General features: G+C 69.1%; 31 protein-coding genes and 1 tRNA gene. 19 read left to right on the top strand and 13 right to left on the bottom strand.

Annotation, left to right across the window (positions count from 1 at the left end):
• From F1193_RS17295 to F1193_RS14030, 3 genes are all read left to right on the top strand, one after another.
• On the top strand, positions 1-295 hold a 295-nt coding region (locus tag F1193_RS17295), incomplete at its 5' end, for a hypothetical protein (RefSeq protein ID WP_210247377.1).
• Complete coding sequence (locus F1193_RS14035) at positions 292-501, top strand: cold-shock protein (RefSeq protein WP_150098426.1); 210 nt, start codon at positions 292-294, stop codon at positions 499-501. The genes F1193_RS17295 and F1193_RS14035, both read left to right, overlap by 4 nt.
• Before the next feature lie 357 nt (positions 502-858).
• Positions 859-1,104: a hypothetical protein gene (locus F1193_RS14030; protein ID WP_150098425.1), complete on the top strand. Its 246-nt coding sequence runs from the start codon at positions 859-861 to the stop codon at positions 1,102-1,104.
• Positions 1,105-1,270: 166 nt separating this feature from the next.
• On the opposite strand, the gene F1193_RS14025 is transcribed toward F1193_RS14030, so the two are convergent.
• Positions 1,271-1,843 (bottom strand): TetR/AcrR family transcriptional regulator, encoded by a 573-nt coding sequence (locus F1193_RS14025; RefSeq protein ID WP_170263663.1) that lies wholly within the window; start codon positions 1,841-1,843, stop codon positions 1,271-1,273.
• Positions 1,844-2,040: 197 nt separating this feature from the next.
• On the opposite strand from F1193_RS14025, the gene F1193_RS14020 reads away from it, so the two are divergent.
• The 6 genes from F1193_RS14020 to ftsH all read left to right on the top strand — a co-directional run bounded on the left by F1193_RS14020 (position 2,041) and on the right by ftsH (position 11,565).
• The gene (locus F1193_RS14020; protein ID WP_150098423.1) at positions 2,041-3,171 is read left to right on the top strand and encodes an efflux RND transporter periplasmic adaptor subunit; all 1,131 of its coding nucleotides are present in this window, start codon (positions 2,041-2,043) and stop codon (positions 3,169-3,171) included.
• A complete protein-coding gene (locus F1193_RS14015; RefSeq protein WP_150098422.1) occupies positions 3,168-6,257 on the top strand; it encodes an efflux RND transporter permease subunit in 3,090 nt (1,029 codons plus the stop codon). Before F1193_RS14020 ends, F1193_RS14015 begins: the two co-directional genes overlap by 4 nt.
• 292 nt (positions 6,258-6,549) lie before the next feature.
• Positions 6,550-7,056: a peptidoglycan-associated lipoprotein Pal gene (gene pal / locus F1193_RS14010; protein ID WP_150098421.1), complete on the top strand. Its 507-nt coding sequence runs from the start codon at positions 6,550-6,552 to the stop codon at positions 7,054-7,056.
• A 201-nt stretch (positions 7,057-7,257) separates the two neighbouring features.
• Complete coding sequence (ybgF, locus tag F1193_RS14005) at positions 7,258-8,415, top strand: tol-pal system protein YbgF (protein WP_246164408.1); 1,158 nt, start codon at positions 7,258-7,260, stop codon at positions 8,413-8,415.
• Positions 8,402-9,463, top strand: coding sequence for a tRNA lysidine(34) synthetase TilS (tilS, locus tag F1193_RS14000; protein WP_150098420.1), 1,062 nt, complete (start codon positions 8,402-8,404; stop codon positions 9,461-9,463). The genes ybgF and tilS overlap by 14 nt, the downstream gene beginning before the upstream one ends.
• A 191-nt stretch (positions 9,464-9,654) precedes the next feature.
• Positions 9,655-11,565: an ATP-dependent zinc metalloprotease FtsH gene (gene ftsH, locus F1193_RS13995; protein ID WP_150098419.1), complete on the top strand. Its 1,911-nt coding sequence runs from the start codon at positions 9,655-9,657 to the stop codon at positions 11,563-11,565.
• Between the two features lie 476 nt (positions 11,566-12,041).
• On the opposite strand, the gene F1193_RS13990 is transcribed toward ftsH, so the two are convergent.
• From F1193_RS13990 to F1193_RS13975, 4 genes are all read right to left on the bottom strand, one after another.
• Positions 12,042-12,656, bottom strand: a complete 615-nt coding sequence (locus F1193_RS13990) for a tetratricopeptide repeat protein (protein WP_150098418.1) — start codon at positions 12,654-12,656, stop codon at positions 12,042-12,044.
• 418 nt (positions 12,657-13,074) lie between these two features.
• A complete protein-coding gene (gene ykgO, locus F1193_RS13985; RefSeq protein WP_055038661.1) occupies positions 13,075-13,200 on the bottom strand; it encodes a type B 50S ribosomal protein L36 in 126 nt (41 codons plus the stop codon).
• Positions 13,201-13,388: 188 nt separating this feature from the next.
• Positions 13,389-13,462 (bottom strand) — tRNA-Cys (locus tag F1193_RS13980).
• A gap of 182 nt (positions 13,463-13,644) precedes the next feature.
• Positions 13,645-14,787, bottom strand: a complete 1,143-nt coding sequence (locus tag F1193_RS13975; RefSeq protein WP_150098417.1) for an MGDG synthase family glycosyltransferase — start codon at positions 14,785-14,787, stop codon at positions 13,645-13,647.
• A gap of 137 nt (positions 14,788-14,924) precedes the next feature.
• On the opposite strand from F1193_RS13975, the gene F1193_RS13970 reads away from it, so the two are divergent.
• Positions 14,925-15,929, top strand: a complete 1,005-nt coding sequence (locus F1193_RS13970; protein ID WP_150098416.1) for a threonine ammonia-lyase — start codon at positions 14,925-14,927, stop codon at positions 15,927-15,929.
• On the opposite strand, the gene F1193_RS13965 is transcribed toward F1193_RS13970, so the two are convergent.
• The 3 genes from F1193_RS13965 to dgcN all read right to left on the bottom strand — a co-directional run bounded on the left by F1193_RS13965 (position 15,922) and on the right by dgcN (position 19,788).
• The gene (locus tag F1193_RS13965) at positions 15,922-17,541 is read right to left on the bottom strand and encodes a hypothetical protein (protein ID WP_150098415.1); all 1,620 of its coding nucleotides are present in this window, start codon (positions 17,539-17,541) and stop codon (positions 15,922-15,924) included. The genes F1193_RS13970 and F1193_RS13965 overlap by 8 nt on opposite strands.
• A 241-nt stretch (positions 17,542-17,782) precedes the next feature.
• The gene (gene dgcA, locus F1193_RS13960) at positions 17,783-18,778 is read right to left on the bottom strand and encodes an N-acetyl-D-Glu racemase DgcA (RefSeq protein WP_150098414.1); all 996 of its coding nucleotides are present in this window, start codon (positions 18,776-18,778) and stop codon (positions 17,783-17,785) included.
• Complete coding sequence (gene dgcN, locus F1193_RS13955) at positions 18,775-19,788, bottom strand: N-acetyltransferase DgcN (protein ID WP_150098413.1); 1,014 nt, start codon at positions 19,786-19,788, stop codon at positions 18,775-18,777. The genes dgcA and dgcN overlap by 4 nt, the downstream gene beginning before the upstream one ends.
• A 161-nt stretch (positions 19,789-19,949) precedes the next feature.
• Here dgcN and F1193_RS13950 point away from each other — a divergent pair, with 161 nt between their 5' ends.
• The 4 genes from F1193_RS13950 to F1193_RS13935 all read left to right on the top strand — a co-directional run bounded on the left by F1193_RS13950 (position 19,950) and on the right by F1193_RS13935 (position 24,142).
• Positions 19,950-21,086 (top strand): MlaE family ABC transporter permease, encoded by a 1,137-nt coding sequence (locus F1193_RS13950; protein WP_150098412.1) that lies wholly within the window; start codon positions 19,950-19,952, stop codon positions 21,084-21,086.
• A 252-nt stretch (positions 21,087-21,338) separates the two neighbouring features.
• Complete coding sequence (locus F1193_RS13945; protein WP_150098411.1) at positions 21,339-22,109, top strand: ABC transporter ATP-binding protein; 771 nt, start codon at positions 21,339-21,341, stop codon at positions 22,107-22,109.
• 361 nt (positions 22,110-22,470) lie between these two features.
• The gene (locus tag F1193_RS13940) at positions 22,471-23,397 is read left to right on the top strand and encodes an MlaD family protein (protein WP_150098410.1); all 927 of its coding nucleotides are present in this window, start codon (positions 22,471-22,473) and stop codon (positions 23,395-23,397) included.
• A 139-nt stretch (positions 23,398-23,536) separates the two neighbouring features.
• Positions 23,537-24,142, top strand: a complete 606-nt coding sequence (locus F1193_RS13935; RefSeq protein ID WP_246164407.1) for an ABC-type transport auxiliary lipoprotein family protein — start codon at positions 23,537-23,539, stop codon at positions 24,140-24,142.
• Between the two features lie 367 nt (positions 24,143-24,509).
• Here F1193_RS13935 and F1193_RS13930 read toward each other — a convergent pair whose 3' ends face one another.
• A complete protein-coding gene (locus F1193_RS13930) occupies positions 24,510-31,718 on the bottom strand; it encodes an apolipoprotein A-IV repeat region-like domain-containing protein (RefSeq protein ID WP_150098409.1) in 7,209 nt (2,402 codons plus the stop codon).
• Positions 31,719-31,964: 246 nt separating this feature from the next.
• Here F1193_RS13930 and F1193_RS13925 point away from each other — a divergent pair, with 246 nt between their 5' ends.
• Together F1193_RS13925 and F1193_RS13920 are read left to right on the top strand one after the other, a co-directional pair.
• On the top strand, positions 31,965-32,291 hold the full coding sequence (locus F1193_RS13925) for a hypothetical protein (protein ID WP_210247376.1): 327 nt from the start codon (positions 31,965-31,967) through the stop codon (positions 32,289-32,291).
• Positions 32,292-32,546: 255 nt separating this feature from the next.
• On the top strand, positions 32,547-32,927 hold the full coding sequence (locus tag F1193_RS13920) for an Hpt domain-containing protein (RefSeq protein ID WP_150098408.1): 381 nt from the start codon (positions 32,547-32,549) through the stop codon (positions 32,925-32,927).
• 193 nt (positions 32,928-33,120) lie between these two features.
• Here F1193_RS13920 and F1193_RS13915 read toward each other — a convergent pair whose 3' ends face one another.
• Complete coding sequence (locus tag F1193_RS13915) at positions 33,121-33,696, bottom strand: hypothetical protein (RefSeq protein ID WP_150098407.1); 576 nt, start codon at positions 33,694-33,696, stop codon at positions 33,121-33,123.
• A gap of 262 nt (positions 33,697-33,958) precedes the next feature.
• On the opposite strand from F1193_RS13915, the gene F1193_RS13910 reads away from it, so the two are divergent.
• Both F1193_RS13910 and F1193_RS13905 read left to right on the top strand, forming a co-directional pair.
• Positions 33,959-34,279: a 2Fe-2S iron-sulfur cluster-binding protein gene (locus F1193_RS13910; protein WP_150098406.1), complete on the top strand. Its 321-nt coding sequence runs from the start codon at positions 33,959-33,961 to the stop codon at positions 34,277-34,279.
• Between the two features lie 160 nt (positions 34,280-34,439).
• A complete protein-coding gene (locus tag F1193_RS13905) occupies positions 34,440-35,492 on the top strand; it encodes an NAD(P)/FAD-dependent oxidoreductase (RefSeq protein ID WP_150098405.1) in 1,053 nt (350 codons plus the stop codon).
• A gap of 303 nt (positions 35,493-35,795) precedes the next feature.
• Here the strand turns inward: F1193_RS13905 and F1193_RS13900 are convergent, their stop codons facing one another.
• The 3 genes from F1193_RS13900 to F1193_RS13890 all read right to left on the bottom strand — a co-directional run bounded on the left by F1193_RS13900 (position 35,796) and on the right by F1193_RS13890 (position 38,723).
• Positions 35,796-36,080, bottom strand: coding sequence for a type II toxin-antitoxin system RelE/ParE family toxin (locus F1193_RS13900; RefSeq protein ID WP_150098404.1), 285 nt, complete (start codon positions 36,078-36,080; stop codon positions 35,796-35,798).
• Positions 36,077-36,304 (bottom strand): hypothetical protein, encoded by a 228-nt coding sequence (locus tag F1193_RS13895; RefSeq protein ID WP_150098403.1) that lies wholly within the window; start codon positions 36,302-36,304, stop codon positions 36,077-36,079. Before F1193_RS13895 ends, F1193_RS13900 begins: the two co-directional genes overlap by 4 nt.
• A gap of 328 nt (positions 36,305-36,632) precedes the next feature.
• Entirely contained in the window at positions 36,633-38,723 is a 2,091-nt protein-coding gene (locus F1193_RS13890; protein ID WP_210247375.1) for an SGNH/GDSL hydrolase family protein, read from the bottom strand.
• A gap of 354 nt (positions 38,724-39,077) precedes the next feature.
• On the opposite strand from F1193_RS13890, the gene F1193_RS13885 reads away from it, so the two are divergent.
• Positions 39,078-40,656, top strand: a 1,579-nt coding sequence (locus F1193_RS13885) for a HAMP domain-containing protein (protein WP_170263660.1), incomplete at its 3' end; no start/stop codon positions are given.

Below are 40,656 nucleotides of genomic sequence, written 5' to 3'. Positions count from 1 at the left end.
GCAAAGTCCGGTTCCGCTGGCTCCATCGCCCATCCTCCGCATCCGAATCGAAGGAACCGACAGATTCAGCACTTCAGGACCTTGTCACGCCTTTCTTCACCCGATCGCCCTGGGGGGATTCTCCTTGCTTGGCCCAGCAAGCTCGTTTATAAATGAGTATCGAGTTTCGGCCGAACGACTTGGCCTCGCCGCGAAAATCGCGCGTGACGAACGGTTCTTCTCCAAAATCTCGACCACTGAGCGGCCGCGAAAGCGTGCCGCCGAACTCCTCATGTTTAGGAACTTAGATACATGACGCAAGGAACCGTGAAGTGGTTCAATGGCCAAAAGGGCTTCGGTTTCATCCAGCCGGATGATGGCAGCAAGGATGTGTTCGTTCACATCAGCGCCGTCGAGCGGGCCGGGATGTACGGCCTTAACGAAGGACAGCGCGTGTCCTTCGACGTGGTCGCGGACCGCAGGACCGGCAAGTCGTCGGCCGACAATCTGAAGGCCGCCTGAGGCAGCCTTTTGCGTGTGGTCTGGGCTGAACAAGCCGAAGGCCACGCACGTGCCTGCCGTAAATCTCATTGTCGAACAATGGATTTCGGCAAGCATGCTTCTGGAAGGCCGTTTCCGTCGATCATGACGGGAACCCTCGGAAGCCACTAGAGCGTCCGCCGGTCTTGTTGAACCAGGTGGACGCACTTAGGTATCGAGCTGTTGCATTCTCTTTCGCAAAACCGGTTTCCGCTTTTGTCGAGGATGTCATGGGTTGTGAGTTTTGACCACGGATGTACTGGCAAAGCTCGGAATTGAGCCTCGCGTCTGGCGCGCCGGATCGCGAGGTTTTTTCTTTCAGAGCCATAGGGCGCCAAAATGAATGACAGCCATCCGCAGAGCGCGGCGACCCGGAAGGCCAATCGGCATTTTCGCAAGGAAGCGGCCGAAAAGGATGGCGTGGCCGCGTTGGCCGAATATCGCGCCGATCAGGCTGCCGTCCTCGAAAAGACCGCCAGGTTGCGGGAGCAGCGCTTGGCCAGGGATGCGACCTTGCCGAAAGCCACGCCGAAGGCCGCCAAGGCAAAGCGCAAGACCGTCTCCCGGGCGTTGTCGTCGCGATAGTCGCGCGCCCGGCGAAGGCGCGTCGATCCCGGACGCCGCATGAAGCCGCTGACAGCGAAGGCTGGCCGGCGGGCGCGGTGCCGGGTTGTCGTGACGTCTTTGGTTTCCGACAGGAGAATCCGCGAGAGTCAACGGCCCCACGCGCCAGCGTTCGGGGCCGTTCGTATTACTGCGGCGCGGGCAAGGCGCGGCAGTCGAGCAGACGGTCCAGCGCCGCCAGGATGTGCTCGCGATCCTCAGGGGTGACCGGGCTGATCGCGAACATGTCGAGCGACATCAGCCCCTGCACGGCGAGCCAGGCGATCGCCGACAGTTCGGGGCAGTCGCTCGCCCGCATCATCGCCCATTCCTCGGCCACCACCTTGCGCACCGGCTCCAGCAGGCTGGGGTTCTCCGATATGGCGGCGAGCATGCCGCTGGCGACGTCGCGGCTGTGGCTGCCGCAATGGGCGAGGTCGGAGGCGATGATGCAGCGGGCCTCGACATTGGGGCGATGGGCGTGGGCGGAGCGCGAGGCCTCGCGCTCGGTGATCCCGTCCTCCACCATGCGCTCGATCATTGCCTGCAAAAGGGCGTCTTTGCTGGGAAAGTTGTAGAGAAGGCCGCCCTTGCTTAGCCCGGCCCGCTCGGCCACCGCGTCCAGCGTCATCTTGCCGGCGCCGATCTCGGCTACGATCTCGGCGGCCGCATCGAGAATGCGGGATCGCGAGTTGGTTCGGGTGCGACGTTCGCCGGCCATTCGCAAGGGTGCCCCAATCTGTACCGTCCGGACGGTAGACCCTCTTGCACTGCACCGGCTGGACGGTATATAAGCTACGATCATGACCGGCGGGTCCGCAAGAGCTTTTCGCCGGCCGGCTCGCGTCCTCGCCCAGTTCGGCGGTGCGGGCTTGGCCTTGCGGAGTCCGCCTCCCCCTTGCCCATGCGTGTGAACTCATGAAACGGCGGATCGTCGTCTTCCTGGTAGCCTTTCTGGCTGTTGGCCTGTGTGCCGGGCTGGTGTGGTTCAATTTCTTCCGCGACAAGCTGATCGCCGACATCTTCGCCAACATGCCGCGGCCAGCGCAGACGGTGTCGGCGACGGAGGTCAAGGCGACCACGTGGAAGCCCGGCATCGCGGCGATCGGCACCGCACGGGCCGAGAACGGCGTGGAGCTCGCGGTGCAGATCGGCGGGCTGGTCAAGGACATCCTGTTCCAGCCCAACCAGCACATCGAGAAGGGCAGCATCGTCGTCCAGATCGACGATGCGGTGGAGCGAGCCGACCTGATCGACGCCGAGGCGGCGGTCAAGCTCGGCGAATCCAACCTCAAGCGCACCGAGACGCTGCGCACCCGCGGCTTCGACACCGAGGCGCAGTTCGACCAGATGGTGGCGCAGCTCGCCGCCGCCCGCTCCAAGCTCGAGCGCTACCGGGCGATCATCGACCAGAAGGCGCTGAAGGCGCCGTTCTCCGGCACAATCGGCATCGCCCGCATCAATCCCGGCCAGTACGTGCAGCCGGGCACGGTGGTGGCGACGTTGCAGCATCTCGACCAGATGAAGGTCGATTTCACTGTGCCCGAGCAGGTGGTTGGCAAGGTGAGGATCGGCCAGCCGGTGCGCTTCGGCGCCTCCGACGACCGGCTCGACCGCACCGGCCGGATCATCGGCATCGACCCGCGCATCGACCCGCAGACCCGGCTGGTGTCGGTGCAGGGGCTGCTCGACGACAATCGCGACCGGGCGGTCGTCCCCGGCCAGTTCCTGCGCGTGCGCATCGACCTGCCGGACGAGCCCAATGTGGTGGTGGTGCCGCAGACCGCGGTGGTGACCAGCCTCTATGGCGACTACGTCTATGTGGTGGAGGAGACGGCGAAGGACGGCCAGCCGGCGCTCACCGTCAAGCAGGTGTTCGTCAAGGTCGGCCGGCGCGACGGCGGCCGCTCCGAGGTGCTGTCCGGCCTGATGCCGGGCGAGCGCATCGTCGTCTCCGGCCAGAACAAGCTGCAGGCCGGTGCGCCGGTCAAGATCGACAACACCATTGATGTCACCGGCATTCCGGTGCGGGATCCGGCGCGGCCATGAGCTTTACCGAACTCTTCATCCGCCGGCCGGTGCTGTCGGCGGTGGTCAGCCTGTTGATCATGCTGCTCGGCGCGCAGGGCCTGATGAACCTGCAGCTGCGCGAGCATCCCAAGGTCGACGAGACCACCGTCACCATCACCACCATCTACACCGGTGCGTCCGCCGACCTGATCCAGGGCTTCATCTCCGAGCCGATCGCCAAGGCGGTCTCCAGCGCGGAGGGCGTCGACTACGTCACCTCGCAGAGCCGCCTCGGCAACTCGAAGGTGTCGGTGCGCATGCGGCTCAACACCGACCCCAACGCCGCGCTGACCGAGGTGACCGCCAAGGTGCAGACGGTGCGCGCGCAATTGCCGACCGACGCCGAGGATCCGGTGATCGTCAAGGGCACCGGCGAGTCGATCGCCCTGATGTACCTGACCTTCGCCTCATCCGAGATGACGCCGGAGCAGGTGACGGAATTCCTCACCCGCGTGGTGCAGCCGCGCTTTGCGACGCTGAACGGCGTCGGCTCGGCCGAGATTCTGGGCGGGCGCGAGTTCTCGATGCGGGTGTGGCTCGATCCGGTGCGGCTCGCCGCGCGCAATGTCACGGCCAGCGACGTGCTGGTCGCCATCCGCGCCTCGAACTTTCTTGCCGCGCCGGGCAAGACGCAGAACGACTACGTCGCCTACGCCATCGAGATGCAGACGACGCTGCAGACGCCCGAATCCTTCGGCGCGTTGCCGATCCGCGCCCAGGGCGACCAGCTCGTGCGGCTGCGCGACGTCGCCGATGTCGCGCTTGGCCCCGAGAACACCGACACCAAGGTCAGCTTCAGCGGGCGGGAAGGCACTTTCATCGGCATCACGCCGGCGCCCGGCGCCAATCCGCTGTCGGTGGCGCGCGAAATCCATCAGGCGATCAAGGATATCCAGCCGACGCTGCCGCGCGGCATGACCGCCGAGGTGGTCTATGACGCCTCGAACTTCATCTCCGCCTCGATCAAGGAGGTGTTCTTCACCATTGGCGAAGCGGCGCTGATCGTCATCCTGGTCATCCTGCTGTTCCTGGGCTCGATCCGCTCGGTGATCATTCCGGTGGTCACCATTCCGCTGTCGCTGATCGGCGTCGGCCTCGTGCTGTTCATACTCGGCTATTCGATCAACCTGCTGACGCTGCTGGCGATGGTGCTGGCGATCGGCCTCGTGGTCGACGACGCCATTGTGGTGGTGGAGAACATCCACCGCCACATCGAGGAGGGGCTCGACCCGGTCGATGCGGCGATCGTCGGCATGAAAGAGATCTTCAGCCCGATCGTGTCGATGACCATCACGCTGGCGGCGGTCTATGCGCCGATCGGCTTCACGCAGGGGCTCACCGGCACGCTGTTCCGCGAGTTCGCCTTCACGCTGGCCGGCGCGGTCATCATCTCCGGCATCATCGCGGTGACGCTGTCGCCGATGATGTCGTCCAAGCTCCTGAAGCCGCACGGCGGCCACAGCGGCTTCTCCGGCGTCGTCGATCGCGTGTTCACCCATGTCGAGAACTGGTACGGGCGCCGCCTCAAGGGCTCGCTCGCCTACCGGCCGGTGACGCTCGGCATCGTGGTGGTGATGCTCGCCACCACTGGGTTCCTGTTCACCAAGACCCAGTCCGAGCTTGCGCCGGACGAGGACCAGGGCGCCTTCCTCGGTCTGGTCGAGACGCCGAAATACGCCACCGTCGATTATGCGCAGCGCTTCGCCGACGGCTTCCTCACGCCCGATGGCAAGATCCCCGAGGTCGTCGACACCTTCGCCATTCTCGGCATCGATGGCGGCGGCTCAGGCTTCATCGGCTTCAAGCTGAAGGAGTGGGACGAGCGCAAGGACCGCAAGGCCGAGGCGATCAAGCAGGACATCCAGAAGATGCTGGATGCCAATGCCGGCCTGCAGGCGTTCGTGTTCGCGCCGCCCTCGCTGCCGGGCACCGGCGACGGCCTGCCGGTGCAGTACGTGCTGCGCACCATCGGCGACGCGGCGCAGGTCTACGAGGTCGCCGAGCAGGTGCGCCTGAAGGCGCTGGCCTCGGGCAAGTTCATCGTGGTGCAGAACTCGGTGTCCTTCCAGACGCCGCGGGCGCGCATCGTCATCGACCGCGACCGCGCCGCCGCGCTCGGCGTGTCGGTGGCCGACATCGGCACGACGCTGGGCACGCTGGTCGGCGGCGCCTCGATCTCGAAATTCGATCGCGACAACCGCTCCTACGACGTCATCACCCAGGTCAACCAGGTCGACCGCCTCAATCCCGAGCGGCTCGGCGACTACTATGTGCGGGCGGTGAGCGGGGCGATGGTGCCGCTGTCGGCGCTGGTGCGCATCGACACCGATGCCTCGCCGGCGGCGATCGAGCAGTTCAACCAGCTCAATTCGGCGACCGTCTCGGGGCTGCCGGTTCCCGGCGTCACCACCACCGAGGCGCTGCAGACGCTGCGCCAGATTGCGGCCGGCATCATGCCGGTCGGCTTCTACGAGGACTATGCCGGCCAGTCGCGGCTGGAGGTGCAGGAATCGAGCTCGATCGGGCTCGCCTTCGGCCTCGCGCTGATCGTCATCTATCTGGTGCTCGCCGCCCAGTTCGAGAGCTTCCGCGATCCGTTCGTCATCATGATGTCGGTGCCGCTGTCGATGTTCGGCGCCATCGCCTTCCTCAATCTCGGCTTCGCCACGCTGAACATCTACACCCAGGTTGGTCTGATCACGCTGATCGGCCTGATCACCAAGCACGGCATCCTGATCGTGCAGTTCGCCAACGAGTTGCAGATCAGCAAGGGCCTGGACCGGATGGCAGCGGTGCAGGAGGCGGCGAAGATCCGCCTGCGGCCGATCCTGATGACCACGGCGGCGATGGTGCTGGGCGTGGTGCCGCTGCTCTACGCCTCGGGCGCGGGTGCTGCGGCGCGCTTCTCGATGGGCCTCGTCATCGCCACCGGCATGTCGATCGGCACGGTGTTCACGCTGTTCGTGGTGCCGATGTTCTACACCTTCATCGCGAAGGACAAGCGGGTGGTGGCGAAGACGCCGTCGCCGATGCTGGCGCAGGGCAGCCCGGCGCAGCCGGTGTGATTCGCGTATCACGGCCGGCTCGCGGGATTGGCTGCCCCCCCGGCCGCTCCCGCGGGTCGGCCATTTCCGGCTCAAGTGGCTGGCAGCGCCGGATTTGCGCAGGCAACGCCCGCCGTCCTCCCATTCGCCATTAAGTCGCCGTTAACCCTTGCAAACAGTTCACCATCACGATCGGCAAATGCCGCTTTTTCGCCGCGCGGTGGAAAGGTTCCGTCAAGGTTGACGGATCATTCCTGAGTGCGACGGCCGCTCCTGCGTTGGCGGGGGCGGTTCACATAGGAGTCGAAGCGTCATGACGCGCACCCTGCGATCCCTTCGCACCGTTCGCTTCGCCGTCGCCATCGCGGCGGCTCTTTCGGCCGGCGCCTGCGCCACCAATCCCAATGGCGATCAGGCGGGCCTCGGCGGCGCCGGCATGGCCACGCCCGGTTCCACCCAGGACTTCATCGTCAATGTTGGCGATCGCGTGTTCTTCGAGACCGATTCGTCCGACCTGACGACGACCGCGCGCGCCACCCTCGACAAGCAGGTGCAGTGGCTCAACCGCTACAGCCGCTACAACTTCACCATCGAGGGCCACGCCGACGAACGCGGCACCCGCGAATACAACATCGCGCTCGGCGCCCGCCGCGCCCAGACGGTGCGCGACTATCTCACGGCGCGCGGCATCAGCTCTCAGCGCATGCGCACGGTGTCCTACGGCAAGGAACGCCCGGTGGCAGTGTGCAACGACATCTCCTGCTGGTCGCAGAACCGCCGCGCGGTCACCGCGCTCGACGGCGCCGCCGCCGGCTCCTGAGGCCATCCGCGCGCAGGGTGGACCGGGCCGGTGCGAGCGCCGTCCCGTCGCCGTCCCGCCCGCCGTCCTCTCGTCCGTGCCGGCCTGCCCGGTGCAGCGGTGACGGCCGGCAATGGCGCGATGGCGGTGCCGGGGGTCACATTTTGGCCGTGGTCCGCCGGGTAGTCTGCGCGTGTCATGCCACAGCGAGAGTCGCCGTTCATGCGCGCAGGTTCGCGTGTCCGTAATCCGTCCGTATTCGGGGCGTTCGCCACCGGGTTGATCGCCACCGGGCTGGTCGCCACCGGTTTCTTGGCCATGCTGGCGGTCGCGCCGGCCAGCGCGCAGTATGGCGATGTCCGCCCGCCCGCCGAGGTCGGCTCGCCGCTGGCGCAGCTGTTCGGCTCCCAGCCGCAGCGCGAGCCGCAGATGAACAGCGGCGATCTGGTGGTGCGGCTCAACCAGATCGAAGGTCTGGTGCGCCAGCTCAACGGCCAGATCGAGCAGCTCCAGTTCCGCAACCAGCAGCTCGAACAGAACCTCCGGCGCATGCAGGAGGACTACGAGTTCCGCTTCCAGGAGCTCAGCGGCCGCGGCGGCGCCGGCCGCCCCGCCGCTGCGGCGCCGCTCCAGCAGCGCTCGCAGCCCGCTCCGCTGCCGGCGCAGGCGCCGGTCGCGACGGGGACGCAGCGCCGCTCCGATGCCTTCGACCCCGCGACCGATCCCAACGCGCCGGGTGCGCCGCGCGCGCTCGGCGGCGGACTGGGGCCGGTGGCCGGCGCGCCCGCCCAGGCTCTGCCGCCGTCGATTCCGTCAAACGACGGCCCGGTCGGCGCGCCGGGCGGACGCGAGTTCGGGCAGCCGCTCGATATCACCACGCTGGCGTCGCGGGCGGCGGCCGACCCCAGCCCGCCGCCGCCGCCGGTGATCCCGCCGGCCACGCCCGGCCGGGCCGCGCCGCCGGCCGCGCAACAGGCGGCGCTGCCGCCCGGCGGCGGCTCGCCGCAGGCCGATTATCAGCGCGCCTACAATGCCGTGCTGCAGCAGGACCACCAGAACGCCGAGGCCGGGTTCCGCAGTTTTCTGACCAACTATCCGCGCGACAAGCTGGTGCCCAACGCCACCTATTGGCTCGGCGAAAGCCTCTATCAGCGCCAGCGCTACCGCGACGCGGCCGAGCAGTTCCTCAGGATTTCGACCGACTTTCCCAACGCCCAGGTGGCGCCGAACGCGCTTCTGCGGCTCGGCCAGTCGCTGGCCGCGCTCGGCGAGCGCGAGGCGGCGTGCGCCACCTTCGTCGAGGCGAGCCGCAAGCATCCCGGCGCGCCGCAGAGCGTGCGCCAGGGGCTGGAGCAGGAGAAGAAGCGTGCCCGCTGCTGAGGCGGCGCTGCCGATCGACGCTTCCGAAGCCGCCCGCCTGTTCGCCCCGCTCGCCGGTCTCCCCCGGCTGGTCCTCGCCGTTTCCGGCGGTCCCGATTCCACCGCGCTCCTGGTGCTCGCCGCCGAGCAGCGCCGCGTCGCGCCGCGGTTTCCCGATCTCCTCGCCGTCACCGTCGATCACCGCCTGCGCCCGGAGGCTGCGGCCGAGGCCGAGGCGGTGGCGGGGCTCGCCGCGGGCCTCGGCGTGTCCCACAGCACGCGCGCCTGGATCGGCGACAAGCCGGCCACGGGCCTGATGGCGGCGGCGCGCGCCGTCCGCTACGGCCTCATCGCGGACGCCGCCGCGGCGTTCGGCGCGTTCGACGTCGCTACCGCCCACACGCTGGACGACCAGGCCGAAACCGTGCTGCTGCGGCTTGCCGCCGGCTCGGGGCCGGCGGGGCTCGCCGCCATGCGCGCCGTGGAGCGGCGGGGGGCGATTCATCTGCACCGGCCGTTCCTGGCGGTGGCCAAGGCGCGGCTGGTGGCGACGCTGGCCGACCGGCAGGTCGCCTGGAGCGGCGATCCCTCCAATGCCGACCCGCGCTTCGCGCGGCCGCGGCTGCGGGCGGCGTGGGCGGCGCTGGCGCGCGAGGGTCTCACGGCCGATCGGCTGGCCCGGCTCGCCGCCCGCCAGGCGCGGGCCGAGGCGGCGCTGGAGGCCGCCACCGACGCGGCCGAAGCCACGCTTTCCGGGGCGGCGCCGGGCGGCGTCATCCGGCTGCCGGCGGCGGCGCTTGCCGCGCTGCCGGCGGAGATCGGGCTGCGGCTGCTCGGCCGCGCCATTGGCCGGGTGGGCACCGAGGGGCCGGTCGAACTCGCCAAGCTCGAACGCCTGCAGGAGTCCCTGTGGCACGTCCTGCCGGCCCCGCCGGGTGGGGGGACGTATCGTCGCACATTGGCCGGCGCGGTGATCAGCCTGACGCAGGGAGCCGTATCGATCGGGCCCGCGCCGCCGCGGCGCGCCCGGAAGGCTGGCGTTAAGGAAGGCGCGCGAGAGTTCGGGTGACGAAAGTCCCGGCCATGGGAGCTGTGTTCGGCCGAAGAGGGGCGCTTCCCTTGTGATGGCCGGGAGCGAGCCCTAGATTACATATCAATTACGCGGGACGCCGGGCCGACGGCGTCTCCAAGACCGGTCCGGACCGAGCGATCGATCCGGAACAGACGCGGGCGATCACGATCGCGCCGCAGGGGAACCCGATGAACGGAAACTTTCGAAATTTCGCGCTCTGGGTCATCATCGTCCTGTTGCTGCTTGCACTTTTCACGCTGTTCCAGAATCCGGCGCAGCGCCAGCAGGCCAATGACATCCCGTTCTCGCAGCTGCTGACGGAGATCGACCAGAACCGGGTTCGCGATGTGGTGATCGAAGGCTCGACCGTGACCGGTCATTTCAATGACGGTCGCGCGTTCCAGACCTATGCGCCCGACGATCCCGGTCTCGTGCAGCGCCTCTACAGCAAGGGCGTGACGATCAGCGCCCGGCCGCAGCAGGATACCCCCTGGTTCCTGCAGCTGCTGTTCTCGTGGCTGCCGTTCGTGGCGCTGATCGGCGTGTGGATCTTCCTGTCGCGCCAGATGCAGGGCGGCGCCGGCAAGGCCATGGGCTTCGGCAAGAGCCGCGCCAAGCTGCTCACCGAGGCGCACGGCCGCGTCACCTTCGAGGACGTCGCCGGCGTCGACGAGGCCAAGCAGGATCTGCAGGAAATCGTCGAGTTCCTGCGCGATCCGCAGAAGTTCCAGCGCCTGGGCGGCCGCATCCCGCGCGGCGTGCTGCTGGTCGGCCCTCCGGGCACCGGCAAGACGCTGATCGCCCGTGCGGTGGCCGGCGAAGCCAATGTGCCGTTCTTCACCATCTCGGGTTCGGACTTCGTCGAGATGTTCGTCGGCGTCGGCGCTTCCCGCGTGCGCGACATGTTCGAGCAGGCCAAGAAGAACGCGCCGTGCATCATCTTCATCGATGAGATCGACGCGGTCGGCCGTCATCGCGGCGCGGGCCTGGGCGGCGGCAATGACGAGCGCGAGCAGACGCTGAACCAGTTGCTGGTCGAGATGGACGGCTTCGAGGCCAATGAAGGCATCATCCTGATCGCCGCCACCAACCGGCCCGACGTGCTGGACCCGGCGCTGCTGCGTCCCGGCCGCTTCGACCGGCAGGTGGTGGTGCCGAACCCGGACGTCGTCGGCCGCGAGCAGATCCTGAAGGTCCACGTGCGCAAGGTGCCCCTGGCGCCGGACGTGAACCTCAAGACCATCGCCCGCGGCACCCCCGGCTTCTCGGGCGCGGACCTGATGAACCTCGTCAACGAGGCGGCCCTGATGGCGGCCCGGCGCAACAAGCGCATGGTCACTCAGCAGGAGTTCGAGGACGCCAAGGACAAGGTGATGATGGGCGCCGAGCGCAAGTCGCTGGTGATGACCGAAGAGGAGAAGATGCTGACCGCCTATCACGAAGGCGGCCACGCCATCGTCGCCCTGATGGTGCCGGCGACCGACCCGGTCCACAAGGCCACCATCATCCCGCGCGGCCGGGCGCTGGGCATGGTCATGCAGTTGCCCGAACGCGACAAGCTGTCGATGAGCTACGAGCAGATGACCTCGCGCCTCGCCATCATGATGGGCGGCCGGGTCGCTGAGGAGCTGGTGTTCGGCAAGGAGAAGGTGACCTCGGGTGCCCAGTCCGACATCGAGCAGGCCACCCGCCTCGCCCGCATGATGGTCACCCGCTGGGGCTTCTCCGACCAGCTCGGCACGGTGTCCTATGGCGAGAACCAGGACGAGGTGTTCCTCGGCATGTCGGTGTCGCGCCAGCAGAACATCTCCGAGGTCACCGCCCAGACCATCGACAAGGAGGTTCGGCGGCTGATCGACGAGGGTCACCAGGAAGCCACCCGCATCCTGACCGAGAAGCGCGACGCGCTCGAAGCGCTGGCCAAGGGCCTGCTCGAATACGAGACCCTGACCGGCGACGAGATCAAGGGTCTGCTCGACGGCAACCCGCCGGTGCGCGATGTCGAGATCGAGCTGGCGCAGCCGCGCTCCTCGGCCATTCCGCGCCGGCCGCGCCCCAAGGGCGGCGAGGGCGAGCTGGAGCCGCAGCCGCAGGCGTGAGGCCGCAACATCTGAACGGAAAACGGCCGGAGGGACACCTCCGGCCGTTTTGCTTTTGATGCGGTTCCGGCCGATCCCCTCGGGATCGGACAGAGGCGCCTCAGGGCGCGGTGGTTCGACCGGGTCGACCCCACCCGGCGCCTTCGGCGCCACCCTCCCCGAAGATCGGGGAGGAAAAGAAAGCGCGACATTTCCGGCTCTTGTCCCTCCTCCGCGAAGCAGGGGAGGGTAGAAGCGGGGGAGGGTGCACGAGCGCAAGCATGGGCGGGTGGGGGTCTTCGGCGCGTGCAAGATCCCGGCGCGTGCAAGATCCCGGCGCGTGCAAGATCCCGGCGCGTGCAAGATCCCGGCGCGTGCAAGATCCCGGCGCGTGCAAGATCCCGGCGCGTGCAAGACCCCACGGCGTGTCAGACCCCGCCGCCCGCAAACCCCCGAGCCGATCAGCCGGAACCCGTGTCGGCCTGTCGAACCCCGGATCAGATCTCGCGGCCTTCGACCTTCGGCGCGAGCTGCTTGATGAGGTCCGGCACGCGTTCGAGATAGGGGTTCAGCGCCAGCGCCTGGCGGAAGGCTTCCAGCGCCTGCTTCTCCTGGCCGATATCCTCCAGGATCAGGCCGAGCCCCATCAGCGCGCCGAAATGGCGCGGCTCGCGCGCCAGGGTCTCGGCGACGTCGTGCAGCGCGCCGCTGTAGTCCTTGCGCAGATAGTTGACGGTGGCCCGCCGGTTCCAGGCCTCGACATAGTCCGGCACCACGGTGACCAGCGCGTCGAGCAGCTGCAGCGCCACCTCGGTGTCGTTGTCGTCCATGGCCGCGCGCGCCCGCGACATCAGAAGGTCGGCGGTGTCGCTGCCCGAATGGAACCATTGGCCCCAGATGCGGGACTCGACCAGCTTCGCCGTCTCCCGGTCGGGGGCGTGCTGCAGCAGCGTGAACAGGCGGTCGAGGTCGGCGCGGCCGGAGGGCCGCTTCAATTCCTTGGGCGGCTCGGGCGGCCGCTCGGGTGGCCGCAGCGGGCTCTGCGCGGCGACCGGCAGGACAAAGGCCAAAGCGAGGAGGGCGGCGGTAAGGGGGCGTGACGGCAGCATCATGCCGCCACCCTACGAACAGACCCTGCTCCAGCAAAGCCGCGATTGTCCGCATGCGGCAGCCCGCCGCAACCGGCGGCAGGCGCAGGACGCCGCCTGTCGTGCGATGCACCGGTCGACCGGAGCCTCCGGTGCACGGGACGCCGGGCGCGCGTCGGGCAGGCCGCAGGCCGGTTGGTGCCAAGCCGCGCGCTCACGTTCCGGCACGCAATTGCGCGCCAAGAATGGGCTTCGATGCCTGCTGGCCTCGATGCTTGCGGGCCTTGCTGTCTGCGGGCTTCGATGCCGTAGGCGACGACCCAGGGTGCTGATGCACCGGGCCGCCGACACGCGCGGATTCGCGTTCCGGAAATCAGAGATTCCGCGAAAACTCACGGCCGGAGCCGACGGTCAGCACGGGCAGCTCTCGGCGCCGCCGGACTCAGCCCTGGCGGGCCTTGAAGCGGCGCTGGGTCTTGTTGATGACGTAGACGCGGCCCTTGCGGCGGACGAGGCGGTTGTCGCGGTGGCGCCCGCGCAGGGACTTCAACGAATTACGGACTTTCATGGCACGTTCCTCGGTGACCGGAAGCGCGGGCCACCGGCTGAATTCGGAGCGCTGCGTGTAACTGGCGAGGCTCGACCGTGTCAACTCCAGCGGCCGCGATCGCCGGCGGAAGAGCCCTGCGCGCAACACAAAAACCGGAACCGGGCTGGATGGAGCCGCGCGTGCGGGACGCAGGCGGGGAAGGGGACTGGAGGCCTCGTCCGGATTCGAACCGGAGTACACGGATTTGCAGTCCGCTGCGTAGCCACTCCGCCACGAGGCCATCCGACGCCTGTTCCTAGTTGCTCCGCGGCCGCAGGGCAAGGCCTGCCCCGGCGCGGGGGTGTGCGAATCGCAGTTTTGTGGCGGGTCGCGAGGGGGCGCGGCGCGCCGGGCCTCGCTTGAGCATCGCAATTTGCCGCTGCCGGCGGGCGAGGCGGCGACCCCGAGGGTCGGCACGTGGGGTCACGCGCTCAGCAGTCCGGCCAGCCGCGCGACGATCTCGGTGGTGGCGTGGGGGCGGCCGAGCGCCCGCGAGCTTTCGGCCATCACCGCCAGCGCTGCCCGGTCCGGCCCGAACAGGGCGACCACGGCCTCGGCGATGGCCGCCGGCTGGCGGATGAACCGGCCGCCGCCGCGGGCGACCACATAGTCGACATTGCCTTCCTCCTGACCGGGGATGAAGCCCGAGAACAGGATCGGCAGGCCGCAGATGGTGGCCTCGGCGATGGTGCCGGGGCCGGCCTTGGTGACCAGGAGGTCGCAGGCGTGCATCAGCTCGGCCATCTGGTCGACGAAGCCGAGCACCGCCACCGGCGCCGGCCATTGCACGGCGTCGAGCTCCGCCTTGAGGCGGGCATTGCGGCCGCACACCACGGCAATCTGGCCCCGGCCGTCGCGTCCGAGCGCCGCAGCGCAGGCGCGCACGATGGCGCCGACCGGGCCGATGCCGTCGCCGCCGCCCATCACCAGCACGGCCGGCAGGTCGGGCTTGAGGCCGAAGGCGGCGCGGGCGGCAGTCCGGCTGGCCGGCGGCTCGGCGAATGCGGCCCGCACCGGCAGGCCGCAGACGTGCACGCTGTCGTGCGGTCGGCCGGTCCGCACCGCGAGCTCCGCCGCCTCCTCGGTGGGCACGAACAGCACCTTCGTCCCGCCGTTGAACCAGGTCGGGTGGAAGCTGCCGAGGTCGGTGACCACGGTGGCGAAGGGTGTGGCGGGCGCCACGTCCGCCAGGACCGGCGCCACCAGCGCATTGACCAGCGGGTGCACCGACACCACGAGATCGGGGGCCGAGGCGGCGAGCAGGCGCTTGATGCGCGGGCGCGACAGCACCCGCACGGCGCGCGACACCGGGTCCGTCAGCTTGGTCCAGCGCGTCTGCTGCCACAGCAGCTCCCACAGCCAGGGCGTCCGGTTGACCAGGAAGTCGTAGCTGCCGGGCAGGCGGTTGATCGGGTAGACGAGGTGGTCGATCAGAGCGTCGACGATCTCGACCGCCACGCCGGGCCGCTGGCGCTCGAACTCGGCCGCCAGCGCACGCGCGCTCGCCAGGTGGCCACCGCCGGTCCTGCTCATCAGGATCAGAACACGCGACTTGGAAACGAGCATGAATCCGCAGGGCCCTCGCGGGAGTGCCCCTGCATCACCGTTTCGGGGCCACCCGTCAAGGTTCGGTTGCCGCTGGCGCCTCCGCTCGGTTACGGTCTTGCGACTTTCCCGCAGGCTTCCTATCGAGCGAAGGCACTATGGAACCGCTTCGGGCCGTTCTTCCCACCGCGTCCGACGTGCACGCCGCCGCGACGCGGCTGGTGGGCGTCGCCGTGCGCACGCCGCTCCTGTCCTTTCCGGTGCTGGACGCGGCCGCCGGCCGGCGCGTGCTGGTGAAGCCGGAGACGCTTCAGCGCACCGGCTCGTTCAAGTTCCGCGGCGCCTACAATCGCATGGCCCAGATTGCGCCCGAGCGGCGGGCCGGCGGGGTGGTGGCGTGGTCGTCGGGCAATCACGCCCAGGGGGTGGCGGCGGCGGCCGGCCTGCTCGGGCTCAACGCCACCATCGTGATGCCGGCGGATGCGCCCGCCGCCAAGATCGCCCGCACCAAGGCGCTGGGCGCCGAGGTCGTCACCTACGACCGGGTGCGCGAAAGCCGCGAGGAGATCGGCAGGGGGCTCGCTGCGGCGCGCGGCGCCGTCATCGTGCCGCCGTTCGACGATCCGGAGGTCATCGCCGGCCAGGGCACGGTGGGGCTGGAGATCGCCGCCGATTGCGCGCTGCTCGGCGTGACGCCGGAGGCGGTGGTGGTGCCGGCCTCGGGCGGCGGGCTTCTCGCCGGCATCGCCCTGGCGATGGCCGAGCGCTGTCCCCAGGCGCGGGTGACGAGCGCCGAACCCGCCGGCTTCGACGATCACGCCCGTTCGTTCGCCAGCGGCCGGCGCGAGCGCAATGACGCGCTCTCGGGCTCGATCTGCGACGCGCTGCTGATGCCGACGCCGGGCGAGATCACCTTCGAGATCAACCGCACGCTGGTGGCGGGGGGCGTGAGCGTCAGCGACCCCGAGGTTGAGGCGGCGATGCGCTTCGCCTTTGAGGAGCTGAAGCTCGTGGTGGAGCCGGGCGGGGCAGTGGCGCTGGCGGCGGTGCTGGCCGGGCGGATCGGCGCCGCCCGCACCGTCGCGGTGGTGCTGTCGGGCGGCAATGTCGATGCCGGCACCTATGCCGGCATCATCGCCAATCCCAATACTGAGTTCAGCTGAACAGGGCGATCCGCTCGACCGGCGTGAGCCGGTCGATGTCGGCCGTCGAGAGCCGCGCCGCGGGCTGATCCGGCGCCAGGCTCGGCGTGCCGGACGCCGGCGCCATCCCGGCTTCGACGTCGGCTTCCGCTTCGGCTTTCACGGCGGCCGTCTGTTCGGCCGTCTCCTCGGCTTCCGCTTCGGCCTTCTCCTGGTCATCGGCCTCGGCGCCAACGGGTTCGGACATCTCGGCAGGGGCGGCGGCGGACGGCTCGTCTTCGAGCGGTTCGGCATCGATCGCCACGATGTCGAAGACCAGGGAATCGAGCGGCGCGGTCATGATGCGCAGGTCGGCGCTGTCACGCGCGGGCGTGCCGTCCGCCACGACGTCGTCCGCGACGGAGTCATCGTGCGCGAACGGCCGGTCGTCGAGCCCGGCGGCGATCGATGGCGCCTCGACGGCCGGCGGCATGTCGCCTGCGGCCGTCTTGACCGAACCGTCGTCCGCCTTCGTCAGGCCGGCATCCTCCGCCGGCAGGTCGACATCCACCGCCACGAGGTCCATCTCGATGGCCGGAACCTCGACCGTGTCGATGTTGAACCTGCCGATCTCGGTCGCGTCCAACTCGATGTCGTCCAAGTCGATCTTGTCGATCTCGATCTTGTCGATCTCGATGTCGTCGACCTTGATGGTCTCGACGACAGCCTCGACGATCGCGGATTCGTCGTCGGTCTTTGTGTCTTCGGGGGCGGCGGGTTCGCTCTCGACAGGTTCGCTCTCGGCAGGCTCGCTCGCCGTCACGTCCGCGGCCGCCGCCGGCTCGAAGCTTGCGAAGTCGGCGTCGTCGATCGCGACGGCCACGAAGTCCAGATCCTCGTCGGGCCCGCTGGTATCCAGCCCGCCGAGCATGGCGTCGATCGACGTCTGTTCCAGCCCCATGCCCGGCAGCGCCGGTCCGTGGGCGAGTTGGCGGCCGAGCGGCGCGTCGGATTTCTCGGCGACGTCCGCCGCGGCGCGCGCGGCAGCCCCGGCGCGGAGGGCGGGCGCGCCGTCCAGCCCCCAGATGTCGATCATGGCGTTGATGCGCGCTTCGAGATAGCGCAGCACGCCGATCACCTTGCGGGTGCGCTGGCCGGTCAGATCCTGGAACGAGCAGGCGGTGTAGATGTCGGTCGCCCGCTCGTCGAGCAGGTCGCAGATCGGGCCTTCGAAGCCGCGCTCGCGCAGCGTCCAGGCCACTTCCTGGATCTGCTCGGCGGCGTGCAGGATGTCGCCGGTGGCGGATTCGGTGGTGGTGACGATGGCGTCGAGCTCCTCGGTCGCCTCGCCGAAGCGGCCGTCGACCTCCTGGGTCGGCTTGATGGCGGCGATCTCGTCCTTGGTGCGGGCGATCGCCTGGGCCATCTCCATGATGCTCATCTGCACCCGCTCGAAATGCGGGTCGCGGGCCGGCGAATCGATCTTGTCCTCGATCCGCTGCAGCACCTCGTGCATCCGATCGGTTTCGGCCTGGCGGGTGCGGCGGGCGTATTCGGCGAGAAACCATTGCCCCCGCGCGGTTTCCATGACCGCGGATTCGATCGCCTCATAGTCCGTCTCGGACATCGGCAAGGTCATGGGAGGGGCGGCCATGGCGAAGGATCTCCGTCGCTTACGAGCGGACTCGGCCCCGCACCATGCCCAGCGAATCGTTCACTGTGGCTTAAGATCAAAGCAAAACTGCCGAATTCCGCCGCAATCGGGGCCGTTGCACCGCGCCAGGGTGGGTGCCGGAGGTGGCGTTAAATTCTTGGTTGAGAGCGGGATTTTCGGCGGCTGCGATGCGCCGGGCCACCGCCGCATCATGCCGGTGCGGACAGCGCGGGCGATCCGTTCAGCCCCACAGCACGGGCTGGGGCGGGAAGACCAGCGAGCCCTCATAGTGCAGGCCGCCGGCGCGGTCCTTGGCGAGCAGCAGCGGGCCATCGAGGTCGACCCAGCGGGCGCCGTGGGCGAGCAGCAGGGCCGGCGCCATGGCGAGCGAGGAGCCGACCATGCAGCCGATCATCAGATCGAGGCCGAGACCGCGCGCGGCCTTGGCGAGCTCGATCGCCTCGGTGAGGCCGCCGGTCTTGTCGAGCTTGATGTTGATGGCGTCGTAGCGGCCGGCGAGTTCGCCAAGCGTGCTGCGGTCGTGCACGCTCTCGTCGGCGCACACCGGGATCGGCCGGCGGATCGCCGCAAGGGCGTCGTCGTGCCCGGCCGGCAGCGGCTGCTCGACCATTTCCACCCCCGCCGCGGCGCAGCCGGCGAGGTTCGCCTCCAGCATGTCCGGCGTCCAGGCCTCGTTGGCATCGACGATCAGCCGCGTCCGCGGCGCGGCAGTCCGCACGGCGCGGATGCGCTCGGCGTCGCCGTCGCCGCCGAGCTTGATCTTCAGCAGCGGCCGGCTGGAGGCGGCGCGGGCGGCGGCGGCCATCGCCTCGGGGGTGCCGAGCGAGATGGTGTAGGCGGTGACCGCCGGCTTCGGCTCCGGCAGGCCGGCGAGCGCCCAGGCCGGGCGGTGGGCGAGCTTCGCCTCCAGGTCCCACAGCGCGCAGTCGACGGCGTTGCGGGCGGCGCCGGCGCGCACGTGCTCCGTCAGGCGGCTGCGGTTGAGTCCGCCGGCAACATCGGCCGCCAGCGCCTCGACGGCGGCGATGGTGCCTTCCACCGTCTCGCCATAGCGCTGGTAGGGGACGCACTCGCCGCGACCGTGCAGGGCACCCTGGCTGATCTCGACCGCCACCACCCGCGCCTCGGTGCGCGAGCCGCGGGAGATGGTGAAGACGCCGGCAAGCGGGAAGGTCTCGGCCCTGACGGTGAGCTTGCGGACGGGTGCGGCGGTCACGGCGGGCCGAACTCCGCCGCCAGCCGGTCGACGATCGCTTCGACGCCGAAGCGCACCGGGTCGGTGGCGGGCAGGCCCTCGGCCTGGGCGGTTTCGGCGATGACGCGCCGTGCCGCGTCCTCGTCCAGGCGCTCGGTGTTGATGGCGATGCCGACGCAGCCTATGTCCGGATTGGTCAGTCGGCCGCAGGCGACCGTCAGGTCGATGACCTCGCGGATGCTCGGCAGCGGATGGGCGACGCCGCGCATATGGGTGCGGGTCGGCTCGTGGCAGACCACGAACGCGTCGGGCTGGGCGCCGTGCAAGAGGCCGAGCGTGACGCCGGCGAAGGAGGGGTGGAACAGCGAGCCCTGGCCCTCGACGATGTCCCAATGGTGCGGGTCGTTGGCCGGCGTCAGCCATTCGGCGGCGCCGGAGATGAAATCGGCCACCACCGCGTCCACCGACACCCCGCGGCCGGAAATGAACACCCCGGTCTGGCCGGTGGCGCGGAAATCGGCGGCGTAGCCGCGCGCGGTCATGGCGCGCTCCAGCGCCAGGGCGGTGTATTTCTTGCCGACGGAACAGTCGGTGCCGACGGTGAGCAGGCGCTTGCCCGGCCGCTTGGTGCCCTTGCCGGTGGCGAAGCGCTCGGCGGAATGGCGCACGTCGAACAGCCGGCGTCCGTGGGCGGCGGCGGCCGCGGCGATCTCCGGGATGCTGCCCAGCCGCACGTGCAGGCCCGAGGCGACATCCATGCCGGCCGCGATCGCCGCGACGATGGTGGCGGTCCAATGGTCGGGCAGCACGCCGCCGGCATTGGCGACGCCGATGATCAGGGTCTTGGCGCCGCGGGCGCGAGCCTCCTCGATGCCGAGGTCGGGCAGGCCGGTATCGGCCTTGCAGCCCTCGAACCGCAACTGGCCGACGCACCAGTCCCGCCGCCAGTCGACGATGCCCAGGGCGGTTTTGGCCGCAAGCTGGTCTGGCGCATCGCCGAGAAAGAGCAGATAGGGCTTTTCGATTTCCATGAAGTGTGCTCGGGAAGCTCTCGACGGGCGGGCGCTGGACGCTCTAAGCTTTTGAATTGTCGCATTCTCTTTCGCAAAACCGGTTCCCACTTTTGCGGAGAATGCTTTAGTATCAGCGACGCACATCTTGCGACAAGATCCGAATTGCTGGAGACGTTTTTGTGACAGCGGGGCCGCTTCTGCACAGCACGCGCCTGGGTCGCAGCCTGGTGGTCGAGGCCGGCGGCACGTGGACGGCCGCCCGCGCGGCGGAGCTGGAAAAGCTGGTCGAGGCCGTGGCCGCCGAGCCTGCGGACGTCGACGCCGTCGAGATCCGGGTTGCCGGCATCGCCCGGCTCGACACCTATGGGGCGTGGCTGATCGAGCGGCTGCGGCGCGCCTTCGGCCGCGGCGCGGTCGAGGCGCAGGTGGTCGGGCTCGATCCGCGCTTCGACGCCCTGATCGGCAGCATGCACGCGTCGAACCGGCACATGCCGCCGGCCCGCCCGAGGCGCAACCGCATCCTCGCCTTCATCGAGGGGACCGGCAAGGCGGTGGTCGGCATGGGCCGCGACTTTGTCGAGATGACCGCCTTCCTGGGCGAGGCGGCGGCGGCGGCAGCGCGGGCGCTGCGCCGGCCGGCGCAGTTCCGGCCGATCGCCATCGTCCACCAGATCGACCGCGTCGGCCTCGGCGCGGTGCCGATCATCGTGCTGATCACCTTCCTGATCGGCGCCATCGTCGCCCAGCAGGGCGTGTTCCATTTCCGCAAGTTCGGCGCCGAGACCTATGTCGTCGACATGATCGGCATTCTTGTGCTGCGCGAGCTGGCGGTGCTTCTGGTTGCGATCATGCTCGCCGGCCGCTCCGGCTCGGCCTACACCGCCGAGCTCGGCTCGATGAAAATGCGCGAAGAGACCGACGCGATGCGGGTGATGGGGCTCGATCCGATCGAGGTGCTGGTGCTGCCGCGGCTGATCGCGCTGGTCGTCGCCATGCCGCTGCTCACCTTCATCGGCGCCATGTCGGCGCTCACCGGCGGCGGGCTGGTCGCCTGGCTCTATGGCGGCATGAGCCCGGAGATCTTTCTCGACCGGCTGCGCGAGGCGATCACCATGTCGACCTTTCAGGTCGGCCTGATCAAGGCGCCGTTCATGGCGCTGGTGATCGGGCTGATCGCCTGCGTCGAAGGCTTTCGCGTGCAGGGCAGCGCCGAATCGCTCGGCCGGCAGACCACGGCGTCGGTGGTGAAGGCCATCTTCATGGTCATCGTGCTGGACGGGCTGTTCGCCATGTTCTTTGCCGCGGTGGACATGTGATACGTATTCCGGCTGATCGGCGCGGGATCGTCCCGGCATGGGGCGCGCTCTTCCCCTCTCCCCTTGCGGGAGAGGGTGCCGAGCGATCTTTAGATCGCGAGGCGGGTGAGGGGTGAATCTGCAGGCGCGCGCCTGCATTTACCCCTCACCCGCCTCGACCTCGCCTCGCTCGGTCTCGCCACCCTCTCCCGCAAGGGGAGAGGGAAGAAAAGCCGAGCCGATTGAGCGAAAACCGTATGTGGGGATCCTTTCGTGCGCGGTTCCAACGAAACGGTGATTCGGGTCCGGGGCCTCGAGGTCGGCTTCGGCGAGACGCTCGTGCTCAAGGGCGTCGACCTCGACGTCTGGCGCGGCGAGATTCTCGGCTTCGTCGGCACCTCGGGCGGCGGCAAGTCGGTGCTGATGCGCACCATTCTTGGCCTGCTGCCCAAGCGGTCGGGCCTCGTGGAGGTGTGCGGCATCGAACTCGGTTCGTGCAGCCGCGCCCAGCACCGCAGGCTGGAGCAGCGCTGGGGCGTGCTGTTCCAGAACGGCGCGCTGTTCTCCTCGCTGACGGTGAAGCAGAACATCCAGGTGCCGATACGGGAATATCTCAAGGTCTCCCAGCAGCTTATGGACGAGATCGCGTTCGCCAAGCTGGAGATGGTGGGCCTCTCCGTCGATGCCGCGGACAAATTCCCCTCGGAACTGTCGGGCGGCATGGTCAAGCGCGCGGCGCTGGCGCGGGCCTTGGCGCTCGACCCCGACATCCTGTTCCTGGACGAGCCGACCTCCGGCCTCGATCCGATCCGCGCCACCGAGTTCGACGAGCTGATCACCACCCTGCAGCGGACGCTCGGGCTCACCGTCTTCATGGTGACCCACGATCTGGACAGCCTGCACGATAGTTGCGACCGCATCGCCGCGCTGGCCGATGGCCGGATCATCGCCGAGGGGCCGATCGAGACCATGCTGGCGTCCGAGCACCCCTGGTTGAAGGCGTATTTCCGGGGCAAGCGGGCGCGGGCGGCGGGAATCGCGTGATCTGACCTTTCGGAGGCTCCAGCCGTGATCGCGGAAGCACACTTGGCGAAAATCCGCCGGCCGGACCGGGGTTTTTGCCCGTAGCCGTACGGATTTTCGGCTGCGCAGGCCAGAATCAGTCTGATTCGGGACTGGCAGGGGCGCGCTTCACGCCTGGATCCCAATCTCGCCAAGAAGCCGTTGTTCAAGACCGGGGTTGCTTGGGAACGGGCTTTGGCGATCGGCGGCGACGGCCGGCCATGAGGGGCCGGGTTTCGCCGGAGGGATGCCAACCGGCATTCCAAGGCGGCCCGTACCAAAGAGGGGCCGCGCGAGACAGGCCGCGGCAAGCAGGATCGCGGCGCAAATACCGGGACGTGCGATGGAAACCAGGGCCAACTATCTGATCGTCGGCCTGTTCACCCTGGCGGTCATCGCCTCCGGGTTCATGTTCGTCTGGTGGTTTTCGCAGCCGGCGCAGCGCGCCCAGGGGCGCACTATCGAGGTGGCCTATGACGGGGCGGTATCGGGCCTGCGCGTCGGCTCCTCGGTGCTGTTCAACGGCATCTGGGTCGGCGAGGTGCGCAGCCTGCGGCTCGATCCCACCGATCCGCGCCGGGTGATCGCGGTGGCGACGGTGCAGGCGTCCGCACCCATCCGCGCCGACACCAAGGCCGGCCTCGAATATCAGGGCCTCACCGGCATCGCCTCGATCAGCCTCACCGGCGGCCAGCCGGATGCGCCGCCGCCGCCGTCGGGACCCGATGGGCCGCCGCGCATCGTCGCCCAGAGTTCCTCCCTTCAGGACATGATGTCGGTGGTGCGCACGGTGGGCGGCCAGGCCGAGGCGGTGCTGACGCGGATCGACCGGCTGCTCTCCGACAACCAGGCCGACGTGCGCGCCGCGGTGTCCAATATCGCCCGCTTCTCCGAGGCGCTGGGACGCAATTCGGAGGCCATCGACGGCTTCGTCAAGGATGCCTCGGCCGCGGCGAAGAGCATCGCCAGCGTCTCGGCGAAGGTGGAGCAGCTTGTCTCGGGCGAGGACGGCAAGGGCGTGGTCGCCGAGATCTCCGGCGCCGCGCGCGCGGTGCGCGTCCTGGCCGAAAACCTCGACAAGCGGACGGCGGAGGTCACCACCGGCGTCACCCGCTTCACCAATCAGGGCCTGCGCGAGTTCGAGGCGATGGCCACCGACGGGCGGCGGACCATCAATGATTTCGACCGCACGCTGCGCAATTTCGAGCGCAACCCGCGCCAGTTCATCTTCGGCGGGGGTGGGGTGCCCGAGTACAGTGGCCGGCGCTAGATCTTTGGAACCGACGATTTGGACTTCCTGACTTAAGTTTCTGATTCGTCATGTTTTATGACGCAAGATCGGTTTTCATTCTTGCGCGTCATGCTCTAATAGAGGGATACGTGGCGGCGGGCGTGAAGGGGGCAGACTGATGGCGCAGGCAGGCATGGGCGGTCGCGCGGTTCGCGCCACGCTGGTGCTCGGTGCGGCCGCGCTGTGGCTCGCGGGCTGCGGCAGCACGCCGAAAGCGACGTTCGATCTCAGCGCGCCGCGCGATATCGCAGTCGCCCAGGGGCCGGCGCGCGGCCTGATGGTGGTGGCGACGCCGACCGCGCTGCAGGTGCTGGATACCGACCGCATCGTCGTCATGCCGCGGCCGGGCGAGGTCGCCTATGCCGACGACAGCCAGTGGACCGACCGGCTGCCGAACCTGCTCCAGGCCCGCATCATCCAGGCGTTCGAGAATGCCAGCCGGCTGCGCGCGGTCGGCCGCCCCGGCGACCGGCTGGTGCCGGACTGGACGCTGGTCACCGAGATCCGCCGGTTCGGCGTGGTGGTGGAGGACGGCCAGCCCACCGCGGTGGTGGAGGTGGCGGTCAAGCTGGTGACCGATCGCGGCGGGCGCATCGCCGCCGGCAAGGTGTTCAAGGGCACGAGCCCGGGCGCCACCGACGGCGCCGGTGCTGCAGCGGCGCTGGACAGTGCGCTCGCCATCGTGCTGCGCGACATGGTGCGCTGGGCCACCACGCGGATCTGATCTCTTCGGCCGATTTTCGTCAGTCCGCGGGCGCGCGCTTATCCGTCTGTCATCCCGGCCGAGCGTCAGCGAGAGCCAGGATCGGCTGCAGGAAAAGATGCCCCCTTTCTGCAGACGGTCCCGGCTCGGCGCTACGCGCCGTCCGGGACGACAGCCCCTTATGCCGGGTTGTCATCCCGGCCGAGCGAAGCGAGAGCCGGGATCGTCCTCCGGAAAAGACACCTTTCGGAAATCGGTCCCGGGTCGCGCGGCTGCGCCGCTTGCCCGGGACGACGCCCCTTTTGTGGAAGGCGTCCCGAATGACGCGGAAACGAAAAGGGGCGCGCCGCGGCGCACCCCTTATTGATTTCGGTCGCCGTCAATCCGCTCAGTCGAAGCGGCCGGCGGCGTGGGCCAGCAGGGTGTAGACCTTGCCGGTGTCGGAGGTGAGGTAGGTCTTGGTCAGCACCTGTCCGCCGTCCTGCCGGGCCACCTGATCGAGCAGGCGCTCGAACTCCTCGACATAGCGGTCGACGGTGGTGCGGAACTCACCGTCGCTGCGGTAGCGGCGGCGGACCTCCTCGAAGCGCTGCTGGCCCTGCATCGTGTAGAGCCGGCGGGTGAAGACGTTGCGCTCGCCGCGCTTGTAGCGCTCCCACAGATCGACCGCGGCATCGTGGTCGATCATGCGGGCGACATCCATCGCCAGCGAGTCGAGCGACTCGATGGCGTGGTGGGGCGGGCGGGCCTGGCGGCTCGCCGCGGCCGCCTTCGGCTGCGGTGCAGCCGGCTCCTCCTGCGAGGCGCGGGCCAGCAGGTCGGACAGCCAGCCGCTGCCGCCGGACGGCGCGGGCGGTGCCGTCTCGATGCGCGGCGGCGCGGCCGTGCGGGCGACGGGCGCCTCGGCCGCAGGCTCGTGGCGCGCCGGCTCGTGGCGCGTCGATGTGCGGGCGCCGCCGGCGCCGGCCGCCACCGCCTCGACCGAGCGGCGCGCCGGTTCCACCACGTCGACGCCGCGTCCGTGGCGGGCGACGATGTCGTTGAGGTCGCCCAGCGCCTTGATCTGCTCGGCCAGCACCCGGCGCATCGCCGCGGCGCTCTCCTGGGTCTCCTGCGGCAGTTCGAGCACGCCGCGCTTCATCTCCGTGCGCGTGGTGTCGAGCGCGGTGCGGACCTCCTCGGTCATCGCCTTCATCTCGCGGGCCAGATCGGCGAAGTGCTTGAAGCGCTGGTCGATCTCGGCGCCGTAGGCGGAGATGTTGCCGGCCAGCGTCTCCAGCGCCTCACGCCGCTGGTCGAGCGTGGCGTCGATCCGGCGGTGGGTCTCGTCGAGCGAGCCGGCGGTCGAGGCGATGATCTTGCTCTGGTCCTGGAAGCGCTGGGCGAGGCTGCCGACGTCCTTGAGGATGCCGGTGGTCGTGCCTTCGAGATGCGCCACGCGCTCGTTCAAGACGTCGCTGGCGGCGCGGAACGCCTTGAAGCGCTCGGTGAAGGTGCCTTCGAGATTCTCCAGGTTGCGCGTGGCGGCGGTCATCACCTGCTGCATCATCGCATTGGCGTCGCGGATGCGGTCCACCACCTGGGTGAGGTCGCTCTTCACCGTGTCGCCGGCCGTGGCCAGTTCGCCGATGGTGCTGCGGCCGATGCGGTCGAGCGCCTCGATCAGCTCGTCGCCGGACTGCGACGCGGTGCGGGCGAAGCCGGCGGCGCTGGCGGCGATCGACTCGGCAATGGAAGCGCCGCGCTGCTCCACCGCCTTCACCATGGTGTCGCTCATCCGGGTGATTTCGGTGGCGAACGACGCCGTGCGATCGTCGAGCGCGGTGACCAGCGTCGACGATTTCTCGTCGAGCAGGCGGGTGAGGTCGTGGGTGCGGGCGGTCAGCTCGCTCGACACCTCGCCGGCGCGGGTGCCGAGCCCGACGATCACGGCGTTGGAGCGCTCGTCGAGCAGCTTGGCCAGCTCCTCGGTGCGCGAGGTCAGCTCGCCGGTCATCGAGGCGAGGCGCTCGCCGAGCGTCGAGCTCATGGAGCGGGTGCGGGTGTCGAGCAGGTCGGCGAGCTCGGCGGTGCGCTGGCCGAGCGTGGCGGCGACCTCCTCGGCGCGGGCGCCGAGCACCTGGACGGCCGCGCCGGAGCGGATGTCGAGGGTCTTCGAGATCTGCTCGGTGCCCGCCGACAGTTCGGCGGCGACGCTGGAGACGCTGGCGCTGAGCGCGGCGGTCATGCGGTTCGCCCGCTCGTCCAGGAGGCCGGTCAGCTCGGCGGTGCGCTGGCCGAGCGTGGCGGCCACCTCGTCGGCTCGGGTGCCGAGCGCGGCCACCAGGGAGCCCGACCGCTCGTCCAGCATCTTGGCGAGATATTCGGTGCTGGCCGCGAGGTCGGTGGTGACGGCGGAGGCGCGGATGCCGAGCACCTGGGCCATGGCGTTGGAGCGCTCGTCGAGCAGCTTCACCAGGCCCTCGGTGCGGGTCGACAGGTCGTTGGCGGCCGCGGCGACATGGGCGCTGACGGTGGAGGACATCTTCTCGGAGCGCTCGTCGAGCAGCTTGGCCAGTTCGGCGGTGCGCTGGCCGAGGCTGGCGGCCACCTCCTCGGCGCGGCCGCCCAGCGCCTGCACCAGCGTGCCGGAATTCTCGTCGAGAATCCGGGCGAGGCGCTCGGTGCTGGCGGCCAGTTCGCCGGTGACGGCGGACACCTGGGTGCCGAGCGCCTGCACCATGGATTCGGAGCGCTCGTCGAGCAGCCTGGCCAGCTCCTCGGTGCGGGTGGTCAGCACGTTCGCCACCGAGGCGACGCGGCTGCCGAGCACGCTCGACATCTTCTCGGAACGGTCGTCGAGCAGGCTGGCGAGTTCGGTGGTGCGCTGGCCCAGCGTCGAGGCCACCTCGTCGGCGCGGGTGCCGATCGCCGCCACCAGCGCGCCGGAGCGGTCCTCCAGCAGCTTGGCGAGATGCTCGGTGCTGGCCGCGATGTCGGCGGTGACGGTGGAGGCGCGGATGCCGAGCACCTGGGCCATCGCGGTGGAGCGCTCGTCGAGCAGCTTCACCAGCCCTTCGGTGCGGATGGACAGGTCGTCGGTGGCCGCGGCGACATGGGCGCTGACGGTCGAGGACATCTTCTCGGAACGCTCGTCGAGCAGCCGGGCCAGATCGGCGGTGCGCTGGCCGAGCGTCGCGGCAACGTCTTCGGCGCGCGTGCCGATGGCCTGGACCATCGTGCCGGTGCGCTCGTCGAGCATCTTGACGAGGTGCTCGGTGCTGGTGGCGATGTCGGCGGTGACGGCGGATGCGCGCAGGCCCAGCACCTGGGCCATGGCGCTGGAGCGCTCGTCGAGCAGCTTCACCAGCCCTTCGGTGCGGGCGGTGAGATCGTCGGCGACCACGGCGGCGCGGCTGCCGAGCGCGCTCGTCATCGCCTCGGAGCGCTCGTCGAGCAGGCCGGCGAGCTCGGCGGTGCGCTGGCCGAGCGTCGAGGCGACCTCCTCGGCGCGGGCGCCGATCGCCTGCACCAGCGTGCCGGAGCTCTGGTCGAGCAGCCTGGCGAGGCCCTCGGTGCGGGCGGTGAGGTCGTCGGCGACGGCAGCGACGCGGCTGCCGAGCACGTTCGACATCTTCTCGGTGCGCTCGTCGAGCAGGTTGGCGAGCTCGGCGGTGCGCTGGCCGAGCGTCGAGGCCACCTCCTCGGCGCGGGCGCCGATGGATTGCACCAGCGTGCCGGAGCTCTGGTCGAGCAGCCTGGCGAGGCCCTCGGTGCGGGCGGTGAGGTCGTCGGCGACGGCGGCGACGCGGTTGCCGAGCACGGAGGTCATCGCCTCGGAGCGCTCGTCGAGCAGCCTGGCGAGCCCTTCGGTGCGGGTGGTGAGGTCGTCGGTGACCGCGGCGACGCGGCTGCCGAGCGAGGCCGTCATCGCCTCCGAGCGCTCGTCGAGCAGCTTGGTCAGCTCGGCGGTGCTGGTGGCGAGATCGCTGGTGACGGCGGCGGCGCTGGCGCCGAGCGAGGAGGCCATGCGCGCCGCGCGGTCGTCCAGCAGATGGGCGAGTTCGGCGGTGCGCCGGCCGAGCGCCGCGGCGACCTGATCGGCGCGGGCGCCGAGCGCCTGCACCAGCGTGCCGGAGCGCTCGTCCAGCAGCTTGGCAAGCTGCTCGGTGGTGGTGGTGAGTTCCGTGGTGACGGTCGAGGCGCGCGAGCCGAGCGCCTGCGTCATCGAGTCCGAGCGCTCGTCGAGCAGGCGGGTGAGCTGCTCGGTGGCCGTCGTCAGTTCGGTGGTGACGGAGGAGGCGCGGCTGCCCAGCGCCTCGACCATGGAGCCGGAGCGCTCGTCGAGCAGGCGGGTGAGCTGCTCGGTGGTCGCGGTCAGCTCGGTGGTGACGGAGGAGGCGCGGCTGCCCAGCGCCTCGACCATGGCGTTGGAGCGCTCGTCGAGCAGGCGGGTGAGCTGCTCGGTGGTCGCCGCCAGATCGGTGGTGAGGGTGGCGGCGCGGCTGCCGAGCGCGGTCACCAGCGTGCCGGAGCGCTCGTCGAGCAGCTTGGCGAGCTGTTCGGTGGTCGCCGCCAGCTCGGTGGTGACGGCGGAGGCGCGCGAGCCGAGCGCGGCGGTGAGCTTGTTGGAGCGTTCGTCGAGCAGGCTGGCGAGTTCGGCGGTGCGCTGGCCGAGCGTCGAGGCGACCTCGTCGGCACGGCTGCCGAGCGCCTGGACGACGATGCCCGAGCGCTCGTCGAGCAGCTTGGCGAGCTGCTCGGTGGTCGTCGTGATCTCGCTGGTGACGGCCGAGGCGCGCGCGCCCAGCACGGAGTTCATGGTCGCGGTGCGCTCGTCGAGAAGCTGGGCAAGCTCGTTGGTGCGCTGGCCGATGGCCGCCGCCACGTCGTTGGCGCGAGTGCCGAGCGCCTGATGGATGTGGTCGCTGAGGCCGACCAGCGTGCGCTCGACCACCTGGGCGTCGTTGCGCAGCGTGTTGGACACCGCCTCGATCTTGGAGGTGAGCGCGTCGGTGAAGGCGACGCCGCGGACCTCGATCGAGGTCGACACCGACTCCAGCCGGCCGACGATCAGCTCCTCGAAGCGCGAAATGCGGACATCCATGTTGCCGGCCATCTCGACGGCGCGGGCGCTGAGCTTGCTGTCGACGATCTCCGAACTGTCGATCAAGAGGTCGCCGAGCTCCTTGGTCTTCAGGGCGAAGACGCCGGAGAGTTCCTGGACCTTGTGGTCGAGGAGGTCGACGGTGCCGTTGGAGCCTTCGCCGAGGACCTTGGCGAATTCCAGCGTGCGCTGGGCCAGCGTCTGGTTGAGGTTCTGGGCGCGCGCCTCCAGCGTCTGCTCGATGCGCGAGATGCGCTGGTCGAGGGTGGCGGCGATCTCGTTGGTCTTGGCGGCGACGCGGTCGTCGAAGGTGGCGAGATTGACGCGGAAGCTCTCGCCGACGCTGTCGACGCGCTTGGACACCTGCTCCAGCAGCTCGGTTCCGTGGACCCGCACGGTCTGGTCGAAATTGGTGAGCCCGTCGCCGATCGACTTGGCCAGCACGCCGGTGTCGGTGCTGATGCGGTCGGCCAGTTCGCCGCCGCGGATGGTGATGGTCTCCTCGAACGCCTTGAGGCGGGCGTTGAGCATCTCCTTCACCGCGTCGCCCTTGGCCGAAATGGTGGTGGCCAGCGTCTCGGCGGTCTCGCGGAAGGCGTCGGTGACCTTGATGCCGCGCACGCCGATGGCCTTCGACACCTCGGTGCCGACGGCGGCCAGCCGCTCGGTCAGCTCGTTGCCGCGGCCGGCGATCAGCTTGGTGACCTCGGCGCCGACCAGGGCGAGCCGCTCGGTCATCTCGGTGCTGCGGCCGGCGATGGCGCGCGACACCTCGTCGCCGACCAAAGTCAGGCGCTCGGTGACGTCGGCGCCGCCGGTGGTCAGCGTCTCGGCGACGCGGGTGCCGACCTCCTCCAGCTTGCGCACGACCTCGCCGCCGCGCATCGACAGATCGAGGATCAGCGACTCGCTGGTGGACTTCAGGGTGAGGTCGACCTCGCCGGCGCGGATGGCGATCTCGTCGGCCAGCTTGGTGCCGGTGGTGACCAGCGCATTGGTGATCTCGGCGGAGCGGCTCTCCAGCGTCTCGGTGGCGAGCTGGGTGTTGGCGGTCAGCGTGCCGGCCATCTCGGCGGTGCGCTGGGTCAGCGTGTCGGCGAGCGCGGCCGTGGTCTGCAGCACGGTGGCCGAGACGGCCTCGCTGCGCTGGGCCATGGTCTCGGCCAGGTCGCTGGTGACCTTCACCACATTGGCCGTCATCTCCTCGGCGCGGCTGCTCAGCGTGTCGGCCAGGTTGGAGGTGGTGCGCAGCACGCTGGCGGTCAGCTCCTCGGTACGGTTGCCCAGCGTGTCGGCGATCTCGGTGGTGGTGCGCAGCATGTTCGCCGTCACCTCGTCGGTGCGGCGGTTCAGCGTGTCGGCGAGATCGGTGGTGGTGCGGACCACGGCCGAGGAGATCTCGTCGGTGCGCGAGATCATCGACTCGGTCAGCTCGGTGGTCGCGGCGTTGAGGCGGCCGGTGATCTCGTCGATCTGGCCGCGCATCGCCGAGACCAGCTGCTCGGAGGATTCCGACAGCGTGGTGTTGACCTCGATGCCGGTGGCGCTCAGCCGCTCCAGTAGGTCGCCGCCCTTGTCGACGATCGCCTCGATCATCTGGTCGCCGACGCGGCCGAGCGCGATGGTGATGTGCTCGCCGCGGTCGGCGAGGCTGACGGTGACGCGGTCGCCGGCTTCCTGGATCGCGGCATTGATGCGCTCGGAGACGCCCTGCACCTCCTGGGTGAAGGCCTCGTGCGCGCCGGAAATGGTGCTGCCGATGCGGTCGGCATGGGCGATGATCGCCTCGCGCTCGGTGACGAGGCGGTCGACGAGGTTGCGCACGCGCATCTCGTTCTGCTCGTAGGAGCGCTCCAGCGTGGCGACCTCGTTGCGCACCATCGTCTCGAGCTCGCTGGCGCGGGCGACGGCGCGCTCGATGCCGTCATTGACGGCCGAGACCTCGCGGCGGATCGCCTGGCCGAGCGTCATGATGCCGTCGCCGGCAAGCTCGCCCGGCTGGGCGAGGAGCAGGGCGACCTCGGTCATCGAGCGGGCGGTGTGGCGCAACTCCTGCGCGCGGCGGATCAGGCCGGCGACGGCGAAGAAGAAGAACACCGGCAGCACGATGCCGGCCGCCACCGCCAGAAGATGCGGCTGGGCGGCGAGGCCGGACTGCGAGGTGAGGGCGCGGATGTCGGCCGAGTAGGCGGTCCAGGACAGGCCGCCGGCGATGCCGACCCAGGCGAGCGAGAACGCCAGCGCCGCCCAATAGGGGGCGGGCGAGGTGCGGCGCTGCATGTTGGCGAGGATCTGGCCGACATTGCGCCGGTCGTCATTGGCGGCGCGGCGCGGCGCCAGCGGCCGCTCGGGGCGTTCCGGCGGCAGGGCCGGGGCGGCGTCGTCGATCGGCACCCGCGGCCGGAGCGGCCGGCGTTCGTCGGCATGGTCCTGCGCCACGCTCAACGCCTCCTGCACCGCCGAAAGCGCTGCTTCCGTCGGATCCTGCATTTTCTTGGGTGCCTTCGCCATCGTCCGTCGCCTCCGGTCCGTACTCATGACCTCGACCGGCGTGCTGCCGTTCGGGCCGGGTCGGCATGCTCGCGTCCGGCCGAACACCGTCGGACGCCACTTCCAGATACCACCCGCCGCGTGCCAGGATTGCATCCTGGTTGGGAGGTATCTTAGTCCACCGCAAGAGACATCCTACCGGTGCAAACTGTCAAAAGAAACCCGCCGAGGGCGCGGTTTCCGATCATCGTTAACGGATTGGTTACCATGATGACACGTCGTGACGGCGACTCGGGCCAAGCGCCCCAAGGCGTTCCAGCCACTGGCGAAGCGCCGCGGCCGACCGAGGCGCAGCGGCGCTATCTGATGCGTGGGCTTGGCCAACCCGGTGGAAAACTCCCGCTGTTCGACGAGGACGGCCGGGAAGTTCCGCATAAGACAATCGAGGCGTGCATCGCGCACGGCTGGGCCGAACGCTGGATCGCCAATCCGGTCAAGCCCGACTGGCTGGTCTGCCGGCTGACCCCGGCGGGCTATCGCGCGCTGGGCGCGGAGCCGCCGGCCGGGGGCGGCGCGCCTTCGACCCCGTCGTAGTAGGCAGCCACCCGCGGGGGCTTGAGGGTCAGGGCTTGCGGGCGAGGGAAGGCTTGCGGGGGACGGAAGGCTTGCGGGGGACGTCTTGCGCCGCCGCGTTAAGGCCCTATTTGGCAATCAGGCTTATAAGGGAAATCCCTGCAATACGTGCCTGATACGGTTTCCGGTTGATCCGTTCGGGATACCGGAAACGGTCTCGCCCGAACGGCCATCGATCGAGTGTCCATCCCCCGAATACCCCTCCCAGGACGCGCCATGAACACTGCCACTCTGGAACTGCCGAAAACGGCGTCGACGGCCGACCGGCCGGTCGATCTCGTGCACCTGTCGCGGGTCACCTTCGGCGACCGCGCATTGGAACGCGAGGTGCTGGGGCTGTTCCTGCGTCAGTCGACCATCCAGCTCGACCGGCTGAAGGAGGCCCGAACGGCCCAGGCGTTCGGCGCGGCCGCCCACACGCTGAAGGGCTCCGCGGCGGGCATCGGCGCCCGCCATGTGGCGGCGGTCGCAGCCGAGGCGGAAGCGCTGTCTGCCCGCTACGACACCGCCGAGGTGCTCGAGGCGGTGGCGCGGCTGGAGGCGCGGGTCGTGGAGTGCCGCCTCTATATCTCCCAGCTTCTGTCGAACGGGGCGTGATCCGCCCACGGGCCGAACCGTCGGTGTCGCCGGGCTTCCGGGATCGCGACGCGATCGGCCGGAAACATCTCATGCGGTTTCCGGTTGATCCCTCCGGGACACCGGAAGCACTCTCGCCGAAAACCCCTTGTTCGATAACGGGGTTTTCGGCGATCGGACTACGGGTCTCCGGCCCTGGAGGCCGGAAACCGGATCATGACAGCTTGCGGGCGCAGGCGGTTCCGGCCTGCCGCGGCGCAAGGCAGGGCGCGCACGGCAGGCGTCCAAGGCGGTCCAGCGCGACCGCGATGCCTTCGGCGAGCAGTCGCCCCTCGGTGAGGGCGGTGGCGGCCGCCGCGCGGTCGACCGGGGCGTGCGACCCATCCGCCGCCACCCGGACCGCGCTCGGGCCGAACACCGCCATCAGCTCGCCGGCGACGCGGGCTGCGGCCTTGAACAGCGTGCGGGTGTCAGCTGCGTCGAGCGTGTCGCGCACGCCGGCCAACAGGCGCGCCAGCATGCGGGTGCGCAGCAGCAGGGTCTGCGCCTCGCGTTCCTCGATCGTCGCGGCGAGGTGGGCGGACAGGCCGCCGAACGCCGGCCGCGCCAGCGGCGACTGGCTCTCCACCAGGCACATGGCGGTCTCGAAGGCGTAGCCGCCGGTCGTCGGGGCCGCCGGCTTCATCACGAGGTCGGCCAGCAATCCGGCGAAGGCCGGGGAGGCGGACAATCCGGCGAAGGCCGGGGAAGCGGACGGGCTGAGGGGCTGTGCATTGGAACGCAATGACATGTGAAATACCTTTCGGGGGATCGGGAGATGCGGTTGATCGCATCGATTGGCGCGACTATGCGCCAGGGCCCCTGACGGGAGCCTGCCTGACGCCGTCAGCGTTTCGTCATCCAAGGCGCGCTCCTCCGCGCCGTCCCGTGGGTTGCGGGCGGCCGGAAAAGGACGGCTTGACAGGCTTGGCAGCTTGGCAGGGCTTGGCGGGCCAATTGGGACCGCCTATAAGGCGCGTCCGCACATTTGCCCAATTATTCAGCGTCCTGCCATGCCCAAAATCACCTTCATCGACGCCGCCGGGACGGCGCACACGGTCGAGGCCGAGGTCGGCTCCACCGTGATGGAAGGCGCCATCAAGAATGGCGTCCCCGGAATCGAAGCCGAATGCGGCGGCGCCTGCGCCTGCGCCACCTGCCACGTCTATGTGGACGAGGCTTGGCTGGAGCGGACCGGCGAGCCGGTGGCGATGGAGCAGGACATGCTCGATTTCGCCTTCGACGTGCGCGCCAATTCGCGCCTGTCGTGCCAGATCAAGGTCAGCGAGGAGCTCGACGGGCTCGTCGTCACGGTTCCCGAGAAGCAGGGATAGGGCATTCGTGTCCGCAGAACCGGTTCCCACCTCTGCGCAGACCGCTCAAGCTCTTGAGTTGGCGCAGTCTCTGTCGCAAAACCGGTTTCCACGTCCGCGGAGACGGCTCTAGACGAAACCGCATCCCCTTGTCCGTACGCCAGTTCCGAGAGGTTCGACCATGCTGGACCCCACCGCCGCGCCGGGCGGCGACGTCATCGAAACCGATGCCCTGATCATCGGCGCCGGGCCGATCGGCCTGTTCGCCGTGTTCGAACTCGGCCTGCTCGACGTCAAGGCGCACCTCGTCGACATCATGGACAAGGTCGGCGGCCAGTGCTCCGAGCTCTATCCCGAGAAGCCGATCTACGACATTCCCGGCTATCCGGAGATCAGCGGCCAGGAACTGGTCAACAAGCTGATGGAGCAGATCAAGCCGTTCGGACCCACCTTCCACCTCGGCGAGATGGTGGAGACCGTGAAGCACCGGCCCGAGGGCGGCTTCGAAGTGGTGACCGACGGCGGCAAGACCTTCCATACCAAGGTGGTGGTGATCGCCGCCGGCGGCGGCTCGTTCCAGCCCAAGCGCCCGCCCATCCCCGGCATCGAGCACTATGAGGGCACGAGCGTCTTCTACTCCGTCAAGAAGATGGAGGCGTTCCGCGGCAAGAAGGTCTTGATCGTCGGCGGCGGCGACTCCGCGCTCGACTGGACGCTGAACCTGCAGCCGCTCGCGGAGCGCCTGACGCTGATCCACCGCCGCGACGAGTTCCGCGGCGCGCCCGACAGCGTCAAGAAGATGCGCTCGCTGGTCGAGGCCGGCGCCATGGACCTCAAGATCGGCCAGGTGCTGAACATCCGCGGCGAGGGCGGCCAGCTGGAGGCGGCGATCTGCCGCGACAATGCCGGCGCCTCCTTCGAGGTGGCGGTCGACACCATGCTGCCGTTCTTCGGCCTGACCATGAAGCTCGGGCCGGTGGCGCATTGGGGCCTGGATCTGCACGACCATTTGATCCCGGTCGAGACGGCGTCGTTCGAGACCTCGGTGCCGGGCATCTTCGCCATCGGCGACATCAACACCTATCCCGGCAAGCTGAAGCTGATCCTGTCCGGCTTCCACGAGGGCGCGCTGATGGCCCAGAAGGCCGCCCGCTACGTCTATCCGGACAAGCGGATGGTGTTCCAGTACACCACCTCCTCGACCAGCCTGCAGAAGAAGCTCGGCGTCAATTGACGCCGGGTTGACCTTGGCGAGGTGATTTGAGGAAACGGCTGGTAGGGCGGACTGGCGTCAGCGTATTCCGCCACTCCGGCGTCCCGGCTGATTCTGGCGGGATACGCTTCGCTATCCCGCCCTACGGTTTTGCTCAGGACAATAGGCTGGGTCTCGTCATCCCGGCCGAGCAACGCGAGAGCCGGGATCGTCATCCGGAAACGGCATCCCCTTCCTGAGAACGGTCCCGGCTCGGCACTGCGTGCCGTCCGGGACGACGGGATGGCGGGAAGCGGTTTCCGGCCTGATCCGCCGTAAACCGCATTACTCGCCGCGCCACGGCTGCCGCCGGCCGTCGCGGATGTGGACGATCCAGGGTTCGTTCCCCTGCAGCGTCCAATAGATCAGGTAATGGAAACGGCCGACCGGCAGGACGCGGACGTCTGCAATGCCGGTTGCGCGACCCGCGTGGGGATACTGCTCGACCAGGCGCAGTGTGGTTTCAAGGGCGCGTTTCAGGTTGAGCAAGCCTTGCGGACTCCGCTCCGCCAGATAATCGACGACACCGGTGAGATCGCTCGCCGCACGGGCTGTGAAGCGGACGGTCATAGACCGTGGCGGCGCCACAGTGCGGCCACGTCCTCGTCGGTGACGAACTCGCCCCGGCGCGCCTGCTCAAGCCCTTGATGGATGGCCGCGCGGGTTTCCTCGTCGAGGTCGGGGCCGAGCGCCTCGCCGTCCAGCATCGACAGCAGGATGGCGCCCAGCGCGTCCTGCTCCGCCTCCGGCAGGCTCTGCGCCTTTGCCACGGCGTGTTCGAGGATTTTCGTCATTCGACCCATTTGAACAATCTAACACGCCAAGACGCCGCGGTCGTCCCCGCGCGCGGCCTGACCACTTACCTGGGACAATAGCCTGGGCCTCGTCATCCCGGCCGAGCAACGCGAGAGCCGGGATCGTCCATCTTCGTGCCTCGTCATCCCGGACGGCGCGTAGCGCCGAGCCGGGATCGTTTGCAGGAATAGACACCTCTTCCTGAAAACGGTCCCGGGTCGCGCGGCTGCGCCGCTTGCCCGGGACGACGGGATGGCGGAAAACGGTCCCGGCTCGGCACTGCGTGCCGTCCGGGACGACAGTCTCACCCGCGCCGCGATCGCCCGGTCACGGCACCGGCGCGGGCGGCAGAGCGGCGGCCGGTGCCGCTCCCGAAGATGCTCCCGGCGGCGCCGGCGGCGGGATCGGCTCGGCGAGGATTGCCGGCGGGGCGGAGAGGCTGAGCAGGTGGCGCGCCGCCGGCATGGCGGCGTCCGCCATCGCCGCGTGGCCCTCGGCCGAGGGGTGGATGGCGCCGCCATAGACGGCGGTCTTCAGCCCCCACAGGCCGTCATGGGTGCTCTGGGGCGCCTGCAGCACGCCGTAGGGGAAGGTCATGGCGGCGAAGTACGCATCGTTCGGGGTGCGGATCCAGCGCGCGCGTGGCGCGTAGGGCCGGTAGTCGGAGGGGCTGCAGCCGTCGGTCATCGGCTGCTCCAGCGCGTCGCTGTCAGTGCGGAAGCTTGAGCCGTTCTTCTTAAAGCAAGCGACGTCGAAGTCCGGCTCGGCGACGGTGGGGTCGGCCGGCTCGGTGGCGCAGAAGCCGGCGCGGGCGAACGCCTGGTCGTGACCGTCGACATAGGTCATGCGCTCGGTCTCGGGGTCGGCGCAGCCGCCGCCGGCATTGCAGCGGGCGAGCTGCTCCAGCTTGGGAAAGAAGCTTTTCGTCACGAACTCGGAGACCGACTGCAGCCGCGGCGCCGAGACCTCGAAGGCGGGATGGATGTCCATGCCGTGGCGGCCGCCGCCGCAGGTGCGGTCCGGCGCTTCGAGGGCCGGGTGGCCGTAGCGGACATAGACCACGTGCTCCAGCGAGCCGCCGAGCAGGGGCTTGAGCGCGGCGCGCAGCTTGCGGAAACTGGCGGGTAGCTCCTTCTGCAGCGTGGCGGTGGCCTCCTTGGCCGTCTTGATCATGCCGAAGCGGTTGAGCACGTCGTACTCGTCCTCCTTCGGGTCGACCATGACGCCGGCGACCATCGGCGAGAAGCCGATGTCGTTGGCGCCGATGGTGAGCAGCAGGAGGTCGAGGTCACGCTCGGGCGCGAGCTGCAAATAGCGGCCGAGCTGGGCGATCTGCGGCGGCACGCTGGTGGCGCATTTGCGCCCGCCTGCCGCCTGTTCGCAGGCCTTGGCGAAATCGCGGATCGGCTGGCTGCCGAGCAGGCCCTCGTCGATCTGGGCGCCGGTGCAGGCAAGCGGCAGGAAGGTGATGGCGACGTGTGGGTTCTCGACCGCTAAGGCCAGCGCGGTGCGCACCTGATAGCCATAGAGCGAGCGGTGGCAGGCCGGGCTCATCCAGTCGGCGCCGGCGCGCGCCCATTCGGCCTGGGCGGATCCCTGGGCAGTGGGCGCGGCGTCGCGGACGGGCGTGGTGGGACCGCAGTCGCGCATGCCGCGATAGTCGCGCCGCGACGGCCGGAAGTATTCGGAGAAGGTGCCGCCGAGCAGGCGGCGGTAGCAGAAGCCCTTGTCGGACAGCATCACCGGTGAATCCGGGTTGCCCTCGCCGGAGGCAATGGAATCGCCCATGCCGGCGATCAAGAGATCCCGCACCTCGACCCGGGATTCCAGGATGGCGACGATCTCCTCGCCGCGGTGCACCGTCACCGACACCTTGGTGCCGATGCCGGCGGCGAGGTCGTCGATCACCTCTTCGGTGCAGGCTGTGTCGAACTGGCGGCCGGGCGGGGTTTTGTCCCACAGCGTCCAGCGGCAGGCGAGGCCGGGTTCGGTGGCCAGGTTCTTCAAGGTGAGGCCGACGCGGTGGTCGCGGGGGTTGAGATAGCTCTCGGTCTTCTTGCGGTCGCTTGATGGCTTGCCGGTGCGGGCAGCTTCATAGGTGCGCTCGCAGCGGTCGAGCAACGTGCTGGTGACCGGGTCGACGCAGAGATTGTGGACCATGTCGCGTGCCCAGCCGAAGCCGTCGGTGCCGCGCGCCAGCTTGCGCTCGACGGCGAGAATGGTGCTGCCCGGCCCGTGGGCGACGGCGTGGGTCTGGAAATCCTGCTCGCTCTTGAACAGCCGGAAGCGGTTCTTGACCTGCCAGTCGATGCACGGCTCGACGCTGTCGGCGGTGCAGACCTGGGCGTGCGCCGGTGCCGGCGCCAGGGCGGCGGCAAGCGGCAACAACAGCGCGGCGAGCGCGAGGGGGGCGCGCATCGGATGTTCCTCGTGACGGTGTCGGGTCGAAATCGGGTCAAGCCAAAGGTCGGGGGCGGCTTCGCCCGGACGGGTGTTGATTGACCGATGCTCGGGGCGATTTTGCGGCGGTGCGGCAGTGTGTGGACGGCGAAGCAGTCGCAGAAGCAACCTGTAGATGATGCGTTGCGAAATTTTCAGTTGCCTTGTGGTAATGCCGTACGCGAGATCAGTAGTGCGGCGTAGTCCGTAAGATGGTAACGATCCATTTACACGTTTCGCGCGAGTTTTCTTCGCATAGCCCCTCAGGTGATGCAGCGTGACCGGCACGAGGCACGGGGGGTTGGGGCAGCCGCGTGCCGGGTGGAGACGGGCATGAAACTCAATCTGCGTATCGGAGCCAAGCTGGCTCTCACGTCCGCAGCGGGCGTGCTGATCGTTGGCGCGTTGGTCATAAACAACCAAATCTCGAACAACCATGTTGGAGAGTTGGCTGATGATTCCCAAGATGCGGCATTTGTCCTCGATATGACGAAAGAGGCAGGCGCCAATATTCAAGACATGCGACTTGCCTTCCGTGACATCCGGCTCTCGAACTCGATCGAGGATGTCGAGAAACTGATCGGCACGATGCAGGCGGAGGTTTCGACGGCCCGCGAAAACTTGAAGCATGCCGACGCGAAATCGAGATTCCCCGCCAACAAGGAGCGTCTGGCGAAGGCAATCAGTCTGCTTGACCCGTATTTCAACGGCAATCGCGAGGCGGCCGGTCTGCAGCGCGAAATGATCACGCTCCGCGATAAGCTGATCGTTATTGCCGGAGAGTGGGACAAGGGCAAAGCGGCTGTCCGCGATCTGCTCGGCAAGACAGGAACTCAGAAGGCGGAGTTTCTCCTCCTTCTCGAGCAGGCGGATTCGTCCTCGAAAGACGGCCGGCTCGCGGCTTGGCGGTTTCAGGCGACCGGCGAGACGGCGTTGCAGGCCCGCGCCGAGCAATCCATGGCGCAGGCGGTGAGCATTTTGAATGCCATCGAGCGGCAGGCTGCGGACGAGCGCATCACCGCCGCCATCAAGGCGATGGAAGGATCGGGTTCGGACCTCGTCACGGCAACCAAGGCATTGGTTGCTGCCCAAGGCGCCCAGAACGACATCATGGACAAGCGCGTGCGTCCGCTCGCCCGCGAGATGGAGGCGCTGTTCGCTGCCACCGAGCAGGCCGCCAAGACCCGTGCGGACGAAATCTCCCGCGAAACCAATGCGGCAATTGCGCAATCTGGCACCTGGAGCCTCGTATTCGGTGGACTGGTGATCATTGTGCTGATCGGCTCGACGGTGTTTGGGATGGTCTCGATCGCCAAGCCGATCCGCGCGATCGCCGGTGTGCTGGAGAAGCTGGCGGCGGGCGACAAGTCGCTCGACGTGCCTTACGTTCAGCGTGGCGACGAGGTCGGCGAGACCGCGCGTGCGGCCAATGTGTTCAAGGACAATCTGATCCGGATGGACCAGATGACGGCCGAGCAGAAGGCGGCGGAAGCACGGGCCGAAGCCGAAAGGAAGGCGGCGATGCACCAGATGGCCAACTCGTTCGAGCAGGCGGTCGGCGGCATCATCGGCGCGGTGTCGAGCGCCTCCTCGCAGCTCCAGGGCGCGGCGCAGACCATGTCGGCGGCCGCCGAGCAGACCAACCGCCAGTCGGTGGCGGTGGCCTCGGCCTCGGAGGAAGCCTCCTCCAACGTCCAGACCGTGGCCTCGGCGGCGGAAGAGCTTGCGACCTCGGTCGCCGAGATCGGCCGGCGGGTCAATGAGTCCGCCTCGATCGCCGCGGAGGCGGCGCGCGATGCCGACGCCACCGCCCAGAAGGTGGCCCGGCTGTCGCTGGCGGCGCAGAAGATCGGCGACATCGTCGGGCTGATCTCGACCATCGCCGGCCAGACCAACCTGCTCGCGCTCAACG

The sequence above is a fragment of the Blastochloris sulfoviridis genome, assembly GCF_008630065.1.
In the GTDB taxonomy this organism is placed as follows: domain Bacteria; phylum Pseudomonadota; class Alphaproteobacteria; order Rhizobiales; family Xanthobacteraceae; genus Blastochloris; species Blastochloris sulfoviridis.
Note: the sequence above shows the minus strand (reverse complement) of the source record. Positions and strands in the feature narration are given on the sequence as shown.

Coding starts and splice junctions, on each gene's coding strand:
- ybgF (WP_246164408.1), top strand. CDS start 7,258: ATGCGCGCAGGTTCGCGTGTCCGTAATCCGTCCGTATTCGGGGCGTTC.
- pal (WP_150098421.1), top strand. CDS start 6,550: ATGACGCGCACCCTGCGATCCCTTCGCACCGTTCGCTTCGCCGTCGCC.
- F1193_RS13925 (WP_210247376.1), top strand. CDS start 31,965: ATGATGACACGTCGTGACGGCGACTCGGGCCAAGCGCCCCAAGGCGTT.
- F1193_RS13940 (WP_150098410.1), top strand. CDS start 22,471: ATGGAAACCAGGGCCAACTATCTGATCGTCGGCCTGTTCACCCTGGCG.
- F1193_RS14020 (WP_150098423.1), top strand. CDS start 2,041: ATGAAACGGCGGATCGTCGTCTTCCTGGTAGCCTTTCTGGCTGTTGGC.
- F1193_RS13965 (WP_150098415.1), bottom strand. CDS start 17,541: ATGGCCGCCCCTCCCATGACCTTGCCGATGTCCGAGACGGACTATGAG.
- F1193_RS13990 (WP_150098418.1), bottom strand. CDS start 12,656: ATGATGCTGCCGTCACGCCCCCTTACCGCCGCCCTCCTCGCTTTGGCC.
- F1193_RS13910 (WP_150098406.1), top strand. CDS start 33,959: ATGCCCAAAATCACCTTCATCGACGCCGCCGGGACGGCGCACACGGTC.
- F1193_RS13975 (WP_150098417.1), bottom strand. CDS start 14,787: ATGCTCGTTTCCAAGTCGCGTGTTCTGATCCTGATGAGCAGGACCGGC.
- F1193_RS13935 (WP_246164407.1), top strand. CDS start 23,537: ATGGCGCAGGCAGGCATGGGCGGTCGCGCGGTTCGCGCCACGCTGGTG.
- F1193_RS14035 (WP_150098426.1), top strand. CDS start 292: ATGACGCAAGGAACCGTGAAGTGGTTCAATGGCCAAAAGGGCTTCGGT.
- F1193_RS14030 (WP_150098425.1), top strand. CDS start 859: ATGAATGACAGCCATCCGCAGAGCGCGGCGACCCGGAAGGCCAATCGG.
- dgcN (WP_150098413.1), bottom strand. CDS start 19,788: ATGGAAATCGAAAAGCCCTATCTGCTCTTTCTCGGCGATGCGCCAGAC.
- F1193_RS14015 (WP_150098422.1), top strand. CDS start 3,168: ATGAGCTTTACCGAACTCTTCATCCGCCGGCCGGTGCTGTCGGCGGTG.
- F1193_RS13915 (WP_150098407.1), bottom strand. CDS start 33,696: ATGTCATTGCGTTCCAATGCACAGCCCCTCAGCCCGTCCGCTTCCCCG.
- F1193_RS13895 (WP_150098403.1), bottom strand. CDS start 36,304: ATGACGAAAATCCTCGAACACGCCGTGGCAAAGGCGCAGAGCCTGCCG.
- F1193_RS13900 (WP_150098404.1), bottom strand. CDS start 36,080: ATGACCGTCCGCTTCACAGCCCGTGCGGCGAGCGATCTCACCGGTGTC.
- F1193_RS13905 (WP_150098405.1), top strand. CDS start 34,440: ATGCTGGACCCCACCGCCGCGCCGGGCGGCGACGTCATCGAAACCGAT.
- F1193_RS13970 (WP_150098416.1), top strand. CDS start 14,925: ATGGAACCGCTTCGGGCCGTTCTTCCCACCGCGTCCGACGTGCACGCC.
- F1193_RS13890 (WP_210247375.1), bottom strand. CDS start 38,723: ATGCGCGCCCCCCTCGCGCTCGCCGCGCTGTTGTTGCCGCTTGCCGCC.
- ftsH (WP_150098419.1), top strand. CDS start 9,655: ATGAACGGAAACTTTCGAAATTTCGCGCTCTGGGTCATCATCGTCCTG.
- F1193_RS13920 (WP_150098408.1), top strand. CDS start 32,547: ATGAACACTGCCACTCTGGAACTGCCGAAAACGGCGTCGACGGCCGAC.
- F1193_RS13930 (WP_150098409.1), bottom strand. CDS start 31,718: ATGGCGAAGGCACCCAAGAAAATGCAGGATCCGACGGAAGCAGCGCTT.
- F1193_RS14025 (WP_170263663.1), bottom strand. CDS start 1,843: ATGGCCGGCGAACGTCGCACCCGAACCAACTCGCGATCCCGCATTCTC.
- ykgO (WP_055038661.1), bottom strand. CDS start 13,200: ATGAAAGTCCGTAATTCGTTGAAGTCCCTGCGCGGGCGCCACCGCGAC.